Genomic DNA, 57,671 nt, shown 5'->3' with positions numbered 1-57,671 from the left:
TTCAACACGCGGCTAATCAGGCTGAAATGAGTCTGCCGACTGACCAGCGCCAGTAACGCACCGCCGCAAGGTCCGGTCAGCACGTAGTAAAGAATTTCGCGAATGATCTGTTTACCGAGAATGCGCGCATCCAGCGGTCGCTCCATCACATCCAGTAACCGCTCCGCCGCGCATAAAATCTCTTCTGACAACGTAGCGGAGTTTATACCACTGGCAGCCATCGACGGCTGGAAATGCTCATCCTCACCAATGTCCATCAACAGTTCCTGTAACTGCAAAATATCAACATTGAGACGTAAACCCGCTAATGGCACTTCCGGCGTGGCATAGGTTTCGCACTCAAACGGTAACGGCACCGTCAGCAGCAGATATTCATTGGCATCATAACGAAACACGCGCTCATTGATATAGCCGATTTTATGCCCGGAAAAGAGAATTATGATGCCAGGCTCATACATCACCGGCGTACGTGCGCCGGGGTTCTCGCCATACAATAAGCGCACATCGGGCAGCAATTCAGACAAACTATTTTCTTTATTTTTCAGATTATTAATTTTGTCCGTCAGCAGGCGGCAAATCTCTTCACGTTTCATATCGCGTAATTTCTTAAGAATAATGCGTCAATTTGATTGTGCGCAATTTTGTACTATTTCTCCAGTGCTCTGGAGAAATAGGCAAGACATTGGCAGAAATGAGCATTGAGAGCAGCGACGCTGGCGACCACAATGAAAAACATCAGGCAGACCGATCTCTGCCCTCATATTGGCCCAGCAAAGGGAGCACGTAATGAACAACTTTAATCTGCACACCCCAACCCGTATTCTGTTTGGTAAAGGCGCTATCGCTGGTTTACGCGAACAAATTCCTCACGATGCTCGCGTATTGATTACCTACGGCGGCGGCAGCGTGAAAAAAACAGGCGTTCTCGATCAGGTTCTGGATGCGCTGAAAGGTATGGACGTGCTGGAGTTTGGCGGTATTGAACCAAACCCGGCTTATGAAACGCTGATGAACGCCGTGAAACTGGTTCGCGAACAGAAAGTGACTTTCCTGCTGGCGGTTGGCGGCGGTTCCGTACTGGACGGCACCAAATTTATCGCCGCAGCGGCAAATTATCCTGAGAACATCGATCCGTGGCACATTCTGCAAACGGGCGGTAAAGAGATTAAAAGCGCCATCCCGATGGGCTGTGTGCTGACGCTGCCAGCGACCGGTTCAGAATCCAACGCAGGTGCGGTTATCTCCCGTAAAACCACCGGCGACAAGCAGGCGTTCCATTCTGCCCACGTTCAACCCGTATTTGCCGTGCTCGATCCGGTTTATACCTACACCCTGCCGCCGCGCCAGGTGGCTAATGGCGTAGTGGATGCCTTTGTACACACCGTGGAACAGTATGTTACCAAACCGGTTGATGCAAAAATTCAGGATCGCTTCGCAGAAGGCATTTTGCTGACGCTTCTCGAAGATGGTCCGAAAGCCCTGAAAGAGCCAGAAAACTACGATGTGCGCGCCAACGTCATGTGGGCAGCGACTCAGGCGTTGAACGGTTTGATCGGCGCCGGCGTACCGCAGGACTGGGCAACACATATGCTGGGACACGAACTGACTGCGATGCACGGTCTGGATCACGCGCAAACACTGGCTATTGTCCTGCCTGCTCTGTGGAATGAAAAACGCGACACCAAGCGCGCGAAACTGCTGCAATATGCTGAACGCGTCTGGAACATCACTGAAGGTTCCGACGATGAGCGTATTGACGCCGCAATTGCCGCTACCCGCAACTTCTTCGAGCAATTGGGCGTGCCGACCCGCCTGTCCGACTACGGTCTGGACGGCAGCTCCATCCCGGCATTGCTGAAGAAACTGGAAGAACACGGCATGACCCAACTGGGCGAAAATCATGACATTACGCTGGATGTCAGCCGCCGCATTTACGAAGCCGCTCGTTAAGCTTTTTCCTCCTCAAACTTTCGTTTTTGGGTATTTCGTCCAGACTTAAGTTCACACCAACTCACCGGAGCAGGCTCCGGTGAGTTCATATAAAAGGAGGAACGTATGGCTAATCCAACCGTTATTAAGCTACAGGATGGCAATGTCATGCCCCAGCTGGGACTGGGCGTCTGGCAAGCAAGTAATGAGGAAGTTATCACCGCTATTCAAAAAGCCCTGGAAGTGGGTTATCGCTCAATTGATACCGCTGCTGCCTATAAAAACGAAGAAGGTGTCGGCAAGGCGCTGAAAAATGCCGCACTTGCCAGAGAAGAGTTGTTCATTACAACCAAGCTGTGGAACGACGACCACAAACACCCCCGCGAAGCACTGCTCGACAGCCTGAAAAAACTCCAGCTTGATTATATAGACCTTTACTTAATGCACTGGCCCGTTCCCGCTATCGATCACTATGTCGAGGCGTGGAAAGGAATGATCGAGCTGCAAAAAGAGGGATTAATCAAAAGCATTGGCGTCTGTAACTTCCAGATCCACCACCTGCAACGTCTGATCGACGAAACTGGCGTGACGCCTGTTATTAATCAAATCGAACTTCACCCGCTGATGCAGCAACGCCAGCTTCATGCCTGGAATGCCACGCACAAAATCCAGACCGAATCCTGGAGTCCATTAGCGCAAGGTGGGAAAGGCGTTTTCGATCAGAAAGTCATTCGCGACCTGGCGGATAAATACGGCAAAACACCGGCACAAATTGTTATCCGCTGGCATCTGGATAACGGTCTGGTGGTGATCCCGAAATCGGTCACGCCTTCACGCATTGCCGAAAACTTTGATGTCTGGGATTTCCGTCTCGACAAAGACGAACTTGGTGAAATCGCAAAACTCGATCAGGGTAAACGTCTCGGTCCCGATCCCGACCAGTTCGGCGGCTAACGGGCAAATTCTCCCGGTAGCGGTAATGTTCCGCTACCGGACTTTTCAGAAATCATTTATTCCCCTCACCTCCCGCCCGTTGTTACTCTCCCCTGCTCAGAAATGCCAAATTTAAGGACATCATCATGCAGAGCTGGGAGCTCTTTAATCAACAAAGCATCTACAATATGGATAAACACGACGGTGAGGTCAAAAACAGATGAAAATAATACTTCTGTTTTTGGCGTTTTTTGCAAGCTTCACTACTCAAGCCCAATCATCCTCGCTGACTGTAGAACAGACAGTTCGCCAGATTTATCAAAACTATAAATCTGATGCCAGCGCGCCTTATTTTGGTGAGACAGGAGAGCAGGCGATAACGTCTGCACGCATACAAAAGGCACTTACCCTGAATGATAATCTCACGCTGCCGGGCAATATTGGCTGGCTGGATTATGATCCGATTTGTGATTGTCAGGATTTTGGCGATCTGGTGTTAGAAAGCGTAGTGGTTAATCAAACGGATATCGTTCAAGCGGATGCCGTTGTGCGTTTCCGTACCTTTGACGACGATAAAGAAAAGACCACGCAAACGCTGAAAATGGTGGCAGAAAATGGTCGTTGGGTCATTGATGATGTCATCAGCAACCATGGTAGCGTCTGGCAGGCAGTTAATAGCGAGAATGAAAAAATCCTGGCAACACTGGCTTCATTACAAAAAGAAGAGCCTGAAGCCTTTGTCGCTGAACTGTTTAAACATATTGCCGATTATAGTTGGCCCTGGACATGGGTTGTTTCCGACACCTATCGCCAGGCAGTCAATGAATTTTATAAAACCACCTTCAATAAAAACGGCAATTTCGATCAAGAGATGCAAATAGAACGGCAATTTATTTACGACAACCCGATTTGTTTTGGTGAAGAGTCGCTATTTGCTCGTGTTGATGAAATTCGTGTCCAGGAAAAAACCGCCGATTCCGCCCGTATTCATGTTCGTATTGCGCTGAACAATGGTAACAGTGAAGAGCAGGATTTAGTTTTACATCGGCGCGAAGGAAAGTGGGAAATTGCCGATTTTATCCGTCCAGGCAGCGGTAGCTTGCTTAAACAGATTGAAACGAAAACCGCCGCCAGATTAACGCAATGAACTGAATAAAATAAAAATTAGTCGGAACAATAAATAAAAGGGAGCACGATATGAAAACGATTTTCACCGTGGGAGCTGTTGTTCTGGTAACCGGCTTATTAAGTGGTTGCGTCAATGAGCAAAAGGTCAATCAACTGGCAGGTAATGTACAAACATTAAATGCCAAAATCGCCCGGCTAGAGCAGGATATAAAAGCATTACGCCCGCAAATTTACGCCGCCAAATCCGAAGCTAACAGAGCCAATACACGCCTTGATGCGCAGGACTATTTTGATTGCCTGCGCTGCTTGCGTATGTATACGGAGTGATAAAAATATCCCCGGTAGCATTCAGTTACCGGGGATGTTTTTTTAACGTCCAGTCGCCGCTTTAGGACGTTTCTTCGCACCGGCATTCATCGGGCGAGGTTGCGCAGACGGCGCTTTCTTTGCTCCAGCAGGCGTCTGGCGCTGGGTCGCCATCGGCGTATGTTTGGTCAACGCCGGACGGGTATTACGGTTCTGACGGCGAGCTTCGCGCATCTCTTCAATGGTTGGCGCAGGCACTAAGCAATCGCGACGGCTGCCAATCAGATGCTTTTTACCCATCGCTTCCAGCGCCTGGCGGATTAACGGCCAGTTTGCCGGATCGTGGTAACGCAACAACGCTTTATGCAGACGACGCTGTTTGTCACCCTTCGGCACGAAAACGTCTTCGCTCTTATAACCAATCTTCGCCAGCGGATTTTTGCCGGTGTAATACATGGTGGTTGAGTTAGCCAACGGCGACGGGTAGAAGTTCTGTACCTGGTCGAGACGGAAGCGATGTTTCTTCAGCCACAGCGCCAGATTCACCATATCTTCATCGCGTGTACCGGGGTGCGCGGAGATGAAATATGGGATCAGATACTGCTCTTTACCTGCCTGTTTCGAGTAGGTGTCGAACAGCTCTTTAAAGCGGTCATAGCTGCCCATGCCCGGCTTCATCATCTTCGACAACGGCCCTTCTTCGGTATGTTCCGGGGCAATCTTCAGATAACCACCAACGTGATGGGTTGCCAGCTCTTTGATATAGCGCGGATCTTCCACGGCGATGTCATAACGCACGCCGGAGGCAATCAGGATCTTTTTAATGCCTTTCAGATCGCGCGCGCGGCGATAGAGATTGATCGTCGGTTCGTGGTTAGTGTCCATATGCGGACAAATATCCGGGTAAACGCACGATAAACGACGGCAGGTTTGCTCGGCGCGTGGCGATTTGCAGCGCAACATATACATGTTGGCAGTTGGCCCGCCGAGATCGGAAATCACGCCCGTAAAGCCAGGAACGGTGTCGCGGATCGCTTCAATCTCATTGATGATCGAATCTTCCGAACGGCTCTGAATAATGCGCCCTTCATGCTCGGTAATAGAACAGAAAGAGCAGCCGCCAAAGCAGCCACGCATAATATTGACTGAGAAACGGATCATTTCGTAAGCCGGAATACGGGCATTACCGTAAGCCGGATGCGGCACGCGCTTGTACGGCAGCGCAAAGACGCTGTCCATCTCTTCGGTAGAAAGCGGAATAGCAGGCGGGTTGATCCACACATAGCGGTCGCCATGTTTTTGCATCAATGCGCGAGCGCAGCCTGGGTTGGTTTCGTGGTGCAAAATACGCGAAGCATGAGCGTACAGCACTTTATCGCCCTTCACTTTCTCGAAAGAAGGGAGCAACACGTAGGTTTTTTCCCACGGCTTCGGACGCGGCGGCTGCACGGTTACGGCTTTGGCTTCTTGTTTTTTCGGAGCCACCGGTTTGTTATCCGCACACGGCAAATCTTCGCCATACGGATGCGGAATCGGGTCGATTTTCCCCGGTGTATCAAGGCGAGTAGAATCCACGCCGCTCCAGCCAGGCAGCGCCTCTTTCACGATAATCGCGGTATTACGTACATCGCGGATTTCGCTAATCGGCTCGCCCATCGCCAAACGGTGTGCCACTTCCACCAGCGGACGCTCACCGTTACCGAACATCAGCATGTCTGCTTTGGAATCCACCAACACGGAACGGCGCACGGTATCAGACCAGTAATCATAATGTGCGGTACGGCGCAGGCTGGCTTCAATACCGCCGAGGATCACCGGCACATCTTTCCACGCCTCTTTACAACGCTGGGTATAAACCAGTGTGGCGCGATCCGGTCGCTTACCCGCGACGTTATCCGGCGTGTAGGCATCGTCATGACGTAAACGGCGATCGGCGGTATAGCGGTTGATCATCGAATCCATGTTGCCAGCAGTAACACCAAAAAACAGATTCGGTTTACCCAGACGCATAAAGTCGTCTTTGCTGCTCCAGTCCGGTTGGGCGATGATCCCGACACGAAAGCCCTGCGCTTCCAGCATACGACCGCAAATCGCCATCCCAAAGCTTGGGTGATCGACATACGCGTCGCCAGTAACCAAAATGATGTCGCAGCTATCCCAGCCAAGTTGATCCATCTCTTCACGAGACATCGGCAAAAACGGTGCCGGTCCAAAACAGGCGGCCCAGTACTGCGGCCAGGAGAATAGGTCGCGATCCGGTTGGATCAGGGAGATAGAGCTCATTTTGCTTCCAGAAATGATAAAAAAATAATCAAAGGCCGGGGATTATAAGCCGGAACGAAAGAGAAATCGAAAGGTATTCCATACTCGCCCTCCCAGGGCGAGTATGAAGATTACGGTACTGGATTGACCAGCAACTGCCCAATAGAGCCGCGATCCGCCATTTCCAGTGTCTGGCTACCAAAGTAAAACGGGAAATGCGCCCAGGAAGGCTGGCCGTAATAAACAAGCAGTTCCACTTGTCCATCAACCCAGACGGTATCTTTCCAGCCTCTGTCTTCCGGGAATGGCATTGCGCCATTAACATTACGGATCTGGAACATCACACCTTCAATATGGAATGATTGCGGTTCATCCGCGCGTACCGTCCAGCGTTCCCACGTTCCCTGCTGGGCAGCAACGTCAATGCGGTTAACGTCCCATAACTGCCCGTTGATGCCGGGATCATCGCCCAGGCTAATATCACGGCTGCGAATCGGCGAACCAGCCATTATTTCGGTCGGCAGCAGGCGCATCGGCAGGCTGTCAGTCACCAGCGGCAGAAGGCCGGTCGGGCGCAGCGTTAGCACCAGCGTAGAAACCAGAATGCTGGACGGCTCAAAGAAACCGCGAATACGATCAACAATGCTCGCCGCTTCGCCACAGGTGATCGACACTTCATCACCGTTGCTCATATCCACCAGTATTTCACGGCGTTCGCCCGGTGCCAGCGAAAGCTGCTTCACCGATACAGGAGCAGGCAGGAATCCCTGATCGCCAGAAATCACGTGCAACGGACGACCATCGCTCATCTGCAGTTGATAGCGACGGGAGTTCGATGCGTTCAGCAGACGCAGGCGTACCCAACCGCGCGAAACTTCAACGTACGGGCTTTGTACACCGTTGACCAGCAGCGTATCGCCAACAAAGCCGCCGCTTCCCGGTTCGTTGTATTCTGGCGTACCAAAGTTATCCAGCCGTTTATCCTGGATAATGACCGGAAAATCATCCACACCATAATGGTTAGGAATGGGCAGCGACTTGCTGACTTCATCTTCCACCAGCCACATCCCGGCAAGGCCGTTATAGACCTGCTGCGCCGTGCGGTTGGGGGTATTGGCGTGATACCACAAAGTCGCAGCATTCTGGCGAATTGGCAGCACAGGCGCCCAGTCAGCGTTTGGCGACATCATGCGTGCCGGGCCGCCCATCAGTGGGCCTGGCACTTGTAATCCAGCCACTGTCATTGAGACGTTTTCTGTCAGTCGGTTGCTGTAAATCAGCTTAACATCGTCGCCCTTCCAGACGCGGATAGTCGGCCCAAGGTAGCGACCATTGATACCCCAAACCGACGCGCGCGTTCCTGGCGTAAATGACCAGTGCGCGCGCTGTACTGTCATAAATAACGGTTGCCCACGGCGAGATTCAAGCAGCGGCGGAACGGGCAGTGGTTGCTGTTGACCGGCTGCGCTTGCCTTCAGGGGGACAGCACCTGCACACAGTGCAATCCCCGATGCCTGAATGAACTGACGCCGACTGAGTGACATATTTGCTCCATGTAAAACTGGCTAAAGTAATACCGTGCAGGAAAACATCCCCGCAAAAAACAGATTGCCGACTTAAACTTTTCCGGCGGCTTCGCGCTCTGCGACTTCTTTATCGAGCTCGGCGATTTTTTGTTCCATTATCGAACGACAATGAGCAGCCAGCTCGCGAACCTGATCTTTACCATATTGACTGATGTCAATCGGCGGCAGCATTTCTACGATCACTAAACCATTATTCAGTCGATTAAGATTAATCTTATTCGAAGTCGTGGAAACACACACGGGAATAATCGGGACGCCTGCCGCAATTGCCGCATGGAATGCCCCAGTTTTAAACGGCAGCAGGCCGCGACCACGGCTACGCGTTCCTTCCGGGAACATCCAGATGGAAATACGGCGTTTTTTGAAGTGGTTCACGACTTCCGCGATGGTGCCATGCGCCTTAGTACGGTTGTTTCTGTCGATCAATAAGTTGCCGGTTAACCAGTACAACTGCCCAAAGAAGGGGATCCACAGCAAACTCTTTTTACCCACTGTGACCGTCGGTGGCTGCACGATGTTCGATGCTGTCACCATGTCATAGTTGTTCTGGTGGTTAGCAATATAGATAGCATTACCATAGCTTTCAGCATCAGCAGGTTTGCGGCACTCAACTTTCAGCCCATATAGCGGCGCAAGGCGCCCAAACATATGCCCGAAGGTGGCTACATGCTTTGGATTTCGCGGGCTGAAAAGGCAGTAAATGGAGCCGAAAACACAGACTAAGATGCTGTAAATAACGGTAATAATAAGACGAAAGATATATAGCATAACACCCTCTGAAGATCTGAGAGACTGGCATTGTACGTCACCTGAAATCAGGTTAGGGCATTGTTAAAAGCCGCTCTCTGGAAAAGCGTATTGTTAATCGCAACGCATGAATAAACAACGGTTTCAAGGGAATTTTTATCGTTTCCGGGGGGTGAATACGCTGCCGGATGACGACTTAACGTTTCATCCGGCATTCCTTGCAAACGGGAGAAAGCCCCCCTCCGGCATATTACTCTTCGCTATCGCCGCTGCTGGCGCGGTGAGGGGAGTCAATCTCGACACGGTCGATACGCTGTAAACCGCGCATCAAGGTGCCACGGCGACCACGCTCACCAGTCACTTTCAGCAACTCTTCCGGGCGCAGTTTAATTTTGCGTTTCCCGACATGAATAGTCAGAGTGCTCTGCGGCGGCAGTACATACAGGTGTGCCAGACCATCCTCGCCTCGCGCGGCTTCTGCCGACGGGATGTTGATGATCTTGTTACCTTTACCCTTCGACAGTTGCGGAAGCTCGCTTACCGGGAACATCAACATGCGTCCTGCCAGGGTGATAGCCAGTAGCATATCAGAAGCATCTTCAATCACTACTGGCGGCATAACATGCGCATTTTCAGGTAAGGTAATCAACGCTTTACCAGCACGGTTACGGGCAACAAGATCATTAAAGGTGCAGACGAATCCGTAGCCAGCATCGGAAGCCATCAACAGTTTCTTATCGTCGCTTTCCATAAGCATGTGATCAACTGTGGCACCTGGCGGTAACGTCAGTTTACCGGTGAGTGGTTCGCCCTGACCACGCGCCGACGGCAGCGTAATCGGGTCGATGGCGTAGCTACGGCCGGTAGAATCAACAAATACCACCGGTTGGTTGCTCTTGCCTTTCACCGCCGCTTTGAAGCTATCGCCCGCTTTATAGTTCAGGCCTGGTGCGTCGATGTCATGGCCTTTGGCGCTGCGTACCCAGCCCATCTGTGACAGCACAATGGTAACGGGTTCAGACGGCAGCATGTCGTGCTCGCTCATCGCTTTCGCTTCTTCGCGTTCCTGCAACGGCGAACGGCGATCGTCGCCGTAGGCCTGTGCGTCGGCCTGTAGCTCTTTCTTCAGCAGGTTATTCATCTTGCGCTCGGAAGCCAGAATGCTCTGCAACTGGTCACGCTCTTTTTCCAGTTCGTTCTGCTCACCGCGAATCTTCATCTCTTCCAGTTTGGCGAGATGACGCAGTTTCAGTTCGAGGATCGCTTCCGCCTGGGTTTCCGTAATGCCAAAACGCGACATCAGTGCCGGTTTCGGTTCATCTTCATTACGAATGATCTCAATCACTTCGTCGATATTGAGAAACGCCACCAGCAAACCTTCAAGAATATGCAGGCGCTTGAGGACTTTCTCCAGACGATAATTGAGACGGCGGCGCACGGTATCGCGACGGAACACCAGCCATTCGGAGAGGATTTCCAGCAGGTTTTTCACCGCCGGACGCCCATCCAGACCAATCATATTGAGGTTAATACGATAGCTCTTTTCCAGATCGGTCGTGGCAAACAGATGATTCATCACCTGATCCATATCCACACGATTAGAACGCGGCACAATCACCAGACGTGTCGGATTCTCGTGGTCAGATTCATCGCGCAGATCGTCAACCATCGGCAGCTTTTTGTTGCGCATTTGCGCAGCAATTTGCTCCAGTACGCGAGCGCCAGAAACCTGATGCGGTAAGGCGCTGATCACTACCGCGCCATCTTCTTTCTTCCACACCGCGCGCATACGCACAGAACCACGACCGTTCTCGTAAATTTTACGGATTTCGGCGCGGGAGGTGATGATTTCCGCTTCAGTCGGGTAGTCTGGGCCCTGCACGATATCCAGCAACTGGTCGAGCGTGGTTTTCGGCTGGTCGATTAACGCGATTGCCGCCTGTGCGACTTCACGCAGGTTATGTGGCGGAATGTCCGTCGCCATCCCGACAGCAATACCGGTGGTGCCGTTAAGCAAAATATTCGGCAGGCGGGCAGGCAGCATTTTCGGCTCCTGCAACGTGCCGTCGAAGTTTGGCACCCAGTCCGCCGTCCCTTGCCCCAGCTCACTCAGTAACAGCTCAGAATATTTCGACAGGCGGGATTCGGTATAACGCATTGCCGCGAACGATTTCGGATCGTCCGGTGCCCCCCAGTTTCCCTGCCCATCAACCAGCGGATAACGGTAAGAAAACGGCTGAGCCATTAGTACCATCGCTTCATAGCAGGCGCTGTCACCGTGCGGATGGTATTTACCCAGTACGTCACCCACAGTACGGGCCGATTTTTTAAATTTGGCGGTAGCATTCAGACCCAGTTCTGACATCGCATACACAATGCGGCGCTGAACAGGTTTCAGACCATCACCAATAAACGGCAACGCACGATCCATGATGACGTACATGGAGTAGTTTAAGTAGGCGTTTTCCGTAAATTCATGTAGCGCAAGGCGCTCTGCCATATCGCTCATTAATTCTGATTCCTCAACTTATTCGCCAGCCTTCAAAGGGGCAATATTGCCGGAGATACTACATTATCTGTCGCGTCGAGTCACAGGAGATCAGTGTGAATAGTGCCGCCGGACGTGCTCCGACGGCGATAAAGGCATCAATGTGCCTTGATATACAACTCTTTGCTGTAGACATAATCCTGGGGATTATGCAGCGGGAAACCGCCAACGTAAGGTTTAAGCAGTTTGATCAGTGGCTGATAGTAGACAGGAATGAGCGGTGCCTGCTGGTTGATAATGGCCTCTGCCTGTTGATACAGCGCATTACGCTTTGTCGCGTCAGTGGTCTGAGCGGCCTGGTTTAGTAACGCGTCATACTTTGCGTTTTTCCAGTGACCGACGTTCTCTTCACTATCGCTTTTAAGCGTGTTCAGGAAGCTGGATGCATCATTATATGTCGCATCCCACGACTGCCGCGACAACATGAAATCACCACTACGCCGGGCATCGAGATACGTTTTCCACTCCATCGTGCGCAGCGTCACCTGTGCGCCAAGCCATTTTTTCCATTCGGAAGACAAGGCTATCGCCGTTTTTTCATGCAGATCGTACTTGTTGTAGAACAGTTCAAAGCGTAGCGGATGAGAGGCGTCGTATCCCGCCTGTTTCAGCAAGGCTTTTGCCATCGCAACGCGCTCACCCATTGGCTTTTGCAGTTCCTCAAACGTTGGCACACGAAACCCTTCTACCTCTGTCGGCGTCAATGTTGTTGCTGGCGTTCGTAGCCCAAGTATCTTTTGCGCGATTAGCGGCCTGTCAACCGTAAGATACAATGCCCGCCGCACACGGGCATCATCAAACGGCGGTTTCCGGGTGTTGAAGTTGTAATATTCGCTGTTCAGGCGAGGGATTATCCGCAGCTCGCCAGGCAGTGATTTTTCGATTGCAGGAATTTGCTGCGCCGGAACCCAGGTGAGATCAACCTCTCCCGCGCGATAGCGGTTATAACCGGTGACCGAATTATCCAGCGCCAGATACTCAACCTGCTGTAAGACAGTATGCTCGGCATCGCGGTATTCCGGATTTTTTCGGGCTGTAATCTTTTCGTTAACTACCCATTTATCAAGAACAAAAGCACCGTTGTAAACCATATGTTCTGGCTTACTCCAGCTATCGCCATACTTCGCAATCACATGATGCGGAACCGGAAACAGCGTCGGCCAGGCGAGCATGGTCGTGAACCAGGGAACGGGCTGCTCAAGCGTGACTTCAAGAGTGCGGTCATCGGTAGCCTTCACACCCAGCGATGCAACATCCGCTTTGCCTTTCACAATAGCCGCTGCATTTTTAATATGCGCCTGCGCCAGATAGCCGGCAAAAGGGCTTGCCGTTTTGGGGTCAACCGCGCGCTGCCAGCCGAGGACAAAATCCTGTGCCGTTAAGGGCTGACCATCAGACCACTGTAAGCCGTGACGTAAATGGAAAACATAGCGTTTGCCGCTATCTGCCACCTCCCATGATTCGGCCTGAGCGGGTTGCACTTTGCCTTCACTGTCTATCCATACCAGACCTTCAAACAGATCCAGCACAATCTGCGCAGCAGTATTCTCCTCAACCTTTTGCGGGTCGAGCGTACCGGGGTCGCTATGATTGTTGTAACGAAAGACTTGCTGTGGGGCGAGCGGTGTGTTGGCGGGAATGTCAGCAGCATAGAGAGGAGCCGCACTTACCAGGCTGACCAGCCATAATAAATTTCGCGTATACATGGTATTCCTTACCGAAGAAATTATAAGCCCGACAACAATACGCCTGTGACATTGTTAGCTCAAACTTATCGCGAGTGATTTGGCTCACACTCCGGTAAAGATTCCCCCATCACGCCAACGGCACATAGACATCCGTTTCCAGCCGCTGCTCTGACATCCCTTCAGCCAGATTAGTGTAGTGAAACAGTATCGGCGCTTTACGTATTTTCTCGCCGCTTTCAGGCAGTCATTGACGAATGATGCCCCATACCGTGCGCGAAATATCGTCCAGTTCGCCAACGTGACGAGCCACGGCATAACGTCCTCCATCAAGCTCACTATTACTCACGCCATAACGATTCTCCGGAATCGCTTCGCTAACGCTGCCGCAGATATCAAAGCGAAACGCTTCCGGCGCGGTGCTTGCAGGGTCGTCCCAGGCAACACCAAATGTCTGGCTTTGGTTAACAGGAGAAAGCCCCGTCTCTTTGCGCCACATGATAAATTTCGCCACGCTATAGTTGAGCTACTCAGGGCTACAGCGATGCGGCAACAAAGCCACGCGGGTTGAAGGGAAATTGATGATGTTCACGTCCAGTGTCAGGTTTGTCATTTTGCCTCCCTGCGAAATTATTCCCGGGAACGCGTCCCGGGAGCGGTAACAATTACGGATTCACTTTACGAATCTGTTTAACGTCGATCTCAACAGAGTTCCAGTCTTTATCGACCTCCCCCTGAATCTCAACCGTATCTTTCGGTGTAACAGTCACACCGTTCCAGCGTTTGTGGTCGATATCGACATTGATAGTACCGCTGGCATCTTTGAACACGTAGAGATCGTCAGAGATGCGTTCAACGATATTGCCGCGCAGGGTTACCCAGGTATCATCACGCAGGGATTTTGCGTTTTCTACGTTAGTTACACTACCGTTCGGCCCCTGAAATCCTCCGGTCTGACTTTGTGTTGCCGATGGGCCAGAAAAACCACCCTGCTCTGCTGCCATAACTGGTGCGCTACACAGAGCCATTACTGCAATTACTGCTGCTAATTTTTTCATGTTTGTTACTCCCTTTAATGTCTGTTTTCGAGCATTAAACAAGATACTCCTTAACAACTTCTTAAGAAAAAAAAAGAAAATTTAGTACTGTACAGAGCACGTTACAACACGGTTTACTGGCAACGAATACAGCTATCGCAGGGATGAAAAGATGCGAATTTTACTGATAGAAGATGACATGCTGATTGGCGACGGCATCAAAACAGGTCTTAGTAAGATGGGCTTTAGTGTTGACTGGTTTACGGAAGGTCGTCAGGGAAAAGAGGCGCTTTATAGCGCACCTTATGACGCAGTAATCCTTGATCTAACCTTACCAGGAATGGATGGTCGCGATATTTTGCGCGAATGGCGGGATAAAGGTCAGCGTGAACCGGTACTGATCCTGACCGCGCGCGACGCCCTGGCGGAACGCGTAGAAGGTTTGCGTCTGGGCGCCGACGATTATCTGTGTAAACCTTTTGCCTTAATAGAAGTCGCTGCCAGGCTGGAAGCACTGATGCGTCGAAGCAACGGGCAAGCCAGCAATGAGTTACATCACGGTAACGTAATGCTCGACCCCGGCAAACGTATTGCCACTCAGGCTGGCGAACCCTTAACGCTGAAGCCAAAAGAATTTGCCCTGCTGGAATTACTGATGCGTAACGCTGGTCGGGTACTGCCGCGCAAATTGATTGAAGAAAAACTGTACACCTGGGACGAAGAGGTCACCAGCAATGCCATCGAAGTGCATGTGCATCATCTGCGACGTAAGCTCGGCAGCGACTTTATTCGCACCGTTCACGGTATTGGCTACACATTAGGTGAGAAATGAAATTTACCCAACGCCTTAGTCTGCGAGTCAGACTGACGCTGATCTTTTTGATTCTGGCCTCGGTGACCTGGCTTGTCTCCAGCTTTGTCGCCTGGAAACAAACAATGGATAATGTCGATGAGTTATTCGATACCCAGTTGATGCTGTTTGCCAAACGGTTAAGTACGCTCGATCTTAACGAAATCAATGCGGCAGATCGTATGGCGCAAACACCGAATAAATTAAAACACGGTCACGTAGATGATGATGCGCTGACCTTTGCAGTCTTTACTCACGACGGCAACATGGTTCTTAACGATGGCGATAATGGAGAAGATATTCCCTACAGCTATCAACGGGAAGGTTTTGCTAATGGGCAACTGGTAGGTGAAGACGATCCCTGGCGTTTTGTCTGGATGACGTCACATGATGGTAAATATCGCATCGTTGTTGGCCAGGAGTGGGAATACCGTGAAGACATGGCACTGGCGATTGTCACTGGACAGCTCATTCCCTGGCTTATCGCGCTGCCTATCATGTTGATCATCATGATGGTACTACTGGGCCGTGAACTCTCGCCACTAAACAAACTGGCGCTGGCGCTACGTATGCGCGATCCTGACTCGGAAAAACCGCTCAACGCTGACGGTGTACCCAACGAAGTGCGTCCGCTGGTCGAGTCGCTGAATCAACTTTTCGACCGTACACATGCGATGATGGTTCGTGAACGACGCTTTACCTCCGATGCCGCTCACGAACTGCGTAGCCCGTTAACGGCGCTGAAAGTACAAACCGAAGTCGCACAGCTTTCCGACGACGATCCGCAGGCACGGAAAAAAGCACTGATACAGTTACATTCCGGGATCGATCGCGCCACCCGCCTTGTTGATCAACTGCTCACACTATCGCGGCTCGACTCGCTGGATAACCTTCAGGACGTCGCGGAGATCCCACTTGAAGATCTCCTGCAATCGTCGGTAATGGATATTTACCACACGGCGCAACAGGCGAAAATTGACGTGCGGCTGACGCTCAATACACAGGGCATCAAACGCACCGGACAACCGCTATTGCTAAGTTTGCTGGTACGAAATCTGCTGGATAACGCCGTGCGCTACAGTCCACAGGGCAGCGTGGTGGACGTCACGCTGAATGCCGATAATTTCATCGTAAGGGATAACGGTCCCGGTGTAACGCCAGAGGCACTGGCGCGAATTGGCGAACGTTTCTATCGCCCACCAGGACAAACCGCCACCGGCAGTGGGCTTGGGCTGTCGATTGTCCAGCGGATCGCCAAATTGCATGGCATGAATGTTGTGTTTGGGAATGCGAAACAAGGTGGATTTGAGGCGAAAGTAAGCTGGTAGTGGTGGTATTGTTGCTAAATTCGCAAAAGACTTTGCACATTTTGCTAATTTCACCGTACCGCTCTGTGACGTACTATAGTCGGCAAACGTCTCACCTTGAGGATAAAAAATGAGCAATATCCTGATTATCAACGGCGCGAAAAAATTCGCCCACTCCAATGGTCAACTGAACGACACCCTGACCGAAGTCGCGGATGGCACGCTGCGCAACCTCGGGCATGATGTCCGCATCGTTCGCGCCGACAGCGACTACGATGTCAAAGCCGAAGTACAAAACTTTCTCTGGGCTGATGTGGTTATCTGGCAGATGCCAGGCTGGTGGATGGGCGCGCCGTGGACGGTGAAAAAATACATTGATGATGTGTTCACCGAAGGTCACGGTACGCTGTATGCCAGCGATGGTCGTACCCGCAAAGATCCGTCGAAAAAATACGGCTCTGGCGGCCTGGTGCAGGGCAAAAAATATATGCTTTCCCTGACCTGGAACGCACCAATGGAAGCCTTCACTGAAAAAGATCAGTTCTTCCACGGCGTCGGCGTTGACGGCGTGTATCTGCCGTTCCATAAAGCAAACCAATTCCTCGGCATGGAACCGCTGCCGACATTTATCGCTAATGACGTGATAAAAATGCCTGATGTTCCCCGCTATACCGAAGAATATCGCAAGCATCTTGTGGAAATTTTTGGTTAACTAGAGCTCTGGCTTTAGAAGGAGTTAACCATGCTTACAGTAATCGCTGAAATCCGTACTCGTCCTGGCCAACATCACCGTCAGGCGGTATTGGATCAGTTTGCTAAAATCGTACCAATAGTACTGAAGGAAGAAGGTTGCCACGGCTATGCGCCGATGGTGGATTGCGCTGCTGGCGTGAGTTTCCAGTCTATGGCACCGGACTCTATCGTGATGATTGAGCAGTGGGAAAGCATTGCCCATCTTGAAGCGCATTTGCAGACGCCACACATGAAAGCGTACAGCGAAGCCGTAAAAGGCGATGTGCTGGAAATGAATATTCGTATTCTGCAACCGGGGATTTAATCCTGCCTTGTTTGCCCGGCCATCCTGACCGGGCAATGTTCTTTCTTTTAAACCTCAATCTCCGCCATATCGCCTTTCTCTTGCAACCAGTTACGGCGGTCTTCCGAGCGTTTCTTCGCCAGCAGCATGTCCATCATCGCGTCAGTACGCTGATCGTCTTCATCATCAATGGTTAACTGCACCAGACGGCGAGTATTCGGATCAAGCGTAGTTTCGCGCAATTGCATAGGGTTCATTTCCCCCAGCCCTTTAAAACGCTGAACGTTCGGCTTGCCTTTCTTGCGTTTTAATTGCTCAAGTACGCCCTCTTTCTCTTCTTCTGTCAGCGCGTAATAGACCTCTTTACCCAGATCAATACGGTAGAGCGGTGGCAGAGCAACGTAAACGTGACCATGTTTCACTAGCGTGCGGAAGTGTTTTACAAACAGCGCGCAGAGCAGCGTGGCAATGTGCAGGCCATCGGAGTCCGCATCCGCGAGGATACAGATCTTGCCGTAACGTAGCTGGCTAAGATCATCGCTGTCAGGATCAATACCGATCGCAACCGAAATATCGTGCACTTCCTGCGAGGCCAGTACTTCATCGGAAGAGACTTCCCAGGTGTTAAGAATCTTACCTTTCAACGGCATGATCGCCTGATATTCACGATCGCGCGCCTGCTTGGCGGATCCGCCTGCGGAGTCCCCTTCCACGAGGAACAGTTCGGTACGGTTAAGATCCTGCGCGGTGCAGTCAGCCAGTTTGCCAGGCAGCGCCGGGCCGCTGGTCAGCTTTTTACGTACCACTTTTTTGGCGGCACGCATACGACGCTGGGCGTTGGAAATCGCCATCTCAGCAAGTAGTTCCGCCGCCTGGACGTTCTGGTTCAGCCACAGGGTGAAGGCATCTTTAACCACGCCAGAAACGAATGCTGCACATTGACGCGAAGAGAGACGCTCTTTGGTCTGCCCGGCAAACTGCGGATCCTGCATTTTTACTGACAACACATATGCGCAGCGATCCCAGATATCTTCCGCCGACAGTTTCACGCCGCGCGGCAGAATGTTGCGGTATTCGCAAAACTCACGCATCGCATCCAGCAAGCCCTGACGCAGACCGTTAACGTGCGTACCGCCCTGCATCGTTGGGATCAGGTTGACGTAGCTTTCGGTCAGCAGTTCACCGCCTTCCGGTAGCCACAGTAGTGCCCAGTCAACCGCTTCAGTATCGCCAGCGAAATTACCGATAAACGGTTTTTCCGGCAGTGTCGGTAAACCGTTTACCGCTTCCGCCAGGTAATCGTTCAGACCGTCCTGATAGCACCAGCGTTGCTCAGTGTTGTTGATCTCATCTTTAAAGGTGATCTCAACGCCGGGGCACAGTACTGCTTTGGCTTTCAGTACATGTGTAAGCCGGGAAACAGAAAAGCGTGGGCTGTCAAAGAAGGTTTCATCCGGCCAGAAGTGCACGCTGGTGCCGGTATTGCGTTTACCGCAAGTGCCGACGACCTGCAAATCCTGTACCTTTTCGCCATTTTCAAACGCGATGTTATAAATCTGGCCATCGCGGCGCACGTTGACTTCTACGCGCTTCGACAAGGCGTTAACCACCGAAATCCCCACGCCATGCAGGCCGCCAGAGAACTGGTAATTTTTGTTAGAGAATTTACCGCCTGCGTGCAGACGGCAAAGAATCAGTTCAACCGCCGGTACACCCTCTTCAGGGTGAATATCCACCGGCATCCCGCGACCATCGTCAATCACTTCTAACGACTGGTCAGCATGTAAAATTACATCCACGCGTTTTGCGTGACCCGCCAGTGCTTCATCGACACTGTTATCAATAACTTCTTGCCCCAAATGGTTAGGGCGAGTGGTATCGGTATACATCCCCGGACGGCGGCGAACCGGCTCAAGCCCGGTGAGTACCTCAATGGCATCAGCGTTATAAGTTTGCGTCATGGTTTAAGTTAGCAATTCGAGTTGATCGTCAGAGATGGTGCAGACCAAGAAAATCGACGATCGGGTTGAAATAATCTTCGAAGCCCGTGAATGCGTGGTTGCCGCCTTCTATTACAGTCTGGCGGCAGGAAGCGTAGTACGCCACCGCCTGGCGGTAATCCAGCACTTCATCTCCCGTCTGTTGCAGCAGCCAGATAAGATCCGGCGCTTCCAGCGGGTCAATCTGCATGACTTTGAGATCGTAAATATGGCGTGACTCTAGCACATATTGCTGCCCGGTGTAGGGGTTCTCGTTCTGACCGAGATAGTCTGTTAGCAATTCAAACGGGCGCACCGCCGGGTTTACCACCACTGCGGGCAACATAAAACATTGCGACAACCAGGTGGCGTAGTAACCCCCCAGTGATGAACCGACGATACCCAGCGAATCGCCGCCATGTTCCAGGACAATGGATTCCAGCAGTTCTGCCGCATCGGAAGGATACGGCGGCAACTGCGGAATAATCATCTCAACGTCAGGGTGATGTTCCGCCAGCCAGTTTTTCAACAAGCTCGCTTTTGCAGAACGCGGCGAGCTGTTGAAACCGTGTAAATAAAGAAGCGTAGACATCAGTAACCTTCTGAAGCGGTATCAGGTTGGAAACGCGTGTCCGCAAGGCGGTGCACTTCGGTAGTCAGCGTGCCATCAGCATGTAACTCCAGCGTACGCCAGCCGGGAGCAATGGTGTCCAGCGTGAAGTTGGAACAGTGTGGTTTAAATTGTACACAGGTCGACGGCGTTGCCATCAGGCGGCGCCTGTTCCAGTCGAGATCGAGTTCCTGATGAATATGACCACACAGCAGATATTTGACGTGCGGAAACTTCGCCAGCACATTATCCAGTTCACCTGCGTTACGCAGACTGTGTTGGTCGAGCCAGCTACAGCCTGCAGGCAGCGGATGATGGTGCAGTAGCAGCAACGTATGGCGCTCTGGCGCATCGGCCAGTTTTCGCTCCAGCCAATCAAGCTGAAACTCGCTCAATTCGCCGTGCGGTACGCCAAACACCTGGCTATCCAGCAGCAAGATTTGCCATTGCTCACCGATAAACACACGCTTCGCCGGGGAAATACCCGCATCCTGTAACGCGCTGTACATCGCAGGCTGGAAATCATGGTTTCCCGGCAGCCAGACGCAGGGCGCACGAAAGCTTGCGATGCCTTCCGCAAAGTGCAGATAGGCCGCAGCAGTTTGATCCTGCGCTAAATCACCTGTCGCGACAATCAGGTCGAATTCGTGCTGGTGTGGACGAATCGCCTCCAGCACAGCCTGGTAGCTCTCCCAGGTGTTTACCCCCAACAGGGCTTCGTGCTTTTGTGCAAACAGGTGAGTGTCGGTAATTTGTAAAATCCTGACTCTGGCCTCACCAGCCAGAGGAAGGGTTAACAGGCTTTCCAAATGGTGTCCTTAGGTTTCACGACGCTAATAAACCGGAATCGCCATCGCTCCATGTGCTAAACAGTATCGCAACCAATCCGCTAAAAACTGATTAATTTGATGCTTTTCGTCGCGTTGATGCAACTTTTTATTAGGATAATCATACCGCGCTTTGAAGCGAAAAATCTGCTGGCTTGAACACACTTCAGCCACCATCGCGTCATGATACAGACGCACCGTCATTGACGGAAGGCTCCAGTAACTGATCGCAGGCGCAGTCTGTTCTATTGTCACCAGGGTAGTGTATCGGGTCGATTCCACTATCGTTAGCCGATAATGTGCGTTTGCCACCTGATAGCTTATAGTTTCGCCGGGTGCATCATTGCGCGGTAACAAACGGCGCAATTGTGAAAAGTTCATCTCGCACAGGCGCATCATTTCAGGAAAGTCAGGTGTGTAACGCTTCATTTATGCCCACTCATTTTTTAACGCTTGATGATGCAGTTGCAGCCATTGCAAAGCGATGACTGACGCTGCGTTGTCGATTTTCCCCTCTTCTACCCACTGGTAGGCCTGTTCCCGGCTTACCACATGAACGCGAATATCTTCGTTTTCATCAGCCAGACCGTGAATACCGCTTGCGGTCGTGGCGTCCACTTCGCCCACCATAATTGACGAACGCTCACTGGTGCCGCCTGGGCTTGCCAGGAAACTTAACACCGGTTTGGTTCGTTTGACTATCAGCCCCGCCTCTTCAATCGCTTCGCGTCGGGCGACATCTTCCACACTTTCCCCCTCTTCAATCATCCCGGCAACCATTTCCAGTAGCCAGGGCGTTTCGCTGGTGTCATACGCGGCAATCCGTATCTGCTCAATCAACACGACTTCATCACGCACTGGGTCAAAGGGTAGCAAGACTGCGGCGTGACCGCGCTCAAAAATTTCTCTGCGGACTTCATGACTCATTTGCCCGTTGAATAGACGATGACGAAACCTATAAAGATCTAATGAAAAAAAGCCGCGATAAAGTGTTTCTCGTGCAATAATTTCTACATCGTTTTTGCCAAATGTAACGGGCAGGTTGTCTGGCTTAAGCATGGTTAATGTCCTGGCACTAATAGTGAATTAAATGTGAATTTCAGCGACGTTTGACTGCCGTTTGAGCAGTCATGTGTTAAATTGAGGCACATTAATGCCCTATGGCACGTAACGCCAACCTTTTGCGGTAGCGGCTTCTGCTAGAATCCGCAATAATTTTACAGTTTGATCAGCGCTAAATACTGCTTCACCACAAGGAATGCAAATGAAGAAATTGCTCCCCATTCTTATCGGCCTGAGCCTTTCTGGGTTCAGTACGTTGAGCCAGGCCGAGAACCTGATGCAAGTTTATCAGCAAGCACGCCTTAGTAACCCGGAATTGCGTAAGTCTGCCGCCGATCGTGATGCTGCCTTTGAAAAAATTAATGAAGCGCGCAGTCCATTACTGCCACAGCTAGGTTTAGGTGCAGATTACACCTATAGCAACGGCTACCGCGACGTGAACGGCATCAACTCTAACGCAACCAGTGCATCCCTGCAGTTGACTCAGTCCATTTTCGATATGTCGAAATGGCGGGCGCTGACCTTGCAGGAAAAGGCTGCCGGTATTCAGGACGTCACCTATCAGACCGATCAACAAACCTTGATCCTCAACACTGCGACCGCTTATTTCAACGTGTTGAATGCTATTGACGTGCTTTCCTATACCCAGGCGCAAAAAGAAGCGATCTACCGTCAGTTAGATCAAACCACCCAACGTTTTAACGTGGGTCTGGTGGCGATCACCGACGTGCAGAACGCCCGCGCACAGTACGATACCGTGCTGGCGAACGAAGTGACCGCACGTAACAACCTCGACAATGCCGTTGAACAACTGCGTCAGATCACCGGTAATTACTATCCGGAACTGGCGGCCCTGAATGTCGAAAACTTCAAAACCGACAAACCACAGCCGGTTAACGCGCTGCTGAAAGAAGCAGAAAAACGCAACCTGTCGCTGTTACAGGCACGTTTGAGCCAGGATCTGGCGCGCGAGCAAATTCGCCAGGCGCAGGATGGTCACTTACCGACGCTGGATTTAACGGCTTCTACCGGGATTTCTGACACCTCTTATAGCGGTTCGAAAACCCGTGGAGCGAACAGTGCCCAGTATGACGACAGCAATATGGGTCAGAACAAAGTGGGTCTGAGCTTCTCGCTGCCGATTTATCAGGGCGGGATGGTTAACTCGCAGGTGAAACAGGCACAGTACAACTTTGTCGGTGCCAGCGAACAACTGGAAAGCGCCCACCGTAGCGTCGTGCAAACCGTGCGTTCCTCTTTCAACAACATTAATGCATCTATCAGTAGCATTAACGCTTACAAACAAGCCGTGGTTTCCGCCCAAAGCTCATTAGACGCGATGGAAGCGGGCTACTCGGTCGGTACGCGTACCATTGTTGATGTGTTGGACGCCACCACTACGCTGTACAACGCCAAACAAGAACTGGCAAATGCGCGTTATAACTACCTGATTAACCAATTGAATATTAAATCAGCTCTGGGTACGTTGAACGAGCAGGATCTGCTGGCACTAAACAATGCGCTGAGCAAACCGGTTTCCACTAACCCGGAAAACGTTGCGCCGCCAACGCCAGAACAGAATGCTATTGCTGATGGCTATGCGCCTGATAGCCCGGCACCAGTTGTTCAGCAAACATCAGCACGCACTACCACCAGTAACGGTCATAACCCTTTCCGTAACTGATGACGACGACGGGGCTTCGGCCCCGTCTGAACGTAAGGCAACGTAAAGATACGGGTTATCTGCCGCATTCTTCCCCCTTCTCGCTTCAATTTCGACCAGCCATCCTCTATTCTGATGGGTATTTACCACTGGTCCCGGAAGACAAAAATGAAACGGACAAAATCCATACGCCACGCATCGTTCCGCAAAAACTGGAGCGCACGCCATCTGACACCTGTTGCTCTCGCGGTTGCCACTGTTTTTATGCTGGCAGGCTGTGAAAAGAGTGATGAAACAGTGTCTCTGTATCAAAATGCTGATGATTGTTCAGCGGCAAACCCAGGCAAAAGTGCAGAATGCACCACTGCGTACAATAATGCGCTGAAAGAAGCGGAACGTACTGCGCCGAAATACGCCACCCGTGAAGACTGTGTTGCTGAATTTGGCGAAGGTCAATGCCAGCAGGCACCTGCTCAGGCTGGCATGGCGCCAGAAAACCAGGCGCAGGCTCAGCAATCCAGCGGTAGCTTCTGGATGCCGCTGATGGCCGGTTACATGATGGGACGTCTGATGGGCGGTGGCGCGGGCTTTGCGCAACAACCGCTGTTCTCTTCGAAAAACCCGGCCAGCCCGGCTTACGGCAAATACACTGATGCCACGGGTAAAAACTATGGCGCAGCCCAGCCAGGCCGCACCATGACCGTACCGAAAACAGCCATGGCGCCGAAACCGGCCACCACCACCACCGTTACCCGTGGCGGCTTTGGTGAATCTGTTGCCAAACAAAGCACCATGCAGCGTAGCGCAACCGGCACTTCCTCTCGTTCAATGGGCGGCTGATACCGATGGAAAGAGTCAGTATTACCGAGCGCCCGGACTGGCGCGAGAAAGCTCACGAGTACGGTTTCAATTTCCATACCATGTACGGTGAGCCGTACTGGTGTGAAGATGCTTACTACAAATTGACCCTCACCCAGGTTGAAAAGCTGGAAGAGGTCACCGCTGAACTACACCAGATGTGCCTGAAAGTGGTGGAAAAAGTGATCGCCAGCGACGAGCTGATGACCAAATTCCGCATTCCAAAACACACCTGGAGTTTTGTGCGTCAGTCATGGCTGACTCACCAGCCGTCGCTTTATTCGCGTCTTGATCTGGCGTGGGATGGCACTGGCGAACCTAAACTTCTGGAAAATAACGCCGATACGCCAACGTCACTGTATGAAGCTGCGTTCTTTCAGTGGATCTGGTTGGAAGATCAGCTTAACGCGGGCAACCTGCCGGAAGGCAGCGACCAGTTTAACAGTCTGCAAGAAAAGCTCATTGACCGTTTTGTCGAGTTGCGTGAGCAGTACGGCTTTCAGTTGCTGCATCTCACCTGCTGTCGCGACACAGTGGAAGATCGTGGCACCATTCAGTATTTGCAGGACTGCGCGACCGAAGCTGAAATCGCCACCGAGTTTCTGTACATCGACGATATCGGTTTAGGCGAAAAAGGTCAGTTCACAGATTTGCAGGATCAGGTCATCGCTAACCTGTTCAAACTGTATCCGTGGGAATTTATGCTGCGCGAAATGTTCTCCACTAAGCTTGAAGATGCTGGCGTGCGTTGGCTGGAACCGGCGTGGAAGAGCATTATCTCCAACAAGGCGCTTCTGCCGCTGCTGTGGGAGATGTTCCCGAATCACCCGAACCTGCTGCCCGCTTATTTTGCGGAAGATGATCATCCGCAAATGGAAAAATATGTGGTTAAACCGATCTTCTCCCGTGAAGGCGCAAACGTGTCGATCATTGAGAACGGTAAAACCATTGAAGCAGCGGAAGGTCCGTATGGCGAAGAAGGGATGATTGTTCAGCAATTCCATCCACTACCGAAATTTGGCGACAGTTATATGCTGATTGGAAGTTGGCTGGTGAACGATCAACCTGCCGGAATTGGGATTCGTGAAGACCGTGCATTAATCACCCAGGACATGTCACGGTTTTATCCGCATATTTTCGTTGAATAATACTGTTCAATATTGCCCCGTTTACTGGGGCAATTTATTATAATCCGCAAATCATCACTCCCACCTATATATAATCAACTACATCTATCACCTTTATTTAACATTAATTCCTAATTTAATATTAGATCGTCATATGTAAGCGATATTGTAATTAAATTAACTAATAAAAAACATAGTAACTTGTTGTTTTATATGCTTATTTATAACTTTTATTGCACCAAAAATAGATTTAATAATTAAAAAACAATGTCGCTGGGATCACACTACACAATATTGAATATTGTTATTGATATATTGCCCCCCTAGTATCGACTAAAAGAAAATATTTGTTACAGAGAAATACAAAAATCTAAATCAAGTAAAAAAGCATTTATAACAACTATTAGAAATACACTTTCATTCGTCAAATGAATTTATTAGCACCATCTCAACAGTCGATATTCATCATTATTATATATTTGCGTTATATAAGGAGATATATCCATGTTTGATAAATATAGAAAAACTCTGGTAGCCGGAGCTGTGGCGATAACTCTGGGTTTGTCAGCATCAGGGGTGATGGCAGCAGGTTTTAAACCTGCACCACCTGCCGGGCAACTCGGCGCAGTCATCGTTGATCCCTACGGTAATGCTCCTCTGACTGCTGTGGTTGATTTAGATAGTCATGTCATTTCTGACGTCAAAGTTACCGTCCACGGGAAAGGCGAAAAAGGCGTTGAAATCAGCTATCACGTGGGTCAGGAGTCACTAAAAACTTACGATGGTGTACCGATTTTTGGTCTTTACCAGAAATTTGCTAACAAAGTAACCGTTGAGTGGAAAGAAAACGGTAAGGCCATGAAAGATGATTACGTGGTGCAGACTTCCGCCATCGTCAATAATTACATGGATAACCGCTCCATCTCCAACCTACAGCAAACCAAAGTTGTTAAAGTCGCGCCAGGTTTTGAAGACCGCCTCTATCTGGTTAATACCCATACCTTTACTGCGCAAGGTTCCGACCTCCACTGGCATGGTGAGAAAGATAAAAATGCCGGGATCCTCGATGCGGGTCCGGCAACCGGCGCACTGCCTTTTGATATCGCGCCATTCACCTTTATCGTCGATACCGAAGGTGAATACCGCTGGTGGCTGGATCAAGACACCTTCTACGATGGTCGTGACCGCGATATCAACAAGCGTGGTTATCTGATGGGCATCCGCGAAACGCCACGCGGCACCTTTACCGCAGTACAGGGTCAGCACTGGTACGAGTTCGACATGATGGGTCAGGTGCTGGAAGATCATAAACTGCCGCGCGGATTCGCTGACGCCACTCATGAATCCATTGAGACGCCAAATGGCACGGTACTGTTGCGCGTAGGTAAGAGTAACTATCGTCGCGATGACGGCGTACACGTCACCACCATTCGTGACCATATCCTCGAAGTCGATAAATCTGGTCGCGTTGTCGATGTATGGGATCTGACGAAGATCCTCGATCCGAAACGCGATGCACTGCTCGGCGCGCTGGATGCAGGTGCAGTTTGCGTTAACGTTGACCTTGCCCATGCAGGACAACAGGCAAAACTGGAACCAGATACACCGTTTGGCGACGCTCTGGGTGTAGGGCCAGGCCGTAACTGGGCGCACGTTAATTCTATCGCTTATGACGCAAAAGATGACTCAATTATTCTCTCCTCTCGTCATCAGGGCGTAGTGAAGATTGGTCGTGATAAGCAAGTGAAATGGATCCTTGCGCCATCGAAAGGCTGGGAAAAACCACTGGCTAGCAAGCTGCTGAAACCAGTTGATGCTAACGGTAAACCTATTACGTGTAACGAAAACGGTCTGTGTGAAAACTCGGACTTCGATTTTACCTACACCCAACATACCGCCTGGATTTCCAGTAAAGGTACGCTCACTATCTTTGATAATGGCGACGGTCGCCATCTGGAACAACCTGCCTTACCAACCATGAAATATTCCCGCTTTGTGGAATATAAGATTGATGAGAAGAAAGGCACCGTTCAGCAAGTTTGGGAATACGGTAAAGAACGTGGCTACGATTTCTATAGCCCAATCACCTCCATCATTGAATATCAAGCCGACCGCAACACCATGTTTGGCTTCGGTGGTTCTATTCATTTGTTCGATGTCGGGCAGCCAACCGTCGGTAAGTTGAACGAAATAGATTACAAAACCAAAGAAGTGAAAGTGGAAATCGACGTGCTGTCTGATAAACCCAACCAGACTCACTATCGTGCGCTGTTAGTCCGTCCACAGCAGATGTTTAAATAATTAAGAAGGGAATAAAAAATGTCGAAATTAGGGATCTCATCACTGTTTAAAAGTGTACTGCTGACCGCAGCTCTGGCGGTTTCATTTACCGCATCTGCATTCACCGAAGGCACGGATTATATGGTTCTGGAAAAACCGATTCCGAACGCCGATAAAACGCTGATTAAAGTGTTCAGCTATGCCTGCCCGTTCTGCTACAAGTATGACAAAGCAGTGACTGGCCCTGTCTCTGAAAAAGTGAAAGATGTCGTTGCTTTCACGCCTTTTCATCTGGAAACCAAAGGTGAATACGGCAAACAAGCAAGCGAAGTCTTTGCGGTCTTGATAAATAAAGATAAAGCAGCAGGCATTTCCTTATTTGATGCTAACTCTCAGTTTAAGAAGGCCAAGTTTGCCTACTACGCGGCATATCACGACAAAAAAGAACGCTGGTCTGACGGCAAAGATCCCGCTGCCTTTATCAAAACTGGTCTGGATGCCGCAGGTATGAGCCAGGCGGATTTTGAAGCAGCACTGAAAGAGCCAGCGGTACAAGAAACACTGGAAAAATGGAAAGCCTCTTATGAAGTTGCAAAAATCCAGGGCGTTCCGGCGTATGTCGTCAACGGTAAATATCTGATCTACACCAAGAGTATTAAATCCATTGATGCAATGGCAGACCTTATCCGTGAGTTAGCAAGCAAATAACAGGGAAACTGGCTATGGGTATTAAGGGAATGTGGAAAGACCTACGCACATCACCGGTGAACACGCTGGTCAAATGGCAGGAACAACGCTTTTTGTGGTTGTTAATGGCCGCTGCGATGGGCGCGCTGATTATCCTCGCGCACTCGTTCTTCCAAATCTATCTCTACATGGCACCATGCGAACAATGCGTTTACATTCGCTACGCCATGTTTGTAATGGTTATTGGAGGATTGGTTGCGGCGATCAACCCGAAGAATATCGTCCTTAAGTTGATTGGCTGCGTGATGGCATTTTACGGCAGCATTATGGGGCTGAAGTTTTCACTCAAACTGAACGATATCCACCATGCGGTGCATAACCCGGATCCCGATTCACTGTTTGGCGTACAGGGTTGCTCTACCGATCCCACTTTCCCCTTTAACCTGCCGCTTGCACAGTGGGCACCAAACTGGTTCAAACCGACCGGAGATTGTGGCTATGACGCGCCAATCGTTCCCGATGGCGTCACACTGAGCAGTATGCAGCAGTGGTTTGTAGAGATGTATCAGCAATCTGAAGGCTGGTATCTGCTACCGCCGTGGCACTTTATGAACATGGCACAGGCCTGTATGTTGGCTTTTGGTCTCTGTTTATTACTGCTGCTAGTGATGAGCGGCGCATGGGGACTCAAGCTGCTGCAAAAGTAAGGTAACGAGAACCGAAGCCAGCAATGTGGCTTCGGTTATTCTCATCTTTTAACCTACCTGCACCGACAACATGCTTAAACTGCCCATCTCTATACCATCAACCGGAACAGTCACCGGCTCCTGACCATCCCACGCACCTAACACATACAACAGTGGCAGAAAGTGTTCCGGTGTTGGATTCGATAACGCCCCACCTTCATGGTCGAGGTAGTTCACTAGTGGATGCTCTTCAACCGCCCCTTGCCACGTCAGATTCGCTTTCACATACTCATTGAACGACATCGCCCACGGGTACGGTGAACTATCGCCATGCCACTTCACCGTGCGCAGGTTATGCACCACGTTGCCACTGGCAACTAACATTATCCCTTCATCGCGCAGCGCCGCCAGCTTACGTCCCATTTCGAAATGCCAGGCGGTGGGTTTAGTACTGTCGATACTCAACTGCACCAGCGGGATGTCAGCGTCAGGATACATCTTAATCAGCACGCCCCAGGAACCGTGGTCAAAACCCCAGGCTTCTTTATCCAGGGTAACAGGTACTGGCGCCAGCAATTCGACCAGTCGCTGTGCCAAAGCAGGTGAACCCGGAGCCGGATAATGCGTTTCGTATAACGCCTGAGGAAAGCCGCCAAAGTCATGAATTGTCGGTGGCGTTTCCATTGCTGTTACTCCCGTGCCACGGGTAAACCAGTGCGCAGAAATAGCGACTATCGCTTTCGGGCGCGGCAATGTCTCGCCTAGCCGCTGCCAGGCCTGGGTATATAAATTATCTTCCAGCACGTTCATCGGGCTACCGTGACCTAAAAACAATGCTGGCATACGCGTTGAAGACATGATGATATCCTTAATTGAAGGTGTCATTTTGATATCCTCACAATACGCTTGTTCGGTGGGCGAAGAACCCAGATAACCATGATGATCATCATCAGTTATTTTGAAGCTCCACCTGAAGTTGAAGAATTATAAGGAGTTGTCGATGTCAGTACCTCTCATTCTGACCATACTGGCGGGGGCAGCCACGTTTATTGGCGCGTTTCTCGGCGTTCTTGGACAAAAACCCTCAAACCGACTGCTGGCGTTTTCGCTGGGATTTGCGGCGGGGATTATGTTGCTCATCTCATTAATGGAGATGCTTCCTGCCGCATTAGCCGCCGAAGGGATGTCGCCTGTGCTGGGCTACGGTATGTTTATCGTTGGTTTGCTGGGCTATTTTGGCCTGGACCGCATGTTGCCACATGCTCACCCGCAGGATTTAATGCAAAAATCAGTGCAGCCGCTACCAAAATCAATCAAGCGCACTGCTATTCTGCTCACTCTGGGTATCAGCCTGCATAACTTCCCGGAAGGGATTGCCACCTTTGTCACAGCGAGCAGTAACCTGGAGCTGGGCTTTGGTATCGCTCTGGCAGTGGCGTTGCATAATATTCCTGAAGGTCTGGCGGTTGCAGGCCCGGTTTACGCGGCAACGGGGTCTAAACGCACCGCAATTCTGTGGGCAGGGATTTCTGGACTGGCAGAGATTCTCGGTGGTGTTCTGGCGTGGTTAATCCTCGGTAGCATGATTTCTCCAGTGGTAATGGCAGCAATCATGGCGGCGGTTGCAGGTATTATGGTCGCACTTTCCGTTGATGAATTAATGCCATTGGCTAAAGAAATTGATCCCAATAATAACCCCAGCTATGGCGTTCTATGTGGAATGTCAGTGATGGGGTTCAGTTTAGTACTGCTACAAACGGCAGGAATTGGTTAAAAACGGCTTCAGATGTTGTCCGGCGCATGGACAACATCTGCAAACATCACAAAAGCCCTATTCCAGCTTTTCTGCTGCCTCTTCTCTCGCACTGTTTAAGTATTTGTTCCGCGCTTCCAGCAGTGCGTCTCTGTCCTGGCGGAACGCCCGACAATAACGTTTCAGATGCAGGAAATAACCCACCACAGCCAGCGCAATCAATACAATCCAGTACCAGGCGATAAACATCCTTTTTACCCTTAACATTTAACATTACTAAACATTTGGCGCATAAATTTCACATATCCTTTTTCGGATATATTCATATGGTCGCATAATAACGAAACAATTATATGATTTTGATCATAATGAAAAAGGTTGCCTGATATTAATGAAATTTTCTCATAGAAAGAGAAGCGGAATTAACATCTTGCATAATGAAGGCAAAATAAAAACCGAAGCCAGCAACAACTTCGGTTTCTTGATTAACGCGGTAAATTAAGCAGCGATTTTCAGCTGGCTTTACGCTCATGTGCCTGACGATAAGCCACCAAATCTTCGATGGTAACCAGTGCCATATTGTGTTTATTCGCAAACTCGATGCACTCTGGCGCACGCGCCATGGTGCCATCATCATTCGTCAACTCACACAGTACACCTGCCGGTTTAAAGCCTGCCAGCGTCATCAGATCAATAGTCGCTTCAGTATGACCACCGCGAGTCAGTACACCACCTGCCTGCGCGCGAAGTGGGAAAACGTGGCCCGGACGATTCAGATCTGACGGTTTCGCGCCATCGGCAATAGCAGCACGAACGGTTGTAATACGATCAGCGGCAGAAACACCGGTAGTCACACCTTCAGCAGCTTCAATGGTCACGGTAAAACCGGTGCCATAGGCACTGGTGTTATTTTCCACCATCATCGGCAGATCAAGCTGTTTACGACGATCTTCGGTGATACACAGGCAAACAATACCGCTACCGTGGCGAATGGTCAGCGCCATCTGCTCAACGGTCATCGTTTCTGCCGGGAAGATCATATCGCCTTCGTTTTCACGGTCTTCATCATCAAGCACCATTACACCGCGTCCTTCACGCAGCGCAGCCAGTGCATTTTCAACACGTTCGAAAGGCGTACCAAAAGAGGAAAGTAGCGTCTGATTCATGGTAAAAAAACCTCACTAAAATTATGGTTACCAGAATCAGGGCAGTCTTAGGAGTGGCGGCTTATAGCCAAAATAACGTGAGCGGGTCCATGCCCGACAGAATCGTTACTCTCTCCCATCCGGACTTTAACCGTCGGCCCCGGAATTACACCGGATCTGCTGTCCTTTGAGTTTGCACCCAAAGCGCTCGCGGGCTTTCAACTATGTTCATAAGCAATGTTCATACGTTGATTTACCGCCGGTGGGGAATTTCGCCCCGCCCTGAGAATAAGCGGATTCACTATAACGCTAATGATTAGCGGCGGCAACGCATAGGTTCACATAATTCTGGTTTATGCCTTACCCTTATCGCACTACAATGGCACTTAACACCTATCAGTACAGGGAAACTACAATGATTGACCCGAAAAAAATTGAGCAAATCGCTCGCCAGGTTCACGAATCAATGCCTAAAGGAATCAGGGAGTTCGGGGAAGATGTGGAGAAAAAAATCCGCCAAACCCTCCAGGCGCAGCTGACGCGTCTCGATCTTGTGAGCCGTGAAGAATTCGACGTTCAGACGCAGGTTCTGTTACGGACCCGTGAGAAACTGGCGTTACTGGAACAGCGCATCAGTGAATTGGAAGCGCGCAATAACCCGGTAGCAGAAGTTCAGTCTCCTCCAGCTATCCCACCCGTTGATAAAGCAGAATAAAGCAACACAAAAACGGGCCAAATGGCCCGTAATATCAATGTTCTAATTCCAGTTCTTTTGACTGTGTCATCCGCTGGCAATACCAGGCATAGCGGGCGCAAAACCAGGTCCGATGTTCTTCATCCATATTACCGGTGACGGCCAGAATATCGACCGGGCGGCCTTCAGAATGCATTCTGGCAAAACTACGCGCCAGGAAATCGAAATTATTTAAAGAATTAAGACTATGATCCATAAGCACATCCTCCGGTTATCGCATACCTTTTAAGGCTATATGCTTTTTCTGATTTCAGTATTCCCTAATCAGTGTAGTGCCTTTAAACATAACGTGCGTAAATATATTGTTTAGGATCACACTTTTTCTAAAAATAAAAAATAACATTAAAGGACTTCTCCTTTTAAGAACTCACTAACATATGTTATTATTAGTCAGAGCAAATGTAAGCAAGGAAACCATACCATAATAAACAATGCGTCACTGAATGGACGATGGAGTGACTGATGATTTTATTTGCCGACTATAACGCACCTTATCTTTTCGCTATTTCCTTTGTACTATTAATCGGTCTGTTGGAAATTATTGCCATTATCTGTGGCCATATGCTCTCTGGCGCTCTTGATGCACATCTTGATCATTACGATTCCATAACCACAGGTAATATTAGTCAAGCGTTTCATTATCTCAATATCGGAAGGCTGCCAGCCCTCGTCGTCCTCTGCCTGTTAGCCGGTTTCTTTGGGCTGCTTGGTGTTTTGCTACAACACGCCTGCATCTTGCTCTGGCAAGCCCCACTCTCGAATTTGTTCGTTGTTCCAGTCAGTTTACTGCTCACCATTATCATGGTGCATTATACCGGCAAGATAATTGCCCCCTGGGTTCCACGTGACCATAGCTCTGCTATTACCGAAGAAGAATATATTGGCTGCATGGCATTAATTACCGGTCATCAGGCAACTTCAGGTCACCCCTGTGAAGGAAAACTCACCGATCAATTCGGTCAAACACACTATTTATTACTGGAACCTGAAGAAGGTAATTTTTTTAATAAAGGTGACAAGGTGTTAATTATTTGCCGGCTTTCTTCAACGCGGTATTTAGCTGAAAAAAACCCCTGGCCAAATATATTATAAACATTTAATTAAAAGGAAATTTAGTAATGGATGATATTGTTAATTTAGTGCCTTCCTGGATGTTTATGGCGATTGTTGCCGTATGCGTTCTATTTATTATTGGTATTATTTTCGCGCGACTTTATCGTCGGGCATCTGCCGAGCAGGCATTTGTCCGTACCGGATTAGGCGGACAAAAAGTGGTTATGAGTGGCGGCGCAATTGTTATGCCGATCTTCCATGAAATAATCCCTATCAATATGAATACATTGAAACTGGAAGTCAGTCGCTCGACGATTGATAGTTTAATTACGAAAGATCGTATGCGTGTCGATGTCGTGGTCGCTTTCTTCGTGCGGGTAAAACCGTCGGTAGAAGGCATCGCCACCGCTGCTCAGACGTTGGGGCAACGAACCTTATCGCCGGAAGATTTACGGATGCTGGTCGAAGATAAATTCGTCGATGCTCTGCGTGCCACCGCAGCACAAATGACCATGCATGAGTTACAGGATACACGCGAAAACTTCGTTCAGGGGGTGCAAAATACCGTTGCAGAAGACTTGTCGAAAAACGGTCTGGAACTGGAAAGCGTGTCACTTACCAACTTTAACCAGACCTCTAAAGAACATTTTAATCCGAACAACGCCTTTGACGCCGAAGGTTTAACCAAGCTGACGCAGGAAACAGAACGCCGTCGCCGCGAGCGTAACGAAGTTGAACAGGATGTGGAAGTCGCAGTACGTGAGAAAAACCGTGATGCGCTGTCGCGGAAGCTGGAAATTGAACAGCAAGAAGCGTTTATGACACTTGAGCAGGAGCAGCAGGTTAAAACCCGCACCGCAGAGCAGAATGCGAAAATTGCGGCTTTTGAAGCTGAACGTCGTCGTGAAGCAGAGCAGACGCGTATTCTGGCTGAACGGCAAATTCAGGAAACAGAAATCGACCGCGAACAGGCCGTGCGCTCAAGAAAAGTTGAGGCCGAACGCGAAGTTCGCATTAAAGAAATCGAACAGCAGCAGGTCACCGAAATCGCCAACCAGACGAAATCGATCGCTATTGCGGCCAAATCGGAACAGCAGTCACAAGCGGAAGCGCGTGCCAACCTCGCACTTGCAGAAGCGGTAAGCGCCCAGCAAAACGTGGAAACAACTCGTCAGACCGCCGAAGCCGATCGTGCCAAGCAGGTTGCTCTGATTGCCGCAGCACAAGACGCGGAAACCAAAGCGGTCGAACTGACCGTCCGCGCGAAAGCTGAAAAAGAAGCCGCAGAGATGCAGGCGGCAGCAATCGTAGAGTTAGCTGAGGCAACACGTAAAAAAGGCCTGGCGGAAGCGGAAGCACAACGTGCATTGAACGACGCTATCAACGTACTTTCTGACGAACAAACCAGTCTTAAGTTCAAGCTGGCGCTGTTGCAGTCTCTTCCTGCAGTAATCGAGAAATCCGTAGAACCGATGAAGTCTATCGACGGTATTAAAATAATTCAGGTGGATGGACTGAATCGTGGAGGCGCTACGGGTGATACGACATCAGGCTGCGTTGGTGGGGGTAATCTGGCAGAACAGGCGTTATCAGCCGCCCTTTCTTACCGCACACAGGCACCGCTTATTGACTCTCTCCTCAATGAAATCGGCGTTTCAGGCGGTTCGCTGGCGGCATTGACTTCACCATTGACTCCATCGATACCCATCGCAGATAACGTAGAGTAGATTTTCTTATATTCACATCCCTGGCCCAAAAAGCCAGGGATTTTTTATATCTGCGTTCCGCTAAAAAGTGCAAATGATCAGCTTGTTACAGCGTTTTGCGAGTCGACTCGGGGAAGAGAAAACTGCATCAGGGAAAGCGTTGCGTGGGGTCAGGCGCTAATCAACAATCGGGGAGCCAGCAAGGGGCTGAAACGGGAAAGCCCCTCCCGAGGAAGGGGCCTTACAGAAGGAAAGGGTTATGATGAAGCTTGTCATCATACTGATTGTGTTGTTACTCGTAAGTTTCGCAGCTTATTAACAGCCAATCAGAGGGGGGAGAAATCCTCCCTCACCCTTGTTCCTTTACTCTAGGTTGAAAAAACAACAGCGTCAATAGGTCTACCTGACACGAAGCGAGATATGTGAACCGCTTTCCGGTTAGCCTTTTTTATCCTGTTGGATCTTCTTGATAATGTTAGTGGTCGAGCAACCGTCTTCAAAGTTGAGCACCAGCACTTCGCCGCCGTTGGCCCAGACTTCTTTACTCCCGGCAATCTCTTCTGGTTTATAGTCGCCTCCTTTTACCAGCAGATCTGGCAGGATCCCGGCGATCAGACGCTGCGGAGTGTCCTCTTCAAACGACACCACCCAGTCGACCGCTTCCAGTGCGCCCAGCACAATCATACGCTGTTCGAGCGGGTTAACCGGGCGAGAATCCCCTTTCAGGCGTTTGGTGGAGGCATCGCTGTTCACGGCGACAATCAAGCGGTCACCCAGCTTGCGGGCATTTGCCAGATAAGAGACATGCCCGGCGTGGAGAATGTCGAAGACGCCGTTGGTCATCACTACTTTTTCGCCACGTTTACGCGCCGCCGCTACAGCCAGCTTCAGCTCATCTTCGGTCATCACGCCAAAGCCGGTATCTGCACGTCCACGTACTGCGTTTTCCAGCTCAATGGGAGAAACCGTGGATGTCCCCAGTTTGCCGACCACTACGCCCGCCGCCGCATTGGCAAAGAAGCAAGCTTCTTCCAGCGAATTACCCGCCGCCAGCGTTGCCGCCAGTACGCCAATTACCGTGTCACCCGCACCGGTAACGTCATACACTTCCTGCGCCTGGGTTGGCATATGCAGCGGCGCTTTACCCGGTTGCAGCAGCGACATACCCTGCTCTGAACGGGTCACCAGCAGCGCAGAAAGTTCGTAATCGGCAATCAGTTTCATGCCACGTTCAACAATCTCTTCTTCGGTCTTACATTTACCGACAACGGCTTCAAATTCTGAGAGATTTGGCGTCAGCAGCGTAGCGCCACGGTAACGTTCAAAATCGGTGCCTTTTGGATCAATCAGCACCGGAACGCCCGCCTTACGCGCCAGTTGGATCATCTGCTGCACGCTTGCCAGCGCACCTTTGGCGTAGTCAGAAAGCACCAGCGCGCCAATCGAACTTAGCGCCTGATTAATCCGCTCATGCAGCGGCTGCGGATCAACACCTTCGAAACCTTCTTCGAAATCCAGGCGGATCAACTGTTGGTTACGGGAAAGCACCCGCAGTTTGGTGATGGTCGGATGCGTTGGCACAGAAACGAAGTCGCATTTTACGTTGACGTCCGCCAGTGATTTACTCAGCGCACGCGCCGCATCATCAATACCGGTCAACCCGACCAGGCGAGCGTTAGCACCAAGAGAAGCGATGTTCATCGCCACGTTGGCTGCGCCGCCCGGACGTTCTTCAATGGTATTAACTTTAACCACGGGCACCGGCGCTTCCGGCGAGATACGGCTGGTGGGACCGTACCAGTAACGATCCAGCATCACATCACCAACCACCATCACTCCTGCACGTTCAAACTCTGGCAGCGTTACTTTCATTCCTGTCTCCTGAGAGATTCAAAATTTGCGCGCGATAATATCACACTTCATTCCTCCACCAGCCACTTCTGCCAGCTTGCCCGCACCAGTTCACGCTCTGCGGTGAAGCACTCATCCGGCACATGACCCGGTAATTCCTGTAACGCCAGATGATGAAGTTCATCGCGCAGCGTCGTGTAAGCACGGGTCAGCGCCATCGCTTCCTGCTCTTCCATAATGTCGTTTTGCGCCAGCAGTTCCAGAATGCGCACGTTGTCTGACCAACGCGTTAACTTCGGTTTTTCATGAGCGTAGCGCAACACCAGATATTGAGTAATAAATTCGATATCGGTAATTCCGCCTTCATCGGCTTTGATATCAAAGCGATCGCGATGTTTATTGCCGAGATGAGCGCGCATTTTCTCACGCATTTCCCGTACTTCCGTTTGCAGAGTTTTACTTTCACGCGGCAGCATCATAATTTCCCGACGCACCGCGTCAAAGTGCGCAGTGAGCTGTGGATCGCCATATACCACACGCGCACGAACCAGTGCCTGATGTTCCCACGTCCAGGCCTCGCTTTTCTGATAATCGGCAAACGCTTCAGCGGATGTCACGAGCATTCCCGCCGCCCCGGACGGACGCAGCCGCGCATCCACTTCGTACAAAATGCCGGAAGAAGTACGCGTACTGAACAGATGCATAATGCGTTGCGCCAGACGCAGATAAAATTGCCGCCCGTCGATTTCCCGCTCGCCGTCGGTCATCACATCCATCGGGCAATCATGGAGGAAGATAAGGTCAAGATCGGAACTGTAACCTAACTCCCAGCCACCCAGCTTACCGTAGCCGACCACCGCAAAACCACGACCTTCGCGTTCGTTCAGGTGATTCGGTTTACCGTAGCGGGCGACCATTTGAACCCACGCCTGCTGAACGACAGCATCTATCATGGCTTCCGCCAGCCAGGTTAAGTGATCGCTCACTTTCATCACCGGTAGCGTACCGGCGATATCCGCTGCGGCGATGCGTAACAGCTGCGCCTGTTTGAACTGACGCAGCGCCTCAAGCTGTTGCTCTTCGTCATCTTCCGGCACGCGCAGCAAATACTGGCGCAACTCATCGCGGTAGGCATCGGTCGCCGTCGGTTGGTAGAGGGTATTTGGATCGAGCAGTTCATCCAGTAATAATGGATAACGCGCCAGTTGGCTGGCAATCATCGGCGATGCGGCACACAGAGAAATCAAATGCTTAAGTGCCGCCGGAAATTCACTAAGCAACTCAAGATAAGTGGTGCGAGTAACAATCCCCACCAACAAGGCGGTAATACGCGACAGCGTGACAGCAGCGTCTTCACGCGCACAGACATCACTTAGCAAATGTGGCATCAGATGGTCGAGCACCTGACGTCCTCGCGGCCCGATGGTGCGCTTATCCAGCTCTTTGCGGAAATCGGCAATCAGCGTTAGCACCTGTTTGCGATCATCCTCGCTAAGATGCGCCAGCACTGGCGTGGTGTCATCTTCCTGCAACGCATCCTGCCACAGCTCACGCCACTGTTCCGACAGCGACTCTTCCTGAGTTTCGCTTTCATCGTCGCCAATCAGTTCATTAAATACCCGGCGCACATTGGTCATATGTCCGGTCAACGCCCCGGTCAATTGCGACCAGTCAGCGAAGTCCATCGCCCACGCCAGCCGCGCACGGTTAAGCTCATCAGCGGGAAGCGTCTGGGTTTGTTCGTCGTTAATGCTTTGCAGCAGGTTTTCCAGACGCCGCAGGAACAGATATGCCACTCGCAATTGTTCGGCGTCATTTTCAGAAAGCAGATGCAGTGCGGCAATGGCGCTGAGTGTCGGCAGTAAAGAGCGCGATTGCAGCGACGGTTCACGTCCGCCGCGAATGAGCTGGAACACCTGGACGATAAATTCAATTTCGCGAATACCGCCCGCGCCAAGTTTGATGTTGTCGGTCAAACCGCGTCGACGCACTTCACGGGCAATCATCCCTTTCATGTTGCGCAGCGACTGGATGACGCTGAAATCGATGTAACGGCGGAAAACAAACGGACGCAGCATCGCACGCAATTCGTTAGCATAGACGCCATCGCTATCGCCCATAATCCGCGCCTTGACCATCGCATAACGCTCCCAGTCGCGCCCCTGCTCCTGGTAATAATCTTCCAGCGCCGCAAAACTCAACACCAGCGGGCCGCTTTCGCCAAACGGACGCAGACGCATATCCACGCGATAGACAAAGCCATCTTGCGTCGGTTGATCCAACACTTTAATCAGCCGCTGGCCCATGCGGGTAAAGAACTGAGCGTTATCCAGTTCGCGGCGTCCGCCCTGCGTACAGCCATGTTCCGGCCAGGCAAAAATCAGATCGATATCTGAGGAGAAATTCAGTTCCCCACCGCCCAGCTTACCCATGCCTAAAATCAGCAGCGGTTGCGCTTCGCCCTGCGCATTGCACGGCGTTCCCCACTCGCGACAGCAGGCTTCATATAGCCAGTCACGCGCCGCGACAATCAGCGTCTCCGCCAGATGGCTGAGCTGCTGTAAAATGCTCTCTTCAGTCACCAGCGCCAGAGTTTGCGCCCAGGCGATGCGCACCATAATGCGCCGCCGGAACAGACGCAGCTCGCGCATTAAACTGACTTCATCGCTTACATCACTGAGCGCCTTCTGCAACCATGCAGCGTAATGCTGCCATTCGTCGGCCTGCGGCGGCTGGCTTTCCAGTTCCGTTAGCCACTCTGGATGCGCAATTACGCTGTCCTGCACAAAATCACTAAAAGTAAGTACTGACTTCGCCTGTGTGCTAAGTGATTCCTCGGCTAAAGGCGCTGGCAGCCGCTCAACAACGGTCTGCCAGTACTGCTGTAACGGTGAAGAGAGCGGCTTCATAAGCGATTTTATCCTTGCCTGATTAACGTTTTCCGCTGTGCAACCAGAACGGTTCCTGATTGTTTGCCTCATTACGGAAATGTTCAATTTCAATGCGTTGCCCGGTCGCAATGGCGTGACGCAGTCCCTGCCAGTTCTCCAGCCAGGCTTGCGCAACGAGAGGATCGTAGTAACCCGCCAGCAACAGTATTGAGTCAATGTCACGCGTCAGACGTGGTAACTGGTCACGGTAGCGATCGCCCAACGGTTGGCAAAAAACGCTTTTCAGTTCAGCGGCATGGCGGGAAAGATGGATATCGGCAAAGCGTTTAAAGGAGTCGCTCATTTTGCCCTGCGCTTTGGCATCTAAAAACGGCTGCCAGGCTTTGCTGACCAGCCATTCGGTCAACGCCAGCTTCGCCATTGCCGTTTCGGTAGAGTAGACCGCCGTCACGGCAGAAACCGCAGAAGCAATGGTCGCCTCGCATTGGGTCAGCAGGTCACGTAAGTGAGTGCTCGCTTTTCTTGGCACAATACCACCGAACAGCATCAGCGTATGGCGAACAAGACCGATGGCTGCCAGCACCTGCTCTTTCGCCGCATCGTTGCCGCGCACCCACAGCTCTTCATGATATTGCCATTGCGCTAACGCCAGCTCCAGCGCCGCTTCCAGCCCCTGTTCCACATCGGCTTTTGCCGCAACATGCAGAATGGTGGTGGGTTTGATTTCACGCGTGGGATTGCCCTGCGCCAGATGATAGCCACGCGCTGCTTTACTCAGGCTGCCCTGGCGTAATCCGGTTTGCGATACCAGTTGGTTCGCCAGTTTCAGCACCGCGCGCGTTTCACCGCTAAGCAGCTCCAGTTCCAGCTCACAGATAGGTTCAGCAAATTCACCGGCTTTCACCTCGCCCTGATCGAGAGCGATTTCAATCTGGCTGCCATCGACCTCCACCAGCCATTTTTCGCGATAAAAATCGGTGCTGAACAGCGGCTGCACGCGGGACGCGAGATCGGCAGGTAACTCACCGTTTGGCCAGACTTCCGTCGGTAACTGCGCCAGATCGAGCGTCGGTTCACTCAACGCCACGTTATATTCCGGGCGCTGGTGCAATCCGCCCGTTACCCGTCCGGCAACTTTCATGGTCATCTCATAGCGACCGTTTTCGCCACGAATACGCAGCCCCATGTCGTGCCCACGCAGCCAGTTATCCGGCGTTTCGTAGTAAATGTTCAGTAACTGCACGGGATCATGATGCTCGCCGCCCAGCGTATTGAGATGGTCACGCAACGCCTCAACGGCACTGTGATTAACAATAAACTTTAATTCGATTTCCTGAGCCATGGCCTTTACTTATCGGTTATGTCACATAAGTGACGATGAACGGCGAACTAAATGCGATCTTTTTTGTCAGTAGATAGTATTTTGCGCCAAATTGCCATGCAACGAACATTTTGACGGGCGTAAAAGTTTGAGACAGTGGCAAAAGCTGACACAGAGGATTCTGATTGATACCGAATGCTTTGCGCAGCAACACTGATGCCACTACTATCGTTCCACTTTCCATGACAATAACGACAGCCTGATGCCAAAATTACGCCTGATCGCACTAACTTTACTCGCGCTTAGCGCCACTGCCGTCTCTCACGCGGAAGAAAAACGCTATGTTTCTGACGAACTGAATACCTGGGTTCGCAGTGGTCCGGGAGATCATTATCGCCTCGTGGGCACCGTGAACGCCGGTGAAGAAGTGACATTATTACAAACTGACGCCAACACCAATTATGCCCAGGTGAAAGACAGCTCCGGCCGTACCGCCTGGATCCCGTTGAAACAACTGAGTACTGAGCCAAGCCTGCGCTCCCGCGTGCCAGATCTGGAAAATCAGGTCAGAACTCTGACCGATAAGCTCACCAATATCGATAACACCTGGAATCAGCGCACCGCAGAAATGCAGCAAAAAGTGGCGCAGAGCGACAGTGTGATCAACGGGTTAAAAGAAGAAAATCAGAAGCTGAAAAACGAACTGATTGTCGCGCAGAAAAAAGTCGATGCCGCCAGCGTTCAGCTGGATGACAAACAGCGCACCATCATTATGCAGTGGTTTATGTATGGTGGCGGCGTGCTGGGACTTGGCTTGCTGCTCGGTCTGGTATTGCCGCACCTGATCCCAACGCGCAAACGTAAAGATCGCTGGATGAACTAAATCGCCTTCTTCGTTGCACTGTCTTATTATTAGGAATTGTGTATTTGACGAAGGGAAGATGGCGTGAAGATTTATCTGGTCGGTGGTGCTGTTCGGGATGCATTGTTAGGGCTACCGGTCAAAGACAGAGATTGGGTGGTGGTCGGCAGTACGCCACAGGAGATGCTCGACGCGGGCTACCAGCAGGTAGGCCGCGATTTTCCTGTTTTTCTGCATCCGCAAACGCATGAAGAGTATGCGCTGGCACGTACCGAACGGAAATCCGGTTCCGGTTACACCGGCTTTACCTGCTATGCCGCACCGGATGTCACGCTGGAAGATGATCTTAAGCGTCGCGATCTGACCATTAATGCGCTGGCCCAGGACGATAACGGCGAGATTATCGACCCGTACAACGGTCTGGGCGATCTGCAAAATCGTCTGTTGCGCCATGTTTCCCCCGCTTTTGGCGAAGATCCGTTACGCGTACTGCGCGTGGCGCGTTTTGCTGCGCGTTATGCCCACCTTGGTTTTCGTATTGCCGATGAAACTCTGGCGCTGATGCGCGAGATGACCCACGCAGGTGAACTGGAACACCTGACGCCTGAACGGGTGTGGAAAGAGACGGAAAGCGCCCTCACCACACGCAATCCGCAAGTTTTCTTCCAGGTATTGCGTGATTGCGGCGCACTACGCGTTTTATTCCCGGAGATCGACGCGTTGTTTGGTGTCCCCGCTCCGGCGAAATGGCACCCGGAAATCGATACCGGTATTCACACCTTAATGACGCTCTCAATGGCGGCGATGCTGAGTCCGCAGGTCGATGTCCGTTTCGCAACTTTATGCCACGATCTCGGTAAAGGACTGACGCCCCCAGAGCTTTGGCCGCGTCATCACGGTCACGGTCCGGCTGGCGTGAAGTTAGTGGAGCAACTGTGTCAGCGTCTGCGCGTGCCTAATGAAATCCGCGACTTAGCTAAACTGGTGGCGGAGTTTCACGATCTCATCCACACCTTCCCAATGCTGAACCCAAAAACCATCGTCAAATTGTTTGATTCCATCGATGCCTGGCGTAAACCGCAGCGTGTCGAGCAACTGGCGCTGACCAGCGAGGCTGACGTGCGCGGCAGAACCGGTTTTGAATCGGCGGACTACCCGCAAGGCCGCTGGTTGCGCGAGGCCTGGGAAGTGGCACAGTCAGTACCAACAAAAGCCGTCGTTGAAGCGGGATTTAAAGGTGTGGAGATTCGCGAGGAGCTGACCCGACGGAGGATTGCGGCGGTAGCCAGCTGGAAGGAACAACGTTGCCCAAAGCCTGAATGAGTATAAAACTAAACGTTAGCACGAACCGTCCCCTCGCCCCTTCGGGGAGAGGGTTAGGGTGAGGGGAACAGACCAGCACCGGTGCGAACAATCACCCTCACCCCGGCCTTCTCCCTACAGAGCGAGGGAGAAAACCAGGCCTGCTCCCGAACCTTTTCTCAATCAAAAGAACACAACGTACACCGCAGCCGCCACAATAAAGCGATAAATGGCGAACGGGATAAACGAAATGCGCTTAATCAGTTGCAGGAAGGTTTTAATCGCTATCAGCGCCACCACAAAAGCGGTGATAAACCCAACGGCAAACATCGGGATATCGCCGGTTGTCAGGAAGCCCCAGCTTTTGTAGAGATCGAGCGCCGTTGCGCCCATCATCATCGGCACCGCCAGCAGGAACGAGAACTCGGAAGCAGCGTAACGGCTCACCCCCATCAGCATCCCACCTGAAATGGTCGCCCCGGAACGGGAGAAACCCGGCCACAGCGCCAGACACTGGAAACAGCCAATCATAAACGCCTGACGATACGTCATATCATCCAGACCCGGCGCACGCGGCTCTTTCGGCTTCAGGCATTCAGCGGCAATCAGCAACAGACCGCCAACAACCAGCGCATACATCACATTTATCGGGTTAAACAACGACTTAATCGTATCGTGGAACAATAGCCCCAGTACCACCGCCGGGATCATCCCCAGCAAAATGTGGATCAGCGTTAACCGACCTTTGCTTTCTCCTTCGTGCTGCAACGGACGCCCAAAGTGAATGCCAATCAGGCCAAACAGACGCCGCCAGAACATCACTACTACCGCCAGAATTGATCCTAACTGGATCACGACTTCAAAGGTTTTCGCCGTGTCGCCCTCAAATCCCAACAAATGACCGACAATAATCATATGGCCCGTGCTGGATACCGGCAGAAATTCTGTCAATCCTTCGACCACACCCAATATTGCCGCTATCAGCAGCGAGTGCATATCGCTCATCAATAAACCCCTAAATTATAAAAATGTACCGCTTGTCCGAACTACTGCAGTATGACCAGGTTATAACCGTTTGGTTTAACAGCTGTAAAATTAATTATTTTCTTTCAGATTATTGCCACGCTCAATGATGACGCCAACATTCGCCGCACGCGCCACTGCGCCTGGCTTGCTGAGTTTGATACGCACCCACGGCGAGTTAAAGCGAGTCAACAGCAGCTCCGCCACCTCTTCCGCCACGCGTTCCACCAGTGCAAAACGCGCGCCCTCGACGTGGCTGACCACCGTTTCGGCAATGTCAGCGTAGCTGAGACAATCCGCCACATCATCGCTTTTCGCCGCTTTACGGTTATCCCACGCCATTTCGATATCGAACACCAACTTCTGTTCGATGGTCTGTTCCCAGTCGTAAACACCAATAGTGGTGATTACCGAAAGTTGCTCTATAAATACAATATCCATCACGTCCTGCCTGCTTTTTGGCTAACCGGATACCACTTCCGGCGAAATGTGCGTATTATCCACAGATTCATCGTTGAACACGAATTTTCAAAACGGAACAGCTTATGAGTGCAATCGCGCCTGGAATGATCCTCATCGCGTACCTCTGCGGCTCCATTTCCAGTGCCATTCTGGTTTGCCGCTTGTGTGGGCTGCCCGATCCGCGAACCAGCGGCTCCGGCAATCCCGGCGCCACCAATGTGTTACGTATCGGTGGCAAGGGAGCAGCCGTAGCAGTGCTGATTTTCGACGTTCTGAAAGGAATGTTACCCGTCTGGGGCGCGTATGAATTAGGTGTCAGCCCCTTCTGGCTAGGCTTAATTGCCATCGCCGCCTGTCTAGGACACATCTGGCCGGTTTTCTTCGGTTTTAAAGGGGGAAAAGGCGTTGCCACCGCTTTTGGCGCAATCGCACCAATTGGCTGGGATTTAACGGGTGTGATGGCGGGAACCTGGCTGTTAACCATTTTACTCAGCGGTTATTCGTCGCTGGGAGCGATTGTCAGCGCACTGATTGCTCCGTTTTATGTCTGGTGGTTTAAGCCACAATTCACCTTTCCGGTTTCTATGCTCTCTTGCCTGATCCTGCTGCGTCATCATGACAACATCCAGCGTCTGTGGCGTCGCCAGGAGACAAAAATCTGGACGAAATTTAAAAGAAAGCGCGAAAAAGATCCGCAGTGATTTCTGGCAGGTTTACAAAACCTGATAGCCTTCGGCGGGCTTGCCCAGCCGTTGCTGGCACCACGCCGCCAGAAACTCTACGCAGACGCGCAACTTCATACTGCGATAGAGTGGCTCCCGATAGACAGCCCAGATATTGGCGCTTTGTGCATATTCCGGCAATACTCGCACCAGTTTGCCACTCTCCAGAAACGGCAGCACATCCCATTCGGAACGCAGCATAATCCCTTTACCTTCCAGTGCCCATTGCAGCACTATCTCACCGCTGTTGGAGGAAAGATGCCCGCTTACCTTCACCGATTTTTTCTCCTGACCGTTCCCCAACTCCCATATTCCGTGGGTCATATCGCGCTCTTTGGTCACCAGACAGTCATGACGACTTAATTCCTGTAAGGATTGTGGCTGGGAATATTTTTGCAGATACTCAGGTGCTGCGCATAATATTCTTTTATTTTTTGTCAAAAGATGCGCAATATAATAATCAGGGATTTCATCATTAATACGAATATCCAGATCAATATTATCCTGCACTAAATCAATTTGCCGATCGAACAATTCAAAATGCACCTGTAACTCAGGGTAATTGCGCATCAGTTCGGTAATGGCTGGTGCAATATAACTGCGCCCAAAACCAAAACTACAGCCAATACGAATCATCCCCTCCGGGCGCGTTTTGATTTGCGTGACGTCATCGACCAGTCGCTGATATTGGGTGAGGATTTCCAGCGCATGTTCGTAACAACGTTGGCCACTTTCAGTCAGTGCCACGCCGCGAGCGGAGCGGTTAAGTAGCGTCGTTGCCAGCGTGTTTTCAAGGATTTGGATTCGTTTGGTGACAAATGCGGGCGTCTGCCCAAGCGTCGCCGCTGCGGCACTAAAACTGCCGCTATGGACGATTTCTACCAGTACCTGCAAGTCTTTGGCTAAAGGCCAGCTATTCAGCATCGTTAACTATCCGCAATTTTGACTGGCTCAGTGTATTTCGCAAAACATTTCCATTCCCTGCTCTGGCGCAATATTCATTCTTATTTTCGTGTTGATTCACGAACTGTTAATTACATATTCACGGTGGCAAAAAATATAAAACCACATTTTTAGTGGTAGTTTGTGACGGTAAATTTTTCCAGACAAATATAGAAACTGGAGTTGCCATGATGAGCGAAAGTAATAAGCAACAGGAAGTGAATAAGTTGACAGAGATTGTCGCTAACTTTACCGCCATGATTTCTACCCGAATGCCTGATGACGTAGTGGATAAACTAAAACAGCTTCGGGACGCCGAAACGTCGTCGATGGGGAAAATCATCTACCACACGATGTTCGATAACATGCAAAAAGCGATCGACCTGAATCGCCCGGCCTGTCAGGACACCGGCGAAATCATGTTTTTTGTTAAGGTCGGTTCCCGTTTCCCGCTGCTTGGCGAACTGCAAAGCATTCTTAAGCAAGCCGTGGAAGAGGCGACCGTCAAAGCGCCACTGCGCCACAACGCGGTGGAAATTTTTGACGAAGTGAACACCGGCAAAAATACCGGTAGCGGCGTACCGTGGGTTACCTGGGATATCGTCCCCGACGGTGACGACGCGGAAATCGAAGTTTACATGGCTGGCGGCGGCTGCACGCTACCTGGCCGCTCAAAAGTGTTAATGCCATCGGAAGGCTACGAAGGCGTGGTGAAATTCGTCTTCGAAAATATCTCCACCCTCGCCGTAAACGCCTGTCCACCGGTACTGGTAGGTGTAGGCATCGCCACCTCGGTGGAAACCGCCGCCGTGCTCTCACGTAAAGCCATTTTGCGCCCGATTGGCAGCCGCCATCCCAATCCAAAAGCGGCAGAGCTGGAGCTACGCCTGGAAGAAGGACTCAACCGTCTGGGAATTGGCCCACAAGGGCTGACTGGCAACAGTTCAGTGATGGGCGTACATATCGAATCTGCCGCTCGCCATCCGTCTACCATCGGCGTCGCTGTCTCTACCGGCTGCTGGGCGCATCGTCGCGGTACGCTGCTGGTTCATGCCGATCTCTCCTTTGAAAACCTTTCTCACACCCGGAGCGCGTTATGAAAAAGATCCTGACAACCCCGATCAAAGCTGAAGATCTGCAAGATATTCGCGTCGGCGATGTGATCTACCTGACCGGTACGCTGGTGACCTGCCGTGACGTTTGTCACCGCCGATTGATCGAACTGAAACGTCCGATCCCTTACGATCTCAACGGCAAAGCGATTTTCCACGCTGGCCCCATCGTGCGCAAAAACGGCGACAAATGGGAAATGGTTTCCGTCGGTCCGACAACCAGTATGCGTATGGAAAGTTTTGAACGTGAATTTATCGAGCAGACCGGCGTGAAACTGGTGGTCGGCAAAGGCGGAATGGGGCCGCTGACCGAAGAAGGCTGTCAGAAATTCAAGGCGCTACATGTGATTTTCCCGGCAGGCTGCGCGGTGCTGGCGGCAACCCAGGTGGAAGAGATTGAAGAGGTGCACTGGACAGAACTCGGGATGCCGGAGTCACTGTGGGTCTGCCGGGTCAAAGAGTTCGGCCCGCTGATTGTCTCTATTGATACCCACGGCAACAACCTGATAGCCGAAAACAAAAAGTTGTTCGCCGAACGCCGCGATCCCATCGTGGAAGAGATCTGCGAGCACGTCCATTACATCAAATAACCCTCCCGGAGAGGCTCACCCCCTCTCCTTTTTTTCGCAGGCATAACACGATGAAACCTTCCACTGAATGGTGGCGATACCTTGCGCCGCTGGCGGTCATCGCCATTATTGCTCTACTTCCGGTTCCCGCAGGGCTGGAGAGTCATACATGGCTCTACTTTGCTGTTTTTACTGGCGTGATCGTTGGACTGATCCTCGAACCCGTGCCGGGTGCCGTGGTGGCGATGGTGGGTATATCCATCATCGCCATTCTCTCGCCCTGGCTGCTGTTTAGCCCCGAACAGCTCGCCCAGCCAGGCTTTAAATTCACCGCTAAATCCCTCTCCTGGGCGGTTTCCGGTTTTTCTAATTCGGTTATCTGGCTGATTTTCGCCGCCTTTATGTTTGGCACTGGCTATGAAAAAACCGGACTTGGACGTCGCATTGCGCTGATTCTGGTGAAAAAGATGGGGCATCGCACGCTGTTTCTCGGCTATGTGGTGATGTTCTCCGAGTTAGTCCTTGCACCTGTAACACCTTCCAACTCAGCGCGCGGTGCGGGGATTATCTATCCCATCATCCGTAACCTGCCGCCGCTCTATCAATCACAGCCGAACGACAGCAGTTCGCGCAGCATTGGCTCCTACATCATGTGGATGGGAATTGTTGCCGACTGCGTGACCAGCGCCATTTTCCTGACGGCGATGGCACCTAACTTGCTGCTAATTGGACTGATGAAAAGCGCATCTCACGCCACGCTGAGTTGGGGCGACTGGTTCCTCGGGATGTTGCCGCTCAGTATTTTACTGGTTCTGCTGGTTCCCTGGCTGGCTTACGTGCTATACCCACCGGTACTGAAGTCTGGTGATCAGGTGCCGCGTTGGGCAGAGACGGAACTGCAAGCGATGGGGCCACTCTGTTCGCGTGAAAAACGGATGCTGGGGCTGATGGTGGGCGCGCTGGTTCTGTGGATTTTCGGCGGTGATTATATCGATGCTGCGATGGTCGGTTACAGCGTGGTGGCACTGATGCTGCTTCTGCGCATTATCAGCTGGGACGATATTGTCAGTAATAAAGCAGCGTGGAACGTTTTCTTCTGGCTGGCCTCGCTAATCACCCTCGCCACCGGACTCAACAACACCGGTTTTATTAGCTGGTTTGGCAAACTGTTAGCAGGCAGCTTAAGTGGTTATTCGCCGACGATGGTGATGATGGCGTTGATTGTGGTGTTTTATCTGCTGCGCTACTTTTTTGCCAGCGCCACGGCGTATACCTCCGCTCTCGCGCCGATGATGATTGCCGCCGCGCTGGCGATGCCGGAAATCCCGCTGCCGGTGTTCTGCCTGATGGTTGGCGCGGCAATTGGTCTGGGGAGCATTCTTACGCCATACGCCACCGGGCCCAGTCCGATTTACTACGGTAGTGGTTATCTGCCAACGGTGGATTACTGGCGACTGGGGGCGATTTTTGGGCTGATATTCCTCGTGTTGCTGGTGATTACCGGCTTACTGTGGATGCCCGTGGTGTTGCTTTAAGTGAGGACGGTGCCGGAAATTGCTCTCCGGCACCCGAGAGTTTTACGCAGCCGGTAACTCCGCCAGCGGCCAGCGCGGACGCACGCTAACGCCGAGATCCGCCGTCGCGCCTGCTTTAAACCGCACCATTCCGGCATAGGCGATCATCGCGCCGTTATCAGTACAAAATTCCGGACGCGCGTAGAACACTTCGCCGCGACGCTTTTTCATCATTTCCGCCAGTTTCGCCCGCAGCGTGCGGTTAGCACTCACGCCGCCTGCCATTACCAGTCGCTTAAAGCCCGTCTGATCCAGCGCACGCTTACACTTAATCATCAGCGTATCGACCACCGCATCTTCAAAAGCGCGGGCGATATCAGCACGCGTCTGGTCGTCGGTGCCGTTATCACGAATCGTGTTCGCGGCGAAGGTTTTCAGACCAGAAAAGCTGAAATCCAGCCCCGGACGGTCGGTCATCGGACGCGGGAAGACAAAGCGCCCGGCAGTACCCTGAGCCGCCATTTTCGACAGCAGCGGCCCGCCTGGATAATCCAGCCCCAGCAGCTTCGCGGTTTTATCAAACGCTTCACCAGCGGCATCATCAATGGACTCGCCGAGCAGCTCATACTGACCAATGCCGGTAACGCTGATTAACTGCGTATGACCGCCGGAAACCAGCAATGCGACAAACGGAAATTCCGGCGGGTTATCTTCCAGCATCGGTGCTAACAGATGCCCTTCCATATGGTGCACAGGAATCGCCGGAACGTTCCAGGCAAACGCCAGAGAACGTCCCACGGTCGCACCAACCAGCAGCGCGCCGACTAATCCTGGGCCTGCGGTATAGGCCACGGCATCAATATCTTTTGCCGTCAAACCAGACTCTTTCAGCGCCGCCTGGATCAACGGTACGGTTTTACGCACGTGATCGCGGGAGGCCAGTTCAGGCACCACGCCGCCATAGTCAGCGTGTAATTTCACCTGACTATACAATTGGTTGGCTAACAAACCTTTTTCATCGTCGTAAATGGCGATGCCGGTTTCATCGCAGGAAGTTTCAATACCCAGTACACGCATGACTTGTTTTACCTCGCTTTATTACCGCGCAGTGTAGGACCAATGCGGGTTGATGTAAAACTTTGTTCGCCCCTGGAGAAAGCCTCGTGTATACTCCTCACCCTTATAAAAGTCCCTTTCAAAAGAGGTCGCGGTGCTTTACAAAGCAGCAGCAATTGCAGTAAAATTCCGCACCATTTTGAAATAAGCTGGCGTTGATGCCAGCGGCAAACCGAATTAATCAAAGGTGAGAGGCACATGCCGGTAATTAAAGTACGTGAAAACGAGCCGTTCGACGTAGCTCTGCGTCGCTTCAAGCGTTCCTGCGAAAAAGCAGGTGTTCTGGCGGAAGTTCGTCGTCGTGAGTTCTATGAAAAACCGACTACCGAACGTAAGCGCGCTAAAGCTTCTGCAGTGAAACGTCACGCGAAGAAACTGGCTCGCGAAAACGCACGCCGTACTCGTCTGTACTAATTCCCTGAGAGCGTTGCTCTCCGATCAGACCGAGTTGTAGTTGTAAGGCCGTGCTTCCGAAAGGAATGCGCGGCTTATTTTCGTTTATGAATTGCTAAAAATCGGGGCCTATGGCTGGACGAATCCCACGCGTATTCATTAATGATCTGCTGGCACGCACTGACATCGTCGATCTGATCGATGCCCGTGTGAAGCTGAAAAAGCAGGGCAAGAATTTTCACGCGTGTTGTCCATTCCACAACGAGAAAACCCCGTCATTCACCGTCAACGGTGAGAAACAGTTTTACCACTGCTTTGGATGTGGTGCGCACGGCAACGCGATCGACTTTCTGATGAACTACGACAAGCTTGAGTTCGTCGAAACGGTCGAAGAGCTGGCAGCAATGCACAATCTTGAAGTGCCATTTGAAGCAGGCAGCGGCCCCAGCCAGATAGAGCGCCATCAACGGCAAACGCTTTATCAGTTGATGGACGGTCTGAATACGTTTTACCAACAATCTTTACAACAACCTGTTGCCACATCTGCGCGCCAGTATCTGGAAAAACGCGGATTAAGCCACGAGGTTATCGCCCGCTTTGCGATTGGTTTTGCCCCCCCCGGCTGGGACAACGTCCTGAAACGGTTTGGCGGCAATCCAGAAAATCGCCAGTCATTGATTGATGCGGGCATGTTGGTCACCAACGATCAGGGTCGCAGTTACGATCGTTTCCGCGAACGGGTGATGTTCCCTATTCGCGATAAGCGCAGTCGGGTGATTGGTTTTGGCGGGCGCGTGCTGGGCAACGATACCCCCAAATACCTGAACTCACCGGAAACGGACATTTTCCATAAAGGCCGCCAGCTTTACGGTCTTTATGAAGCGCAGCAGGATAACGCTGAACCCCAGCGTCTGTTGGTGGTCGAAGGCTATATGGACGTGGTGGCTCTGGCACAATACGGTATTAATTACGCCGTTGCATCGCTGGGTACGTCAACCACTGCCGATCACATTCAGTTATTGTTCCGCGCGACCAACAATGTCATTTGCTGTTATGACGGCGACCGTGCAGGTCGCGATGCCGCCTGGCGGGCGCTGGAAACTGCGCTGCCTTATATGACAGACGGCCGTCAGTTACGCTTTATGTTTTTACCCGATGGCGAAGACCCAGACACACTGGTGCGCAAAGAGGGTAAAGAGGCGTTTGAAGCGCGAATGGAGCAGGCAATGCCGCTCTCCGCGTTTCTGTTTAACAGCCTGATGCCGCAGGTTGACCTGAGTACCCCTGACGGGCGCGCACGTTTAAGTACGCTGGCGCTGCCACTGATTTCTCAGGTGCCAGGAGAAACGCTGCGCATCTATCTTCGTCAGGAATTAGGCAACAAGTTAGGCATACTTGATGACAGCCAGCTTGAACGATTAATGCCGAAAGCAGCAGAGAACGGCGTTTCTCGTCCTGTTCCGCAGCTAAAACGCACGACCATGCGTATACTTATAGGGTTGCTGGTGCAAAATCCAGAATTAGCGACGTTAGTCCCGCCGCTTGAGAATCTGGATCAAAATAAGCTTCCTGGACTTGGCTTATTCAGAGAACTGGTCAACACTTGTCTCTCTCAGCCAGGTCTGACCACCGGGCAACTTTTAGAGCACTATCGTGGTACAAATAATGCTGCCACCCTTGAAAAACTGTCGATGTGGGACGATATAGCAGATAAGAATATTGCTGAGCAAACCTTCACCGACTCACTCAACCATATGTTTGATTCGTTGCTTGAACTGCGCCAGGAAGAGTTAATCGCTCGTGAGCGCACCCATGGTTTAAGTAATGAAGAACGCCTGGAACTCTGGACATTAAACCAGGAACTGGCGAAAAAGTGATTTAACGGCTTAAGTGCCGAATAGCGATCGGGAAGCCCCCGACAGCCGCACTGAGAGGCAGCGGCAATGATATAAGTACGCCCTCGTAATTATCGTTGGCGGTAAATAACCGTTGGATTTCAGTATTAACGTCTGAATGATATCCGGTCAATCGCCCAACACCAACCTCATGAAATAAGTGTGGATACCGTCTTATGGAGCAAAACCCGCAGTCACAGCTGAAACTTCTTGTCACCCGTGGTAAGGAGCAAGGCTATCTGACCTATGCCGAGGTCAATGACCATCTGCCGGAAGATATCGTCGATTCCGATCAGATCGAAGACATCATCCAAATGATCAATGACATGGGCATTCAGGTGATGGAAGAAGCGCCGGATGCCGATGACCTGATGCTGGCTGAAAACACAGCAGACGAAGATGCTGCCGAAGCCGCCGCGCAGGTGCTTTCCAGCGTGGAATCTGAAATCGGGCGCACGACTGACCCGGTACGCATGTACATGCGTGAAATGGGCACCGTTGAACTGTTGACCCGCGAAGGCGAAATTGACATCGCTAAACGCATCGAAGACGGGATCAACCAGGTTCAATGCTCCGTTGCTGAATATCCGGAAGCGATCACCTATCTGCTGGAACAGTATGATCGTGTTGAAGCAGAAGAAGCGCGTCTGTCCGATCTGATCACTGGCTTTGTTGACCCGAACGCAGAAGAAGATCTGGCACCAACCGCCACTCACGTCGGTTCTGAGCTTTCCCAGGAAGATCTGGACGATGACGAAGATGAAGACGAAGAAGATGCCGACGACGACAGTGCCGACGATGACAACAGCATCGACCCGGAGCTGGCTCGCGAAAAATTTGCTGAACTGCGCGCTCAGTACGTTGTAACGCGTGACACCATTAAAGCGAAAGGCCGCAGCCACGCTGCCGCTCAGGAAGAGATCCTGAAACTGTCTGAAGTATTCAAACAGTTCCGCCTGGTGCCGAAGCAGTTTGACTACCTGGTCAACAGTATGCGCGTCATGATGGATCGCGTTCGTACACAAGAACGTCTGATCATGAAGCTCTGCGTTGAGCAGTGCAAAATGCCGAAGAAAAACTTCATTACCCTGTTTACCGGCAACGAAACCAGCGATACCTGGTTCAACGCGGCAATTGCGATGAACAAGCCGTGGTCGGAAAAACTGCACGATGTCTCTGAAGAAGTGCATCGCGCCCTGCAGAAACTGCAGCAGATTGAAGAAGAAACCGGCCTGACCATCGAGCAGGTTAAAGATATCAACCGTCGTATGTCCATCGGCGAAGCGAAAGCCCGCCGTGCGAAGAAAGAGATGGTTGAAGCGAACTTACGTCTGGTTATTTCTATCGCCAAGAAATACACCAACCGTGGTCTGCAGTTCCTTGACCTGATTCAGGAAGGCAACATCGGTCTGATGAAAGCGGTTGATAAATTCGAATACCGCCGTGGTTACAAGTTCTCCACCTACGCAACCTGGTGGATCCGTCAGGCGATCACCCGCTCTATCGCAGATCAGGCGCGCACCATCCGTATTCCGGTGCATATGATTGAGACTATCAACAAGCTCAACCGTATTTCTCGCCAGATGCTGCAAGAAATGGGTCGTGAACCGACGCCGGAAGAACTGGCTGAACGTATGCTGATGCCGGAAGACAAAATCCGCAAAGTGCTGAAGATCGCCAAAGAGCCAATCTCCATGGAAACGCCGATCGGTGATGATGAAGATTCGCATCTGGGTGATTTCATCGAGGATACCACCCTCGAGCTGCCGCTGGATTCTGCGACCACCGAAAGCCTGCGTGCGGCAACGCACGACGTGCTGGCTGGGCTGACCGCGCGTGAAGCGAAAGTTCTGCGTATGCGTTTCGGTATCGACATGAACACCGACCACACGCTGGAAGAAGTGGGTAAACAGTTCGACGTTACCCGTGAACGTATCCGTCAGATCGAAGCGAAGGCGCTGCGTAAACTGCGTCACCCAAGCCGTTCTGAAGTACTGCGTAGCTTCCTGGACGATTAATCGGTAAGCCGGATAGGCGTTTACGCCGCATCCGGCACTTATCCCTCTGCACAAACGCCACCTTTTCGGTGGCGTTTTTATCGCCCACGCACGACCAGCGCCTGATCCAGTTCCCGATACGCCTCAACCAGTTTCTCCAGTGAAACGCGACTTAAACCGCTGGGATTCGGCAACACCCAAATCTGCGTCGAACCAATGGTGAGCGTTTGTTTCCCCCATTGTGCACCGCGCTGGCTGAATCCCTGTTCATATGCTTGTTTGCCCAGAATCGCCAACGCTTGCGGCTGATAATCTTCAATTTTTTCAATCAGCTTGCGCCCGCCTGCGTGCAACTCCTGCTTTGAAACTTCATTGGCTTGCACCGTTGGACGATCTACCAGTTTGGTAACACCGCAACGATAATCCAGCAGATGCTGCGCTTCCTGTGGCTTCAACTGACGGTCGGTAAATCCGGCCTGATAAATCACCTTCCAGAAGCGATTTGCCGGATGGGCAAACGGAAAGCCAGACTCTGCGGAAGAAAGACCCGGATTGATGCCACAAAACACCACACGCAATCCTGGCGCAAGAATATCGTCAACCATATTAACTCCTGAACAACACAACCCGCAGGAAGTATAACGAATTGAAAACACGTTGTTTATAAAAACAGCAGCCGCACGCTAATGGCTGGATCGCGGCACGGAGTTACTTTATAATCCGCTACCATGGCCCCTTAGCTCAGTGGTTAGAGCAGGCGACTCATAATCGCTTGGTCGCTGGTTCAAGTCCAGCAGGGGCCACCAGATACCGCAAAGGCTGACGAGAAATCGTCAGCCTTTTTTCATATATCAATCTTTGCGTGCCAGTAAGCCGCTGCGCGTACCCGCTGTGGGTCATATTGTTCCGCTTCAAAGCGGCGGCTTAAATTCTTAACCACCTTACCTTCGCCGGTTATCCAGATGAAATAATCATCGGCAGGAATTTCCAGCTGCGCCAGACGCGCGTCCACCGCCTGCTCATCATGCGCCAGCCACTCGATGTTAAAACCGTCAAGGTGCGCGAGATAATCCTGACAGGCGTTATCCCGCACGCTGACCAGCGCGGTAACTTGCGGTTTAACGGCAAGTTTGCTCAACGTTTCCAGGCGGCGGCGCAGTGCGGGCATTCCGGATTCATCACAGACATACAGCTGATACGCATAATCTTCCGGCACCACCAGCGAACCACGCGGTCCGGCTACTGTGAGTTTATCGCCCGGTTGCGCCTGCATCGCCCAGCCGCTGGCGACACCGCCGTCATGAATAAAAAAATCGATCGCCAGTTCATGGCGCTGCTCATCATACAGTGGCGTATAGTCGCGCGACGGCGGGCGTGGCCCTTCCGGCCAGACGATACCCTCTTCTGTTACCGTTGGCGGTACAAAGTGAGCGTCAGGTTGAGGAAAGAAGAGTTTGCTGTGATCGTCAAAGCCGCGCGACGTAAAACCGTCCAACGCCTCGCCGCCGAGGACAATGCGCTGAAAACTGGCGCTGATGCGCTCAACGCGTAACACGGTCAGTTCACGGAAGCGCAGATCATTGCGAACGCGCTGTGGGTAGCGGGGAGAGTTATTCATTGTTATCGCCTTCGTGATGGTAATCAGATATATCTAAATAAAATTCGCAAATGATAATGATTGTTAATCATGATAAATGCAAGCAATTTGTAGTACTGATATATCTGAAGTATGTGAAGTCATTCAGCACCGTAGCAAGGCTGCCGGATGCGGCGTGAACGCCTTACCCGGCCTACATGTTGAGTACATCTGAGTTTAAAAATCATTTTTGTACTTGCAGCAATGCTCATGTCAGATATAAATTAGATATATCTAATTAAGCAAAAGGAGGCTGATATGAGCCATCATCACGAAGGGTGTTGTAAACATGAAGGCCAGCCACGCCATGAAGGCTGCTGTAAAGGTGAGAAGTCAGAACACGAGCACTGCGGGCACGGTCACCAGCATGAACACGGTCAATGCTGCGGTGGTCGCCACGGTCGCGGCGGCGGTCGTCGGCAGCGTTTCTTTGGTCACGGTGAATTGCGCCTGGTGATTCTGGATATTCTCTCGCGCGATGACAGCCACGGGTTTGAGTTGGTTAAGGGAGTTGAGAAA

General features: G+C 51.4%; 53 protein-coding genes, 1 tRNA gene, 2 pseudogenes and 1 riboswitch (1 of these 57 running past the window's edge). Of the genes and pseudogenes, 30 read left to right on the top strand and 26 right to left on the bottom strand.

Features of this window, described 5'->3' with window-relative positions; translation table 11 throughout:
* On the bottom strand, positions 1-593 hold the 5' portion of the coding sequence (gene yqhC, locus A7098_RS21705) for a DNA-binding transcriptional regulator YqhC (RefSeq protein ID WP_000817719.1). Its footprint begins 307 nt before the window's first position; only the first 593 of its 900 coding nucleotides appear in the window; the start codon lies at positions 591-593; its stop codon lies off the left edge, out of view.
* 193 nt (positions 594-786) lie between these two features.
* Here yqhC and yqhD point away from each other — a divergent pair, with 193 nt between their 5' ends.
* The 4 genes from yqhD to yqhH all read left to right on the top strand — a co-directional run bounded on the left by yqhD (position 787) and on the right by yqhH (position 4,317).
* Complete coding sequence (gene yqhD, locus A7098_RS21700; protein WP_001058817.1) at positions 787-1,950, top strand: alcohol dehydrogenase; 1,164 nt, start codon at positions 787-789, stop codon at positions 1,948-1,950.
* A 105-nt stretch (positions 1,951-2,055) separates the two neighbouring features.
* Positions 2,056-2,883 carry a 2,5-didehydrogluconate reductase DkgA gene (gene dkgA, locus A7098_RS21695; RefSeq protein WP_000013137.1) on the top strand — a complete coding sequence of 276 codons (828 nt, stop codon included), beginning with the start codon at positions 2,056-2,058 and terminating at the stop codon, positions 2,881-2,883.
* Positions 2,884-3,082: 199 nt separating this feature from the next.
* The gene (locus A7098_RS21690; RefSeq protein ID WP_032226281.1) at positions 3,083-4,009 is read left to right on the top strand and encodes a YbjP/YqhG family protein; all 927 of its coding nucleotides are present in this window, start codon (positions 3,083-3,085) and stop codon (positions 4,007-4,009) included.
* 50 nt (positions 4,010-4,059) lie between these two features.
* Positions 4,060-4,317, top strand: coding sequence for a lipoprotein YqhH (yqhH, locus tag A7098_RS21685; RefSeq protein WP_000848539.1), 258 nt, complete (start codon positions 4,060-4,062; stop codon positions 4,315-4,317).
* A 42-nt stretch (positions 4,318-4,359) separates the two neighbouring features.
* Here the strand turns inward: yqhH and A7098_RS21680 are convergent, their stop codons facing one another.
* From A7098_RS21680 to ygiW, 7 genes and pseudogenes are all read right to left on the bottom strand, one after another.
* A complete protein-coding gene (locus tag A7098_RS21680; protein WP_000095183.1) occupies positions 4,360-6,579 on the bottom strand; it encodes a YgiQ family radical SAM protein in 2,220 nt (739 codons plus the stop codon).
* Positions 6,580-6,689: 110 nt separating this feature from the next.
* The gene (gene ftsP, locus A7098_RS21675; protein ID WP_000059392.1) at positions 6,690-8,102 is read right to left on the bottom strand and encodes a cell division protein FtsP; all 1,413 of its coding nucleotides are present in this window, start codon (positions 8,100-8,102) and stop codon (positions 6,690-6,692) included.
* A 72-nt stretch (positions 8,103-8,174) separates the two neighbouring features.
* Positions 8,175-8,912, bottom strand: coding sequence for a 1-acylglycerol-3-phosphate O-acyltransferase (gene plsC / locus A7098_RS21670; protein WP_000965724.1), 738 nt, complete (start codon positions 8,910-8,912; stop codon positions 8,175-8,177).
* Positions 8,913-9,141: 229 nt separating this feature from the next.
* Positions 9,142-11,400, bottom strand: a complete 2,259-nt coding sequence (gene parC / locus A7098_RS21665; RefSeq protein WP_032226284.1) for a DNA topoisomerase IV subunit A — start codon at positions 11,398-11,400, stop codon at positions 9,142-9,144.
* Positions 11,401-11,537: 137 nt separating this feature from the next.
* A complete protein-coding gene (locus A7098_RS21660; RefSeq protein ID WP_105281400.1) occupies positions 11,538-13,145 on the bottom strand; it encodes an ABC transporter substrate-binding protein in 1,608 nt (535 codons plus the stop codon).
* A 109-nt stretch (positions 13,146-13,254) separates the two neighbouring features.
* Positions 13,255-13,638 (bottom strand): annotated as a pseudogene (locus A7098_RS21655) (GyrI-like domain-containing protein).
* Between the two features lie 151 nt (positions 13,639-13,789).
* Positions 13,790-14,182 carry an OB fold stress tolerance protein YgiW gene (ygiW, locus tag A7098_RS21650; RefSeq protein WP_010347824.1) on the bottom strand — a complete coding sequence of 131 codons (393 nt, stop codon included), beginning with the start codon at positions 14,180-14,182 and terminating at the stop codon, positions 13,790-13,792.
* Between the two features lie 151 nt (positions 14,183-14,333).
* Here ygiW and qseB point away from each other — a divergent pair, with 151 nt between their 5' ends.
* The 4 genes from qseB (at position 14,334) to A7098_RS21630 (ending at position 17,375) form a co-directional block, all read left to right on the top strand.
* Entirely contained in the window at positions 14,334-14,993 is a 660-nt protein-coding gene (qseB, locus tag A7098_RS21645; protein ID WP_001221481.1) for a quorum sensing response regulator transcription factor QseB, read from the top strand.
* Complete coding sequence (qseC, locus tag A7098_RS21640; protein WP_105281399.1) at positions 14,990-16,339, top strand: quorum sensing histidine kinase QseC; 1,350 nt, start codon at positions 14,990-14,992, stop codon at positions 16,337-16,339. Before qseB ends, qseC begins: the two co-directional genes overlap by 4 nt.
* A 109-nt stretch (positions 16,340-16,448) precedes the next feature.
* On the top strand, positions 16,449-17,030 hold the full coding sequence (gene mdaB, locus A7098_RS21635; RefSeq protein ID WP_032226298.1) for an NADPH:quinone oxidoreductase MdaB: 582 nt from the start codon (positions 16,449-16,451) through the stop codon (positions 17,028-17,030).
* A gap of 30 nt (positions 17,031-17,060) precedes the next feature.
* Positions 17,061-17,375, top strand: coding sequence for a putative quinol monooxygenase (locus A7098_RS21630; protein ID WP_032226299.1), 315 nt, complete (start codon positions 17,061-17,063; stop codon positions 17,373-17,375).
* A gap of 47 nt (positions 17,376-17,422) precedes the next feature.
* On the opposite strand, the gene parE is transcribed toward A7098_RS21630, so the two are convergent.
* The 5 genes from parE to nudF are packed head-to-tail and all read right to left on the bottom strand — an operon-like array spanning position 17,423 to position 21,829.
* Positions 17,423-19,315: a DNA topoisomerase IV subunit B gene (gene parE, locus A7098_RS21625; protein WP_105281398.1), complete on the bottom strand. Its 1,893-nt coding sequence runs from the start codon at positions 19,313-19,315 to the stop codon at positions 17,423-17,425.
* Positions 19,316-19,343: 28 nt separating this feature from the next.
* Positions 19,344-19,925, bottom strand: a complete 582-nt coding sequence (gene yqiA, locus A7098_RS21620) for an esterase YqiA (RefSeq protein WP_000105733.1) — start codon at positions 19,923-19,925, stop codon at positions 19,344-19,346.
* On the bottom strand, positions 19,925-20,752 hold the full coding sequence (gene cpdA / locus A7098_RS21615) for a 3',5'-cyclic-AMP phosphodiesterase (protein WP_105281397.1): 828 nt from the start codon (positions 20,750-20,752) through the stop codon (positions 19,925-19,927). Before cpdA ends, yqiA begins: the two co-directional genes overlap by 1 nt.
* 24 nt (positions 20,753-20,776) lie before the next feature.
* Positions 20,777-21,199 (bottom strand): DUF1249 family protein, encoded by a 423-nt coding sequence (locus A7098_RS21610; RefSeq protein ID WP_000833387.1) that lies wholly within the window; start codon positions 21,197-21,199, stop codon positions 20,777-20,779.
* Complete coding sequence (gene nudF / locus A7098_RS21605) at positions 21,200-21,829, bottom strand: ADP-ribose diphosphatase (protein WP_000917117.1); 630 nt, start codon at positions 21,827-21,829, stop codon at positions 21,200-21,202.
* A 205-nt stretch (positions 21,830-22,034) separates the two neighbouring features.
* On the opposite strand from nudF, the gene tolC reads away from it, so the two are divergent.
* From tolC to dsbI, 6 genes are all read left to right on the top strand, one after another.
* Entirely contained in the window at positions 22,035-23,516 is a 1,482-nt protein-coding gene (gene tolC / locus A7098_RS21600; RefSeq protein WP_105281396.1) for an outer membrane channel protein TolC, read from the top strand.
* Positions 23,517-23,663: 147 nt separating this feature from the next.
* Positions 23,664-24,335: a DUF1190 family protein gene (locus A7098_RS21590; protein ID WP_000831543.1), complete on the top strand. Its 672-nt coding sequence runs from the start codon at positions 23,664-23,666 to the stop codon at positions 24,333-24,335.
* Between the two features lie 5 nt (positions 24,336-24,340).
* Entirely contained in the window at positions 24,341-25,501 is a 1,161-nt protein-coding gene (locus A7098_RS21585; RefSeq protein ID WP_105281395.1) for a glutathionylspermidine synthase family protein, read from the top strand.
* Between the two features lie 483 nt (positions 25,502-25,984).
* Positions 25,985-27,781, top strand: coding sequence for an aryl-sulfate sulfotransferase (locus A7098_RS21580; protein ID WP_105281394.1), 1,797 nt, complete (start codon positions 25,985-25,987; stop codon positions 27,779-27,781).
* Between the two features lie 18 nt (positions 27,782-27,799).
* Positions 27,800-28,468, top strand: a complete 669-nt coding sequence (locus A7098_RS21575; protein ID WP_000040018.1) for a thiol:disulfide interchange protein DsbA/DsbL — start codon at positions 27,800-27,802, stop codon at positions 28,466-28,468.
* 14 nt (positions 28,469-28,482) lie between these two features.
* A complete protein-coding gene (dsbI, locus tag A7098_RS21570) occupies positions 28,483-29,154 on the top strand; it encodes a protein-disulfide oxidoreductase DsbI (protein ID WP_000511509.1) in 672 nt (223 codons plus the stop codon).
* A 48-nt stretch (positions 29,155-29,202) separates the two neighbouring features.
* On the opposite strand, the gene ygiD is transcribed toward dsbI, so the two are convergent.
* The gene (gene ygiD / locus A7098_RS21565) at positions 29,203-29,991 is read right to left on the bottom strand and encodes a 4,5-DOPA dioxygenase extradiol (protein WP_024212369.1); all 789 of its coding nucleotides are present in this window, start codon (positions 29,989-29,991) and stop codon (positions 29,203-29,205) included.
* A 142-nt stretch (positions 29,992-30,133) separates the two neighbouring features.
* On the opposite strand from ygiD, the gene zupT reads away from it, so the two are divergent.
* Entirely contained in the window at positions 30,134-30,907 is a 774-nt protein-coding gene (gene zupT / locus A7098_RS21560) for a zinc transporter ZupT (RefSeq protein ID WP_000115866.1), read from the top strand.
* 57 nt (positions 30,908-30,964) lie between these two features.
* On the opposite strand, the gene yqiD is transcribed toward zupT, so the two are convergent.
* Positions 30,965-31,135, bottom strand: a complete 171-nt coding sequence (gene yqiD / locus A7098_RS23885) for a protein YqiD (RefSeq protein WP_000469260.1) — start codon at positions 31,133-31,135, stop codon at positions 30,965-30,967.
* Positions 31,136-31,398: 263 nt separating this feature from the next.
* On the bottom strand, positions 31,399-32,052 hold the full coding sequence (gene ribB, locus A7098_RS21550; protein WP_001076997.1) for a 3,4-dihydroxy-2-butanone-4-phosphate synthase: 654 nt from the start codon (positions 32,050-32,052) through the stop codon (positions 31,399-31,401).
* Between the two features lie 103 nt (positions 32,053-32,155).
* A riboswitch (FMN riboswitch) is annotated at positions 32,156-32,325 on the bottom strand.
* A gap of 121 nt (positions 32,326-32,446) precedes the next feature.
* Here ribB and ubiK point away from each other — a divergent pair.
* Positions 32,447-32,746 (top strand): ubiquinone biosynthesis accessory factor UbiK, encoded by a 300-nt coding sequence (ubiK, locus tag A7098_RS21545; protein WP_010347865.1) that lies wholly within the window; start codon positions 32,447-32,449, stop codon positions 32,744-32,746.
* A gap of 34 nt (positions 32,747-32,780) precedes the next feature.
* On the opposite strand, the gene glgS is transcribed toward ubiK, so the two are convergent.
* On the bottom strand, positions 32,781-32,981 hold the full coding sequence (gene glgS / locus A7098_RS21540) for a cell surface composition regulator GlgS (RefSeq protein WP_010348753.1): 201 nt from the start codon (positions 32,979-32,981) through the stop codon (positions 32,781-32,783).
* Between the two features lie 266 nt (positions 32,982-33,247).
* Here glgS and A7098_RS21535 point away from each other — a divergent pair, with 266 nt between their 5' ends.
* The 3 genes from A7098_RS21535 to A7098_RS21525 all read left to right on the top strand — a co-directional run bounded on the left by A7098_RS21535 (position 33,248) and on the right by A7098_RS21525 (position 35,863).
* Positions 33,248-33,877, top strand: coding sequence for an OB-fold-containig protein (locus tag A7098_RS21535; protein WP_105281393.1), 630 nt, complete (start codon positions 33,248-33,250; stop codon positions 33,875-33,877).
* 26 nt (positions 33,878-33,903) lie between these two features.
* Positions 33,904-35,565 carry a flotillin family protein gene (locus A7098_RS21530; RefSeq protein ID WP_105281392.1) on the top strand — a complete coding sequence of 554 codons (1,662 nt, stop codon included), beginning with the start codon at positions 33,904-33,906 and terminating at the stop codon, positions 35,563-35,565.
* 238 nt (positions 35,566-35,803) lie between these two features.
* Complete coding sequence (locus A7098_RS21525; RefSeq protein WP_001387081.1) at positions 35,804-35,863, top strand: type I toxin-antitoxin system Ibs family toxin; 60 nt, start codon at positions 35,804-35,806, stop codon at positions 35,861-35,863.
* Positions 35,864-35,982: 119 nt separating this feature from the next.
* Here the strand turns inward: A7098_RS21525 and hldE are convergent, their stop codons facing one another.
* Genes hldE through ygiF form a run of 3 tightly spaced genes read right to left on the bottom strand, consistent with a single transcriptional unit; the run spans position 35,983 to position 41,628 of the window.
* Positions 35,983-37,416, bottom strand: a complete 1,434-nt coding sequence (gene hldE / locus A7098_RS21520) for a bifunctional D-glycero-beta-D-manno-heptose-7-phosphate kinase/D-glycero-beta-D-manno-heptose 1-phosphate adenylyltransferase HldE (protein ID WP_105281391.1) — start codon at positions 37,414-37,416, stop codon at positions 35,983-35,985.
* A 47-nt stretch (positions 37,417-37,463) separates the two neighbouring features.
* The gene (gene glnE / locus A7098_RS21515; RefSeq protein WP_105281390.1) at positions 37,464-40,304 is read right to left on the bottom strand and encodes a bifunctional [glutamate--ammonia ligase]-adenylyl-L-tyrosine phosphorylase/[glutamate--ammonia-ligase] adenylyltransferase; all 2,841 of its coding nucleotides are present in this window, start codon (positions 40,302-40,304) and stop codon (positions 37,464-37,466) included.
* Between the two features lie 22 nt (positions 40,305-40,326).
* Positions 40,327-41,628 carry an inorganic triphosphatase gene (gene ygiF, locus A7098_RS21510; RefSeq protein ID WP_032226317.1) on the bottom strand — a complete coding sequence of 434 codons (1,302 nt, stop codon included), beginning with the start codon at positions 41,626-41,628 and terminating at the stop codon, positions 40,327-40,329.
* Between the two features lie 241 nt (positions 41,629-41,869).
* On the opposite strand from ygiF, the gene A7098_RS21500 reads away from it, so the two are divergent.
* Both A7098_RS21500 and cca read left to right on the top strand, forming a co-directional pair.
* Positions 41,870-42,490: a TIGR04211 family SH3 domain-containing protein gene (locus A7098_RS21500; protein WP_001125317.1), complete on the top strand. Its 621-nt coding sequence runs from the start codon at positions 41,870-41,872 to the stop codon at positions 42,488-42,490.
* Between the two features lie 63 nt (positions 42,491-42,553).
* Positions 42,554-43,792 carry a fused tRNA nucleotidyltransferase/2',3'-cyclic phosphodiesterase/2' nucleotidase/phosphatase Cca gene (gene cca, locus A7098_RS21495; RefSeq protein WP_105281388.1) on the top strand — a complete coding sequence of 413 codons (1,239 nt, stop codon included), beginning with the start codon at positions 42,554-42,556 and terminating at the stop codon, positions 43,790-43,792.
* A gap of 162 nt (positions 43,793-43,954) precedes the next feature.
* On the opposite strand, the gene bacA is transcribed toward cca, so the two are convergent.
* Together bacA and folB are read right to left on the bottom strand one after the other, a co-directional pair.
* Positions 43,955-44,776 carry an undecaprenyl-diphosphate phosphatase gene (gene bacA / locus A7098_RS21490; protein WP_001305111.1) on the bottom strand — a complete coding sequence of 274 codons (822 nt, stop codon included), beginning with the start codon at positions 44,774-44,776 and terminating at the stop codon, positions 43,955-43,957.
* A 90-nt stretch (positions 44,777-44,866) separates the two neighbouring features.
* On the bottom strand, positions 44,867-45,235 hold the full coding sequence (folB, locus tag A7098_RS21485; protein WP_010347879.1) for a bifunctional dihydroneopterin aldolase/7,8-dihydroneopterin epimerase: 369 nt from the start codon (positions 45,233-45,235) through the stop codon (positions 44,867-44,869).
* Between the two features lie 104 nt (positions 45,236-45,339).
* Here folB and plsY point away from each other — a divergent pair, with 104 nt between their 5' ends.
* Entirely contained in the window at positions 45,340-45,957 is a 618-nt protein-coding gene (plsY, locus tag A7098_RS21480; RefSeq protein ID WP_001272794.1) for a glycerol-3-phosphate 1-O-acyltransferase PlsY, read from the top strand.
* Positions 45,958-45,969: 12 nt separating this feature from the next.
* Here plsY and ttdR read toward each other — a convergent pair whose 3' ends face one another.
* On the bottom strand, positions 45,970-46,902 hold the full coding sequence (gene ttdR / locus A7098_RS21475; protein WP_000935221.1) for an L-tartrate utilization transcriptional activator TtdR: 933 nt from the start codon (positions 46,900-46,902) through the stop codon (positions 45,970-45,972).
* Between the two features lie 206 nt (positions 46,903-47,108).
* Here ttdR and ttdA point away from each other — a divergent pair, with 206 nt between their 5' ends.
* Genes ttdA through ttdT form a run of 3 tightly spaced genes read left to right on the top strand, consistent with a single transcriptional unit; the run spans position 47,109 to position 50,136 of the window.
* Positions 47,109-48,020, top strand: coding sequence for a L(+)-tartrate dehydratase subunit alpha (gene ttdA / locus A7098_RS21465; protein WP_105281387.1), 912 nt, complete (start codon positions 47,109-47,111; stop codon positions 48,018-48,020).
* Positions 48,017-48,622, top strand: coding sequence for a L(+)-tartrate dehydratase subunit beta (gene ttdB, locus A7098_RS21460; RefSeq protein WP_000722957.1), 606 nt, complete (start codon positions 48,017-48,019; stop codon positions 48,620-48,622). Before ttdA ends, ttdB begins: the two co-directional genes overlap by 4 nt.
* Before the next feature lie 50 nt (positions 48,623-48,672).
* Positions 48,673-50,136, top strand: coding sequence for an L-tartrate/succinate antiporter (ttdT, locus tag A7098_RS21455; protein ID WP_105281386.1), 1,464 nt, complete (start codon positions 48,673-48,675; stop codon positions 50,134-50,136).
* A gap of 42 nt (positions 50,137-50,178) precedes the next feature.
* On the opposite strand, the gene tsaD is transcribed toward ttdT, so the two are convergent.
* Positions 50,179-51,192 (bottom strand): tRNA (adenosine(37)-N6)-threonylcarbamoyltransferase complex transferase subunit TsaD, encoded by a 1,014-nt coding sequence (gene tsaD / locus A7098_RS21450; RefSeq protein ID WP_001264365.1) that lies wholly within the window; start codon positions 51,190-51,192, stop codon positions 50,179-50,181.
* A 237-nt stretch (positions 51,193-51,429) separates the two neighbouring features.
* Here tsaD and rpsU point away from each other — a divergent pair, with 237 nt between their 5' ends.
* The 3 genes from rpsU (at position 51,430) to rpoD (ending at position 55,537) form a co-directional block, all read left to right on the top strand.
* Positions 51,430-51,645 (top strand): 30S ribosomal protein S21, encoded by a 216-nt coding sequence (gene rpsU, locus A7098_RS21440; RefSeq protein WP_001144069.1) that lies wholly within the window; start codon positions 51,430-51,432, stop codon positions 51,643-51,645.
* A 110-nt stretch (positions 51,646-51,755) separates the two neighbouring features.
* The gene (gene dnaG / locus A7098_RS21435; protein ID WP_032226322.1) at positions 51,756-53,501 is read left to right on the top strand and encodes a DNA primase; all 1,746 of its coding nucleotides are present in this window, start codon (positions 51,756-51,758) and stop codon (positions 53,499-53,501) included.
* Between the two features lie 194 nt (positions 53,502-53,695).
* A complete protein-coding gene (gene rpoD / locus A7098_RS21425; RefSeq protein WP_000437367.1) occupies positions 53,696-55,537 on the top strand; it encodes an RNA polymerase sigma factor RpoD in 1,842 nt (613 codons plus the stop codon).
* Positions 55,538-55,614: 77 nt separating this feature from the next.
* Here the strand turns inward: rpoD and mug are convergent, their stop codons facing one another.
* Entirely contained in the window at positions 55,615-56,121 is a 507-nt protein-coding gene (gene mug / locus A7098_RS21420) for a G/U mismatch-specific DNA glycosylase (protein ID WP_000227303.1), read from the bottom strand.
* A 125-nt stretch (positions 56,122-56,246) separates the two neighbouring features.
* Here mug and A7098_RS21415 point away from each other — a divergent pair.
* Positions 56,247-56,322, top strand: a tRNA-Ile gene (locus A7098_RS21415).
* A 38-nt stretch (positions 56,323-56,360) separates the two neighbouring features.
* Here A7098_RS21415 and nfeF read toward each other — a convergent pair.
* Positions 56,361-57,134 carry an NADPH-dependent ferric chelate reductase NfeF gene (gene nfeF, locus A7098_RS21410; RefSeq protein ID WP_085461207.1) on the bottom strand — a complete coding sequence of 258 codons (774 nt, stop codon included), beginning with the start codon at positions 57,132-57,134 and terminating at the stop codon, positions 56,361-56,363.
* 276 nt (positions 57,135-57,410) lie between these two features.
* Here nfeF and A7098_RS21405 point away from each other — a divergent pair.
* Positions 57,411-57,671 (top strand): annotated as a pseudogene (locus tag A7098_RS21405) (PadR family transcriptional regulator); the annotation flags it as partial.

Origin of the sequence: Escherichia sp. MOD1-EC7011 (genome assembly GCF_002965005.1) — a bacterium.
GTDB lineage: Bacteria > Pseudomonadota > Gammaproteobacteria > Enterobacterales > Enterobacteriaceae > Escherichia > Escherichia ruysiae.
This window is presented reverse-complemented; position numbering and strand designations above follow the sequence as displayed.

What these genes read in the sequence shown, in the direction of transcription:
- hldE (WP_105281391.1), bottom strand. Translation starts at nt 37,416, where the DNA reads ATGAAAGTAACGCTGCCAGAGTTTGAACGTGCAGGAGTGATGGTGGTT.
- A7098_RS21530 (WP_105281392.1), top strand. Translation starts at nt 33,904, where the DNA reads ATGGATGATATTGTTAATTTAGTGCCTTCCTGGATGTTTATGGCGATT.
- parC (WP_032226284.1), bottom strand. Translation starts at nt 11,400, where the DNA reads ATGAGCGATATGGCAGAGCGCCTTGCGCTACATGAATTTACGGAAAAC.
- yqiA (WP_000105733.1), bottom strand. Translation starts at nt 19,925, where the DNA reads ATGTCTACGCTTCTTTATTTACACGGTTTCAACAGCTCGCCGCGTTCT.
- ribB (WP_001076997.1), bottom strand. Translation starts at nt 32,052, where the DNA reads ATGAATCAGACGCTACTTTCCTCTTTTGGTACGCCTTTCGAACGTGTT.
- dsbI (WP_000511509.1), top strand. Translation starts at nt 28,483, where the DNA reads ATGGGTATTAAGGGAATGTGGAAAGACCTACGCACATCACCGGTGAAC.
- glgS (WP_010348753.1), bottom strand. Translation starts at nt 32,981, where the DNA reads ATGGATCATAGTCTTAATTCTTTAAATAATTTCGATTTCCTGGCGCGT.
- ttdT (WP_105281386.1), top strand. Translation starts at nt 48,673, where the DNA reads ATGAAACCTTCCACTGAATGGTGGCGATACCTTGCGCCGCTGGCGGTC.
- bacA (WP_001305111.1), bottom strand. Translation starts at nt 44,776, where the DNA reads ATGAGCGATATGCACTCGCTGCTGATAGCGGCAATATTGGGTGTGGTC.
- rpsU (WP_001144069.1), top strand. Translation starts at nt 51,430, where the DNA reads ATGCCGGTAATTAAAGTACGTGAAAACGAGCCGTTCGACGTAGCTCTG.
- parE (WP_105281398.1), bottom strand. Translation starts at nt 19,315, where the DNA reads ATGACGCAAACTTATAACGCTGATGCCATTGAGGTACTCACCGGGCTT.
- A7098_RS21590 (WP_000831543.1), top strand. Translation starts at nt 23,664, where the DNA reads ATGAAACGGACAAAATCCATACGCCACGCATCGTTCCGCAAAAACTGG.
- A7098_RS21580 (WP_105281394.1), top strand. Translation starts at nt 25,985, where the DNA reads ATGTTTGATAAATATAGAAAAACTCTGGTAGCCGGAGCTGTGGCGATA.
- A7098_RS21680 (WP_000095183.1), bottom strand. Translation starts at nt 6,579, where the DNA reads ATGAGCTCTATCTCCCTGATCCAACCGGATCGCGACCTATTCTCCTGG.
- plsY (WP_001272794.1), top strand. Translation starts at nt 45,340, where the DNA reads ATGAGTGCAATCGCGCCTGGAATGATCCTCATCGCGTACCTCTGCGGC.
- ygiW (WP_010347824.1), bottom strand. Translation starts at nt 14,182, where the DNA reads ATGAAAAAATTAGCAGCAGTAATTGCAGTAATGGCTCTGTGTAGCGCA.
- yqiD (WP_000469260.1), bottom strand. Translation starts at nt 31,135, where the DNA reads ATGTTTATCGCCTGGTACTGGATTGTATTGATTGCGCTGGCTGTGGTG.
- mug (WP_000227303.1), bottom strand. Translation starts at nt 56,121, where the DNA reads ATGGTTGACGATATTCTTGCGCCAGGATTGCGTGTGGTGTTTTGTGGC.
- A7098_RS21610 (WP_000833387.1), bottom strand. Translation starts at nt 21,199, where the DNA reads ATGAAGCGTTACACACCTGACTTTCCTGAAATGATGCGCCTGTGCGAG.
- yqhH (WP_000848539.1), top strand. Translation starts at nt 4,060, where the DNA reads ATGAAAACGATTTTCACCGTGGGAGCTGTTGTTCTGGTAACCGGCTTA.
- nudF (WP_000917117.1), bottom strand. Translation starts at nt 21,829, where the DNA reads ATGCTTAAGCCAGACAACCTGCCCGTTACATTTGGCAAAAACGATGTA.
- A7098_RS21585 (WP_105281395.1), top strand. Translation starts at nt 24,341, where the DNA reads ATGGAAAGAGTCAGTATTACCGAGCGCCCGGACTGGCGCGAGAAAGCT.
- A7098_RS21575 (WP_000040018.1), top strand. Translation starts at nt 27,800, where the DNA reads ATGTCGAAATTAGGGATCTCATCACTGTTTAAAAGTGTACTGCTGACC.
- rpoD (WP_000437367.1), top strand. Translation starts at nt 53,696, where the DNA reads ATGGAGCAAAACCCGCAGTCACAGCTGAAACTTCTTGTCACCCGTGGT.
- ygiF (WP_032226317.1), bottom strand. Translation starts at nt 41,628, where the DNA reads ATGGCTCAGGAAATCGAATTAAAGTTTATTGTTAATCACAGTGCCGTT.
- A7098_RS21690 (WP_032226281.1), top strand. Translation starts at nt 3,083, where the DNA reads ATGAAAATAATACTTCTGTTTTTGGCGTTTTTTGCAAGCTTCACTACT.
- tsaD (WP_001264365.1), bottom strand. Translation starts at nt 51,192, where the DNA reads ATGCGTGTACTGGGTATTGAAACTTCCTGCGATGAAACCGGCATCGCC.
- ygiD (WP_024212369.1), bottom strand. Translation starts at nt 29,991, where the DNA reads ATGTCTTCAACGCGTATGCCAGCATTGTTTTTAGGTCACGGTAGCCCG.
- ftsP (WP_000059392.1), bottom strand. Translation starts at nt 8,102, where the DNA reads ATGTCACTCAGTCGGCGTCAGTTCATTCAGGCATCGGGGATTGCACTG.
- mdaB (WP_032226298.1), top strand. Translation starts at nt 16,449, where the DNA reads ATGAGCAATATCCTGATTATCAACGGCGCGAAAAAATTCGCCCACTCC.
- A7098_RS21630 (WP_032226299.1), top strand. Translation starts at nt 17,061, where the DNA reads ATGCTTACAGTAATCGCTGAAATCCGTACTCGTCCTGGCCAACATCAC.
- A7098_RS21660 (WP_105281400.1), bottom strand. Translation starts at nt 13,145, where the DNA reads ATGTATACGCGAAATTTATTATGGCTGGTCAGCCTGGTAAGTGCGGCT.
- nfeF (WP_085461207.1), bottom strand. Translation starts at nt 57,134, where the DNA reads ATGAATAACTCTCCCCGCTACCCACAGCGCGTTCGCAATGATCTGCGC.
- ttdB (WP_000722957.1), top strand. Translation starts at nt 48,017, where the DNA reads ATGAAAAAGATCCTGACAACCCCGATCAAAGCTGAAGATCTGCAAGAT.
- zupT (WP_000115866.1), top strand. Translation starts at nt 30,134, where the DNA reads ATGTCAGTACCTCTCATTCTGACCATACTGGCGGGGGCAGCCACGTTT.
- ttdA (WP_105281387.1), top strand. Translation starts at nt 47,109, where the DNA reads ATGATGAGCGAAAGTAATAAGCAACAGGAAGTGAATAAGTTGACAGAG.
- dkgA (WP_000013137.1), top strand. Translation starts at nt 2,056, where the DNA reads ATGGCTAATCCAACCGTTATTAAGCTACAGGATGGCAATGTCATGCCC.
- qseB (WP_001221481.1), top strand. Translation starts at nt 14,334, where the DNA reads ATGCGAATTTTACTGATAGAAGATGACATGCTGATTGGCGACGGCATC.
- yqhD (WP_001058817.1), top strand. Translation starts at nt 787, where the DNA reads ATGAACAACTTTAATCTGCACACCCCAACCCGTATTCTGTTTGGTAAA.
- ubiK (WP_010347865.1), top strand. Translation starts at nt 32,447, where the DNA reads ATGATTGACCCGAAAAAAATTGAGCAAATCGCTCGCCAGGTTCACGAA.
- glnE (WP_105281390.1), bottom strand. Translation starts at nt 40,304, where the DNA reads ATGAAGCCGCTCTCTTCACCGTTACAGCAGTACTGGCAGACCGTTGTT.
- plsC (WP_000965724.1), bottom strand. Translation starts at nt 8,912, where the DNA reads ATGCTATATATCTTTCGTCTTATTATTACCGTTATTTACAGCATCTTA.
- A7098_RS21535 (WP_105281393.1), top strand. Translation starts at nt 33,248, where the DNA reads ATGATTTTATTTGCCGACTATAACGCACCTTATCTTTTCGCTATTTCC.
- dnaG (WP_032226322.1), top strand. Translation starts at nt 51,756, where the DNA reads ATGGCTGGACGAATCCCACGCGTATTCATTAATGATCTGCTGGCACGC.
- ttdR (WP_000935221.1), bottom strand. Translation starts at nt 46,902, where the DNA reads ATGCTGAATAGCTGGCCTTTAGCCAAAGACTTGCAGGTACTGGTAGAA.
- A7098_RS21500 (WP_001125317.1), top strand. Translation starts at nt 41,870, where the DNA reads ATGCCAAAATTACGCCTGATCGCACTAACTTTACTCGCGCTTAGCGCC.
- folB (WP_010347879.1), bottom strand. Translation starts at nt 45,235, where the DNA reads ATGGATATTGTATTTATAGAGCAACTTTCGGTAATCACCACTATTGGT.
- qseC (WP_105281399.1), top strand. Translation starts at nt 14,990, where the DNA reads ATGAAATTTACCCAACGCCTTAGTCTGCGAGTCAGACTGACGCTGATC.
- tolC (WP_105281396.1), top strand. Translation starts at nt 22,035, where the DNA reads ATGAAGAAATTGCTCCCCATTCTTATCGGCCTGAGCCTTTCTGGGTTC.